Source organism: Inquilinus sp. CAU 1745 (genome assembly GCF_039839375.1).
In the GTDB taxonomy this organism is placed as follows: domain Bacteria; phylum Pseudomonadota; class Alphaproteobacteria; order DSM-16000; family Inquilinaceae; genus JBDOQU01.
The window spans coordinates 55,374-110,247 of the sequence record NZ_JBDOQU010000011.1 but is presented as its reverse complement, the minus strand read 5'-3'; the positions used below and the strand labels follow the sequence as shown (position 1 = coordinate 110,247).

Annotated in this window: 57 protein-coding genes (2 of these 57 only partly in view); 25 read left to right on the top strand and 32 right to left on the bottom strand. The window is 66.4% G+C overall.

Annotated features, from left to right (window positions below; translation table 11 throughout):
- The 4 genes in view from AAFN89_RS14085 to AAFN89_RS14070 are tightly spaced (at most 11 nt apart) and all read right to left on the bottom strand, a layout consistent with a single transcriptional unit that may run on beyond the window.
- Positions 1–530: the 5' portion of a metal ABC transporter permease gene (locus AAFN89_RS14085; protein WP_347539707.1), read on the bottom strand. It extends 427 nt beyond the left edge of the window; 530 of the gene's 957 nt are visible here — the first part of the coding sequence; it begins with the start codon at positions 528–530; its stop codon lies off the left edge, out of view.
- Positions 527–1,747 (bottom strand): metal ABC transporter permease, encoded by a 1,221-nt coding sequence (locus tag AAFN89_RS14080; protein WP_347539706.1) that lies wholly within the window; start codon positions 1,745–1,747, stop codon positions 527–529. Before AAFN89_RS14080 ends, AAFN89_RS14085 begins: the two co-directional genes overlap by 4 nt.
- 1 nt (position 1,748) lies before the next feature.
- A complete protein-coding gene (locus AAFN89_RS14075; protein ID WP_347539705.1) occupies positions 1,749–2,546 on the bottom strand; it encodes an ABC transporter ATP-binding protein in 798 nt (265 codons plus the stop codon).
- Positions 2,547–2,557: 11 nt separating this feature from the next.
- Positions 2,558–3,526 carry a zinc ABC transporter substrate-binding protein gene (locus AAFN89_RS14070; protein ID WP_347539704.1) on the bottom strand — a complete coding sequence of 323 codons (969 nt, stop codon included), beginning with the start codon at positions 3,524–3,526 and terminating at the stop codon, positions 2,558–2,560.
- Positions 3,527–3,756: 230 nt separating this feature from the next.
- On the opposite strand from AAFN89_RS14070, the gene AAFN89_RS14065 reads away from it, so the two are divergent.
- From AAFN89_RS14065 to AAFN89_RS14055, 3 genes are read left to right on the top strand one after another with little or no spacing between them, the layout of a single operon-like run.
- Complete coding sequence (locus AAFN89_RS14065; RefSeq protein ID WP_347539703.1) at positions 3,757–3,888, top strand: hypothetical protein; 132 nt, start codon at positions 3,757–3,759, stop codon at positions 3,886–3,888.
- Between the two features lie 24 nt (positions 3,889–3,912).
- Positions 3,913–4,764: a formyltetrahydrofolate deformylase gene (purU, locus tag AAFN89_RS14060; protein ID WP_347539702.1), complete on the top strand. Its 852-nt coding sequence runs from the start codon at positions 3,913–3,915 to the stop codon at positions 4,762–4,764.
- A gap of 53 nt (positions 4,765–4,817) precedes the next feature.
- A complete protein-coding gene (locus AAFN89_RS14055) occupies positions 4,818–5,834 on the top strand; it encodes a DUF6635 family protein (protein ID WP_347539701.1) in 1,017 nt (338 codons plus the stop codon).
- Positions 5,835–5,837: 3 nt separating this feature from the next.
- Here AAFN89_RS14055 and AAFN89_RS14050 read toward each other — a convergent pair whose 3' ends face one another.
- The gene (locus tag AAFN89_RS14050; RefSeq protein ID WP_347539700.1) at positions 5,838–7,019 is read right to left on the bottom strand and encodes a GAF domain-containing sensor histidine kinase; all 1,182 of its coding nucleotides are present in this window, start codon (positions 7,017–7,019) and stop codon (positions 5,838–5,840) included.
- A 191-nt stretch (positions 7,020–7,210) separates the two neighbouring features.
- Between AAFN89_RS14050 and AAFN89_RS14045 the strand changes: the two genes are divergently transcribed.
- On the top strand, positions 7,211–7,573 hold the full coding sequence (locus AAFN89_RS14045) for a DNA-binding protein (protein WP_347539699.1): 363 nt from the start codon (positions 7,211–7,213) through the stop codon (positions 7,571–7,573).
- 10 nt (positions 7,574–7,583) lie between these two features.
- Here the strand turns inward: AAFN89_RS14045 and AAFN89_RS14040 are convergent, their stop codons facing one another.
- The 4 genes from AAFN89_RS14040 to AAFN89_RS14025 are packed head-to-tail and all read right to left on the bottom strand — an operon-like array spanning position 7,584 to position 11,285.
- Entirely contained in the window at positions 7,584–7,931 is a 348-nt protein-coding gene (locus AAFN89_RS14040; RefSeq protein WP_347539698.1) for an AzlD domain-containing protein, read from the bottom strand.
- Complete coding sequence (locus AAFN89_RS14035) at positions 7,924–8,667, bottom strand: AzlC family ABC transporter permease (RefSeq protein ID WP_347539697.1); 744 nt, start codon at positions 8,665–8,667, stop codon at positions 7,924–7,926. The genes AAFN89_RS14040 and AAFN89_RS14035 overlap by 8 nt, the downstream gene beginning before the upstream one ends.
- On the bottom strand, positions 8,664–10,154 hold the full coding sequence (locus AAFN89_RS14030) for a RimK family protein (RefSeq protein WP_347539696.1): 1,491 nt from the start codon (positions 10,152–10,154) through the stop codon (positions 8,664–8,666). The genes AAFN89_RS14035 and AAFN89_RS14030 overlap by 4 nt, the downstream gene beginning before the upstream one ends.
- A complete protein-coding gene (locus AAFN89_RS14025; protein ID WP_347539695.1) occupies positions 10,155–11,285 on the bottom strand; it encodes a GNAT family N-acetyltransferase/peptidase C39 family protein in 1,131 nt (376 codons plus the stop codon).
- A gap of 142 nt (positions 11,286–11,427) precedes the next feature.
- On the opposite strand from AAFN89_RS14025, the gene AAFN89_RS14020 reads away from it, so the two are divergent.
- Entirely contained in the window at positions 11,428–12,060 is a 633-nt protein-coding gene (locus tag AAFN89_RS14020) for a LysE family translocator (RefSeq protein WP_347539694.1), read from the top strand.
- A gap of 75 nt (positions 12,061–12,135) precedes the next feature.
- Here AAFN89_RS14020 and AAFN89_RS14015 read toward each other — a convergent pair whose 3' ends face one another.
- On the bottom strand, positions 12,136–13,290 hold the full coding sequence (locus AAFN89_RS14015; RefSeq protein WP_347539693.1) for an ROK family transcriptional regulator: 1,155 nt from the start codon (positions 13,288–13,290) through the stop codon (positions 12,136–12,138).
- A 205-nt stretch (positions 13,291–13,495) separates the two neighbouring features.
- On the opposite strand from AAFN89_RS14015, the gene AAFN89_RS14010 reads away from it, so the two are divergent.
- The 7 genes from AAFN89_RS14010 to xylA all read left to right on the top strand — a co-directional run bounded on the left by AAFN89_RS14010 (position 13,496) and on the right by xylA (position 22,232).
- Positions 13,496–15,022 (top strand): sugar ABC transporter ATP-binding protein, encoded by a 1,527-nt coding sequence (locus tag AAFN89_RS14010; protein WP_347539692.1) that lies wholly within the window; start codon positions 13,496–13,498, stop codon positions 15,020–15,022.
- The gene (locus tag AAFN89_RS14005; RefSeq protein ID WP_347539691.1) at positions 15,003–16,004 is read left to right on the top strand and encodes an ABC transporter permease; all 1,002 of its coding nucleotides are present in this window, start codon (positions 15,003–15,005) and stop codon (positions 16,002–16,004) included. The genes AAFN89_RS14010 and AAFN89_RS14005 overlap by 20 nt, the downstream gene beginning before the upstream one ends.
- An 89-nt stretch (positions 16,005–16,093) precedes the next feature.
- Positions 16,094–17,050, top strand: coding sequence for an ABC transporter substrate-binding protein (locus AAFN89_RS14000; RefSeq protein ID WP_347539690.1), 957 nt, complete (start codon positions 16,094–16,096; stop codon positions 17,048–17,050).
- Positions 17,051–17,120: 70 nt separating this feature from the next.
- Complete coding sequence (locus AAFN89_RS13995) at positions 17,121–18,176, top strand: sugar phosphate isomerase/epimerase (RefSeq protein WP_347539689.1); 1,056 nt, start codon at positions 17,121–17,123, stop codon at positions 18,174–18,176.
- Between the two features lie 33 nt (positions 18,177–18,209).
- A complete protein-coding gene (locus AAFN89_RS13990) occupies positions 18,210–19,397 on the top strand; it encodes a Gfo/Idh/MocA family oxidoreductase (protein ID WP_347539688.1) in 1,188 nt (395 codons plus the stop codon).
- 27 nt (positions 19,398–19,424) lie between these two features.
- Positions 19,425–20,897 carry a xylulokinase gene (xylB, locus tag AAFN89_RS13985; RefSeq protein WP_347539687.1) on the top strand — a complete coding sequence of 491 codons (1,473 nt, stop codon included), beginning with the start codon at positions 19,425–19,427 and terminating at the stop codon, positions 20,895–20,897.
- Positions 20,898–20,918: 21 nt separating this feature from the next.
- Positions 20,919–22,232, top strand: coding sequence for a xylose isomerase (gene xylA, locus AAFN89_RS13980; RefSeq protein WP_347539686.1), 1,314 nt, complete (start codon positions 20,919–20,921; stop codon positions 22,230–22,232).
- A gap of 15 nt (positions 22,233–22,247) precedes the next feature.
- On the opposite strand, the gene AAFN89_RS13975 is transcribed toward xylA, so the two are convergent.
- The 9 genes from AAFN89_RS13975 to efp form a co-directional block, all read right to left on the bottom strand.
- Positions 22,248–23,162: an ABC transporter substrate-binding protein gene (locus AAFN89_RS13975; RefSeq protein ID WP_347539685.1), complete on the bottom strand. Its 915-nt coding sequence runs from the start codon at positions 23,160–23,162 to the stop codon at positions 22,248–22,250.
- A 13-nt stretch (positions 23,163–23,175) separates the two neighbouring features.
- Positions 23,176–25,251: an MFS transporter gene (locus tag AAFN89_RS13970; protein WP_347539684.1), complete on the bottom strand. Its 2,076-nt coding sequence runs from the start codon at positions 25,249–25,251 to the stop codon at positions 23,176–23,178.
- Positions 25,248–26,021: a hypothetical protein gene (locus tag AAFN89_RS13965; RefSeq protein WP_347539683.1), complete on the bottom strand. Its 774-nt coding sequence runs from the start codon at positions 26,019–26,021 to the stop codon at positions 25,248–25,250. Before AAFN89_RS13965 ends, AAFN89_RS13970 begins: the two co-directional genes overlap by 4 nt.
- A gap of 229 nt (positions 26,022–26,250) precedes the next feature.
- Positions 26,251–27,753, bottom strand: coding sequence for a peptidoglycan -binding protein (locus AAFN89_RS13960; RefSeq protein ID WP_347539682.1), 1,503 nt, complete (start codon positions 27,751–27,753; stop codon positions 26,251–26,253).
- A gap of 14 nt (positions 27,754–27,767) precedes the next feature.
- On the bottom strand, positions 27,768–28,925 hold the full coding sequence (locus AAFN89_RS13955; RefSeq protein ID WP_347539681.1) for a MotA/TolQ/ExbB proton channel family protein: 1,158 nt from the start codon (positions 28,923–28,925) through the stop codon (positions 27,768–27,770).
- A 32-nt stretch (positions 28,926–28,957) separates the two neighbouring features.
- Positions 28,958–29,467, bottom strand: coding sequence for an OmpA family protein (locus AAFN89_RS13950; RefSeq protein WP_347539680.1), 510 nt, complete (start codon positions 29,465–29,467; stop codon positions 28,958–28,960).
- 313 nt (positions 29,468–29,780) lie between these two features.
- A complete protein-coding gene (locus AAFN89_RS13945) occupies positions 29,781–30,698 on the bottom strand; it encodes a 3-hydroxyacyl-CoA dehydrogenase NAD-binding domain-containing protein (RefSeq protein ID WP_347539679.1) in 918 nt (305 codons plus the stop codon).
- An 11-nt stretch (positions 30,699–30,709) separates the two neighbouring features.
- On the bottom strand, positions 30,710–31,555 hold the full coding sequence (locus AAFN89_RS13940) for an inositol monophosphatase family protein (protein ID WP_347539678.1): 846 nt from the start codon (positions 31,553–31,555) through the stop codon (positions 30,710–30,712).
- 9 nt (positions 31,556–31,564) lie between these two features.
- Entirely contained in the window at positions 31,565–32,131 is a 567-nt protein-coding gene (gene efp, locus AAFN89_RS13935) for an elongation factor P (protein WP_347539677.1), read from the bottom strand.
- Positions 32,132–32,242: 111 nt separating this feature from the next.
- Between efp and epmA the strand changes: the two genes are divergently transcribed.
- The 3 genes from epmA to AAFN89_RS13920 are packed head-to-tail and all read left to right on the top strand — an operon-like array spanning position 32,243 to position 35,095.
- Positions 32,243–33,301 carry an EF-P lysine aminoacylase EpmA gene (epmA, locus tag AAFN89_RS13930; protein WP_347539676.1) on the top strand — a complete coding sequence of 353 codons (1,059 nt, stop codon included), beginning with the start codon at positions 32,243–32,245 and terminating at the stop codon, positions 33,299–33,301.
- 31 nt (positions 33,302–33,332) lie between these two features.
- Positions 33,333–34,286 carry an alpha/beta hydrolase gene (locus AAFN89_RS13925; RefSeq protein ID WP_347539675.1) on the top strand — a complete coding sequence of 318 codons (954 nt, stop codon included), beginning with the start codon at positions 33,333–33,335 and terminating at the stop codon, positions 34,284–34,286.
- Positions 34,286–35,095, top strand: a complete 810-nt coding sequence (locus AAFN89_RS13920) for an MBL fold metallo-hydrolase (protein WP_347539674.1) — start codon at positions 34,286–34,288, stop codon at positions 35,093–35,095. The genes AAFN89_RS13925 and AAFN89_RS13920 overlap by 1 nt, the downstream gene beginning before the upstream one ends.
- Before the next feature lie 263 nt (positions 35,096–35,358).
- On the opposite strand, the gene AAFN89_RS13915 is transcribed toward AAFN89_RS13920, so the two are convergent.
- From AAFN89_RS13915 to tkt, 7 genes are all read right to left on the bottom strand, one after another.
- A complete protein-coding gene (locus AAFN89_RS13915) occupies positions 35,359–35,919 on the bottom strand; it encodes a thiamine phosphate synthase (RefSeq protein ID WP_347539673.1) in 561 nt (186 codons plus the stop codon).
- Positions 35,916–36,845 (bottom strand): class I fructose-bisphosphate aldolase, encoded by a 930-nt coding sequence (locus tag AAFN89_RS13910; protein WP_347539672.1) that lies wholly within the window; start codon positions 36,843–36,845, stop codon positions 35,916–35,918. Before AAFN89_RS13910 ends, AAFN89_RS13915 begins: the two co-directional genes overlap by 4 nt.
- A gap of 130 nt (positions 36,846–36,975) precedes the next feature.
- A complete protein-coding gene (locus tag AAFN89_RS13905) occupies positions 36,976–37,371 on the bottom strand; it encodes a hypothetical protein (RefSeq protein ID WP_347539671.1) in 396 nt (131 codons plus the stop codon).
- A gap of 13 nt (positions 37,372–37,384) precedes the next feature.
- A complete protein-coding gene (locus AAFN89_RS13900) occupies positions 37,385–37,720 on the bottom strand; it encodes a helix-turn-helix transcriptional regulator (RefSeq protein WP_347539670.1) in 336 nt (111 codons plus the stop codon).
- Positions 37,720–38,082: a type II toxin-antitoxin system RelE/ParE family toxin gene (locus AAFN89_RS13895; RefSeq protein ID WP_347539669.1), complete on the bottom strand. Its 363-nt coding sequence runs from the start codon at positions 38,080–38,082 to the stop codon at positions 37,720–37,722. Before AAFN89_RS13895 ends, AAFN89_RS13900 begins: the two co-directional genes overlap by 1 nt.
- Before the next feature lie 447 nt (positions 38,083–38,529).
- Positions 38,530–39,537, bottom strand: a complete 1,008-nt coding sequence (gene gap, locus AAFN89_RS13890) for a type I glyceraldehyde-3-phosphate dehydrogenase (RefSeq protein ID WP_347539668.1) — start codon at positions 39,535–39,537, stop codon at positions 38,530–38,532.
- Positions 39,538–39,597: 60 nt separating this feature from the next.
- Positions 39,598–41,592: a transketolase gene (gene tkt, locus AAFN89_RS13885; protein ID WP_347539667.1), complete on the bottom strand. Its 1,995-nt coding sequence runs from the start codon at positions 41,590–41,592 to the stop codon at positions 39,598–39,600.
- Between the two features lie 323 nt (positions 41,593–41,915).
- Here tkt and AAFN89_RS13880 point away from each other — a divergent pair, with 323 nt between their 5' ends.
- The 7 genes from AAFN89_RS13880 (at position 41,916) to AAFN89_RS13850 (ending at position 49,702) form a co-directional block, all read left to right on the top strand.
- Positions 41,916–42,557 (top strand): 50S ribosomal protein L25/general stress protein Ctc, encoded by a 642-nt coding sequence (locus AAFN89_RS13880; RefSeq protein WP_347539666.1) that lies wholly within the window; start codon positions 41,916–41,918, stop codon positions 42,555–42,557.
- A gap of 21 nt (positions 42,558–42,578) precedes the next feature.
- Positions 42,579–43,148 (top strand): aminoacyl-tRNA hydrolase, encoded by a 570-nt coding sequence (pth, locus tag AAFN89_RS13875; RefSeq protein WP_347539665.1) that lies wholly within the window; start codon positions 42,579–42,581, stop codon positions 43,146–43,148.
- A gap of 560 nt (positions 43,149–43,708) precedes the next feature.
- On the top strand, positions 43,709–44,806 hold the full coding sequence (gene ychF, locus AAFN89_RS13870) for a redox-regulated ATPase YchF (protein ID WP_347539664.1): 1,098 nt from the start codon (positions 43,709–43,711) through the stop codon (positions 44,804–44,806).
- 45 nt (positions 44,807–44,851) lie between these two features.
- Positions 44,852–45,676: a GNAT family N-acetyltransferase gene (locus AAFN89_RS13865; protein ID WP_347539663.1), complete on the top strand. Its 825-nt coding sequence runs from the start codon at positions 44,852–44,854 to the stop codon at positions 45,674–45,676.
- Positions 45,677–45,741: 65 nt separating this feature from the next.
- On the top strand, positions 45,742–47,706 hold the full coding sequence (locus AAFN89_RS13860) for an acetoacetate--CoA ligase (RefSeq protein WP_347539662.1): 1,965 nt from the start codon (positions 45,742–45,744) through the stop codon (positions 47,704–47,706).
- Complete coding sequence (locus AAFN89_RS13855; protein ID WP_347539661.1) at positions 47,703–49,187, top strand: leucyl aminopeptidase; 1,485 nt, start codon at positions 47,703–47,705, stop codon at positions 49,185–49,187. Before AAFN89_RS13860 ends, AAFN89_RS13855 begins: the two co-directional genes overlap by 4 nt.
- A 62-nt stretch (positions 49,188–49,249) precedes the next feature.
- Positions 49,250–49,702: a thermonuclease family protein gene (locus tag AAFN89_RS13850; RefSeq protein WP_347539660.1), complete on the top strand. Its 453-nt coding sequence runs from the start codon at positions 49,250–49,252 to the stop codon at positions 49,700–49,702.
- On the opposite strand, the gene AAFN89_RS13845 is transcribed toward AAFN89_RS13850, so the two are convergent.
- On the bottom strand, positions 49,680–50,600 hold the full coding sequence (locus tag AAFN89_RS13845; protein WP_347539659.1) for a DMT family transporter: 921 nt from the start codon (positions 50,598–50,600) through the stop codon (positions 49,680–49,682). The two genes, AAFN89_RS13850 and AAFN89_RS13845, sit on opposite strands and share 23 nt — an antisense overlap.
- A 127-nt stretch (positions 50,601–50,727) precedes the next feature.
- On the opposite strand from AAFN89_RS13845, the gene AAFN89_RS13840 reads away from it, so the two are divergent.
- The gene (locus AAFN89_RS13840) at positions 50,728–51,099 is read left to right on the top strand and encodes an MmcQ/YjbR family DNA-binding protein (RefSeq protein WP_347539658.1); all 372 of its coding nucleotides are present in this window, start codon (positions 50,728–50,730) and stop codon (positions 51,097–51,099) included.
- Here AAFN89_RS13840 and AAFN89_RS13835 read toward each other — a convergent pair.
- Positions 51,087–51,521 carry an NYN domain-containing protein gene (locus AAFN89_RS13835; RefSeq protein WP_347539657.1) on the bottom strand — a complete coding sequence of 145 codons (435 nt, stop codon included), beginning with the start codon at positions 51,519–51,521 and terminating at the stop codon, positions 51,087–51,089. The two genes, AAFN89_RS13840 and AAFN89_RS13835, sit on opposite strands and share 13 nt — an antisense overlap.
- Positions 51,522–51,782: 261 nt before the next feature.
- On the opposite strand from AAFN89_RS13835, the gene AAFN89_RS13830 reads away from it, so the two are divergent.
- Complete coding sequence (locus AAFN89_RS13830) at positions 51,783–52,112, top strand: multidrug efflux SMR transporter (protein ID WP_347539656.1); 330 nt, start codon at positions 51,783–51,785, stop codon at positions 52,110–52,112.
- Between the two features lie 52 nt (positions 52,113–52,164).
- On the opposite strand, the gene AAFN89_RS13825 is transcribed toward AAFN89_RS13830, so the two are convergent.
- The 3 genes from AAFN89_RS13825 to AAFN89_RS13815 all read right to left on the bottom strand — a co-directional run bounded on the left by AAFN89_RS13825 (position 52,165) and on the right by AAFN89_RS13815 (position 53,279).
- Entirely contained in the window at positions 52,165–52,680 is a 516-nt protein-coding gene (locus AAFN89_RS13825) for a hypothetical protein (RefSeq protein ID WP_347539655.1), read from the bottom strand.
- A gap of 72 nt (positions 52,681–52,752) precedes the next feature.
- Complete coding sequence (locus tag AAFN89_RS13820; protein ID WP_347539654.1) at positions 52,753–53,157, bottom strand: SRPBCC family protein; 405 nt, start codon at positions 53,155–53,157, stop codon at positions 52,753–52,755.
- On the bottom strand, positions 53,157–53,279 hold the full coding sequence (locus AAFN89_RS13815) for a hypothetical protein (protein ID WP_347539653.1): 123 nt from the start codon (positions 53,277–53,279) through the stop codon (positions 53,157–53,159). Before AAFN89_RS13815 ends, AAFN89_RS13820 begins: the two co-directional genes overlap by 1 nt.
- 84 nt (positions 53,280–53,363) lie before the next feature.
- Here AAFN89_RS13815 and AAFN89_RS13810 point away from each other — a divergent pair, with 84 nt between their 5' ends.
- The gene (locus tag AAFN89_RS13810) at positions 53,364–54,245 is read left to right on the top strand and encodes an AraC family transcriptional regulator (protein ID WP_347539652.1); all 882 of its coding nucleotides are present in this window, start codon (positions 53,364–53,366) and stop codon (positions 54,243–54,245) included.
- A gap of 32 nt (positions 54,246–54,277) precedes the next feature.
- Here AAFN89_RS13810 and acs read toward each other — a convergent pair whose 3' ends face one another.
- On the bottom strand, positions 54,278–54,874 hold the 3' portion of the coding sequence (acs, locus tag AAFN89_RS13805) for an acetate--CoA ligase (RefSeq protein ID WP_347539651.1). It continues 1,344 nt past the right edge of the window; 597 of the gene's 1,941 nt are visible here — the last part of the coding sequence; the start codon falls outside the window, past its right edge; it ends in the stop codon at positions 54,278–54,280.

Here is a 54,874-nt window from a genome sequence, read left to right as displayed (position 1 = left end):
TAGAACAGAAGAATCCCGATCCCGATCAGCACCGTCACGCTGGCCAGCACGGGAATCTGGTGCGGGATGGCGCGCCAGACCTCCGGCGTCAGGAAGGCCGACCAGGTCTCCGGCCCCAGCCACAGCGTCGCTTCCAACTGGCCGTAGAGCGCGTGGTGGGCGTCCAGATGGATGTTCCGCCCGCCCGACTGCTCCAGCAGCACGATGCCGGCCGCGAACATGATCGTGAAGACGACGCCCATCGCCGCTCCCGGCTCCAGGTTCCCGACCCGGCGGATCAGCTCGATCAGCCCGACACTGACAAGCGCCGCCGCCAGCGCGCCGGCCATCATCGGCAACACCGCCAGCGACCCGGCGATGAGGAAGCCCGCCACCAGCCCCGGCAGCACGACATGGGATATCGCGTCGCCGATCATGCTCTGCCGGCGCAGCACCAGGAAGTTGCCCAGAAGCGTGCAGGAAACCGACGCCAGCACCGCGACGATCAGCGCCGGCAGGTCGATCTGGAGGAAGTTGGAAAGAAGGATCATCGGGCCTTCTCCGTCGCCCGATTTGGGGATACGTCGCGGCGCAGCTCGGCCAGGATGTCGCCCGGCAGCGCATCCTCGATCCGCGCGGCGGACCAGTCGATGTCGGCCGCGGCGCCCCCGCCCGCCCCCATGATGTAGCGGTCCCATAAGGCCTGCTCGCGGGCGGCCTCCACCCCTGCGCGCCGTCCGGCATTCGTCGGCTCGCCCGAGGGCAGGATCAGCCCCTCCCGCTTGAGCCGCCGTCGCGCGGCGCGCCCGGACGGGACGCGCCCGTCGTCCAGCGCCGCCAGCGCCTGCCTGTAGCGCACGGCGCGGGCGAAGCGCCACTGGCGGACGGCCTGAATCAGGATGCCGCGCCGGGGCGCCAGCAGCAGGCTGACGGCGAAGAGCGCGCCGGCCGTCAGTACGATCACCGGCCCGGCCGGCAGGTCGGGCAGCAGCGCCGAAAGGGTCGCGCCCAGATAGCCGCTGGCGGCCCCGAACAGCGCCGCCGCCGGCACCATCCGGCTCAGCCTATCGGTCCAGAAGCGGGCGGCGACCGGCGGGATGATGACCAGCGCCACGATCAGCACCAGCCCCACGGTCTTGAGGCCGATCGCCACCACGGTCAGCAGCAGCGCCATCAGCAGCAGGTCCAGCCGCGCCGTCGGCCAGCCCTGGGCGGCCGCGAAATCCTGGTCGAAGCTGAGGATCGTCAGCTCCTTTATCAGGAAGATCACCGCCACCGTCACCAGCCCGGCCGCGCCGGCGATCAGTTCCGCCTCGGTGCGGGAGAGGGCGGCCGTCTGGCCCAGCAGGAAGCTGTCCAACCCTGCCTGCGAGCCGCTGCTCAGCGTCTGGATATGGCTCAGCAGCACCACGCCCGCGCCGAAGAAGACGCTCAACACCGTGCCGATCGCCGCATCCTCCGGCAGGCGGGTATGGTCCCGGATCATCTGGACGGCGAAGGCGCCCATCGCCCCGGTGACGGCAGCGCCGGCCAGCAGGACGGGCAGGCTGCGCGGGTCCATGCCCAGCGCCAGCGCGATGAGGAAGCCCGCGCCCACGCCCGGCAGCGTGGCGTGGCTGATGGCGTCGCTGACCAGCGCCCTTTTGCGCAGCAGGGTGAACACGCCGACGATGCCGGCCGCGGCGCCTAGAAGGGCCGCGCCGATGACGACGACGGCGGTGTTGTACCCGGCCTCGAAGGTCAGGATGTCTATCAGGCGCTCAAGCATGTCAGGCGCTTTTCGCTGCCGGCAGCTCCGCCAGCGCCAGCCGGCCGCCATAGGCGGTCTGCAGCGCGTCGCGCGTGAAGGCCTCCGCCATCGGGCCGGCGGCGACCGCGCGCACGTTCAGGACCAGCACATGCTGGAAATAGTCGGGCGCGGTCTGGAGGTCGTGATGGACACAGACGACCGTCTTGCCCTCGGAATCCAGCCGTCTCAGCACGTCGATGACCGTCTTCTCCGTCGCCGCGTCGACGCCGGCCAGCGGCTCGTCCATGAAATAGAGGTCGGCCCGCTGGGCCAGCGCGCGGGCCAGGAACACCCGCTGCTGCTGGCCGCCCGAAAGCTGGCCGATCTGCCGGTCGGCCAGATCCGCCATGCCCACCTGATCCAGCCAGTCGCGCGCTTCCTCCTTATGGCGGCGGCGCACCGGCAGGCACCAGCCGATCCGGCCATAGAGTCCCATCGCGACGACGTCGAGCGCGGAGGCCGGGAAATCCCAATCCACGCTGGACCGCTGGGGCACGTAGCCGATCCGCCGGCGCTGGCGGCTGACCGGCTTCCCGAACGTCCGGACCTCGCCGGACAGGCGCGGGACCAGCCCCAGAACCGCCTTGATGAAGGTCGATTTCCCGGCCCCGTTCGGCCCGACGATGGCGACCAGCCCGGAGGAGGGCGCGGTGAAATCCACATTCCACAGCACCGGCTTGCGGTGATAGGCGACCGTCAGTCCGGAAACCGACAGCGGGCAGTCGGCGGGCAGCGGCTGGTCGGGCGCATGGTCGACGGATCTGATCTTGGGGGACATGGGCGCGCGCCTTAGCGGGCGAGGGCGGCAAGCCGCCCGTTCAGCCCGCCCGCAGGCGTCTCGCCGCCCAGCGCCCGGACGATAATCGTCACATTATGGTCGAACATCCCGATATAGGTGCCTTCATAGGTGCCGGGCGCACCCATGGCGTCGGAATAGAGCTGCCCGCCGATCTCCACCTCATGCCCCTGGGCCGCGGCCCCGTCGATCAGCGCGCGGACATTGCGCGGGGAGACGGTGCTTTCGACGAACACGGCGGCGATCTCCCGCTCCACGATCAGATCGACCAGCATCTCGATCCGCGCCAGCCCGGCTTCGCTGTCGGTGGAGATGCCCTGGATGCCCACCACCTCCATGTCGTAGGCGCGTCCGAAATAGCCGAAGGCGTCGTGGGCCGTGATCAGGACGCGGGAAGATTCGGGCACGGTCGCCAGCGCCTCGGCGGCGTATTCGTCCAGTTCCTGAAGCTCCTGCTTGTAGGCGGCCGCATTGGCGGCAAAGGTTTCGGCGTTGGCCGGCCATGTGGCGGACAGTTCGGCCGCGATGCCGTCCACGACCTGCGCCCACATCTCCGGGTCCATCCAGATATGCGGGTCGTAATGGCCCTTGAATTCCGGCGGATGGGTCAGGTCCTCTTCGTCCACGGTCGCGCCCACTGCGATGACGGGCTTGCCCGCCTGCTCCAGCCGCGCCAGGGAATCGCCCAGCCTGCCCTCCAGGAAAAGCCCGTTCAGCAGCACTAGGTCCGCCGCCATCAGCCGCGCCATATCGGACCGCGTCGCCCGGTAGAGGTGAGGATCGACGCCTTCGCCCATCAGGCTTTCGACCGTCGCCAGCTCGCCCGCCACCGCCTCGGCGGCGTCGGCGACCTGCGCCGTCGTCGTCACGATATGGGGGACAGTGTCTTCCGCCCATGCAGGCGGGGAAATCAGGGCGGCCGCAAACGTCAGGACGCCGAAGGACTTTGAACAGCTGTTCATTTCGATATGTGAACCGTTGAAGTAGTTATCACTTGTTTATTATTTTATTCCGTAGAATTACTTCTGATAAATACTTCTGTTTCTTCCGAGCGAATGTCAAGGAGCCGTCGTCGCGAAAACACTATTCGACGGTCCGGGAACAGCCCGCGCGGCGAGGCGGCGGCGATGATTGACCGCGTCGCGCGCCTCTCGATTCCCGGCGCGTCGCCAGCAGAGGTTGTTCCCGCCGAATGCCCTTGGCCGACAGCGCCTCGGCCGGCTATCTCTGGGATTGCCTGATCGATGCGATAGCCGAATATGGCGGCGCGCCGGTCGGGCTGTCCGCCCTCGCGCGGCCGGTCGATCCCGACAGGCCAGCCTGATCCTCTCCAACACCGGCTTTCCTCATGTCCCAGCACATCCTGACCCTGTCCTGCCCGGACACGATCGGCATCGTCCACGCCGTCTCCGGCTTCCTGACCGAACGCGGCTGCAACATCGTCGACAGCGCCCAGTTCTGGGATCGCGGCACCGGCCTGTTCTTCATGCGCGTCCATTTCGACGCTGCGCGCTCGGCGGCCGATCCCGCATTGCTGCGGGAGGAGTTCGCACCGATCGGCGAACGGTTCGCCATGGGCTGGAATATCCACGACCAGTCGGTGAAGCCGCGCGTGCTGCTGATGGTCTCCAGGCTCGGCCATTGCCTGAACGATCTGCTCTACCGCTATGGCCTCGGCGCGCTGCCGATGGAAATTCCGGCCATCGTCTCCAACCATCGGGATTTCTATAAGCTTGCCGCCAGCTACGACATCCCGTTCCACCATCTGCCGGTCACGGCGGAGACCAAGGCCGCGCAGGAAGCCAAGCTGCTGGCCCTGGTCGACGACCTCTCCGTCGATACGATCGTGCTCGCCCGCTACATGCAGGTGCTGTCCGATGATCTGTGTCGGAAGCTGGAGGGGCGGGTGATCAACATCCACCATTCCTTCCTGCCCAGCTTCAAGGGCGCGAAGCCCTATCATCAGGCCCACGCGCGGGGCGTGAAGCTGATCGGGGCGACCGCCCATTATGTGACCGCCGACCTGGACGAAGGCCCGATCATCGAGCAGGAGGTGGCCCGCGTTGACCATGCGTTGACGCCGGACGACCTCGTCGCCACCGGGCGGGATATCGAAAGCGTCGTGCTGGCGCGCGCCGTGAAGTACCATATCGAACGGCGGGTGCTGCTGAACGGCAACAAGACGGTGGTGTTCAAGTAGCCTGCCCGTCCCCATCTTCTCACCGGATGGAGGACCAAACGGAAGGGCGACGGATGCCGGAAGCCGACCTTGCCCCCATGGAGGGCGACATCGACCGGGATCAGGTGCGGCGGATCGTGGATGACGCGATCGGACGCTATGTCGTCGCCCGCAAGGCGCGGATAGAGCCGTTCGTCGACCGGAATTTCAGCTTCCGCCCGTCCCTTGCGCTCCACCGCCGCGCCGTCGGCTGGGACATGGCGCGCGCGCCGCTCAACCTGTCGCTGGCGCTTCCCCATATGGCGGTCAGGGCAAGCGCCGCCGGCTCGCGCAGGCTGGGGGCGGCGAAGGTCGCGGACTGGCTCGACCGTCGCCAAATCTTCTTCCCTTCCGACGTGGCGCGGGAGATCGAATGGCGTGTCTTCTCCGAATTGCTGGAGCTGCCCTACGCCCAGATCGACGGGGAGGGGCGCGAACGGCGCTTCCTCCGCGACGCGCTGGCTGAGGAGATTTTCAGCGATCCGCGCATCCACGCGATGCTGGAGGAAACCCTGCTCGCCGTCGGCCGGCGGGCCGACGATCCGGAATTCCGGGACTGGCTGACCGAAGCGATGGCGACCTACGCCGGCAGCCGCGTCGCGGCGGGCGATCTCGCGACGGCCCTGCTGACCGCCGGCGTCGGCGCGCTCGCCTTCAAGCAACTCACGCCGGGGATGCTCACCCTCGGCCCCACGGTCGCCCACGCCATGGCGCAGCACGCCGCCATCGCCAGCTTCCCGCTGGGGTCGGGCGTCGGCGGGCTGTGGTACGGGCTGATGCCGGCGGCGGGATCGACCGCCTTCGTCGCCGGCGTGACCGGCGGCATGATGGCGATGGCCGCCGTGCTGGCCGCCTTCGCCGGCATCCTGACCGATCCGCTCCAGCGACGCCTCGGCCTCCACCAGAAGCGCCTGCGCCGCATGGTCGACGGGCTGGAGGCGGAACTACGCGGCCACGGCCCCGGCCGCTTCACCGTCCGCGACCACTACGCCGCCCGCATCTTCGACCTGCTGGACGTGCTCCGCGCCGCCTACCGGGTGGCGTCGCCTTAGCTTCTACGCTGCGGTGATCGGCATCCGGAACGTGAACCGCGTCTCCTCCTCGTCCGACTTCACGTCCAGCGTGCCTCCATGGGCCTTGGCGATCTCGCCGGCGATGTACAGCCCCAGCCCGATGCCTTCCAGGTTCGGCCGCACCTCGCGCCGGTGGAACGGCTGAAACAATCGCTCCATGGTCTTCGGGGGTATCGGATCGCCGCCATTCGCGACCGAAAGCTCCAGCGCCCCGCCGACGACCGCCGCATCGACCATGACGGGCAGATCCTCCGCGCCATGGCTGACCGCATTGCCTAGCAGGTTGGAGAACATCTGGGCGATGCGGGCATGGTCCACATCGATTCCGGGGGGCAGGTCGAATCTCGCTTCTATGGTCCGCTGCGGGTGGCCCGCTTTGATCTCGTCGATCACCTGGACAAGCGTCTGTTCCAGGCGGCGCTCAGGCTCCCGGCGCAGCGAAATCCCGTCGCCCAGCCGTCCGCGCGCGAAGTCGAGAAGATTGTCGATCAGGCCGGACATGCGGGAGACGCTTTGGTGCATCAGCCCGACCACCTGGCTGGTCTGCTGGTCCTTGTGCACTCCGCCTATGATGTGCAGGCCGCCCTTGATCGCGGCCAGGGGGTTCCTCAGATCGTGGCCCAGCACCACGATGAACTGCTCCCGAAGCTGGGCCGTCTCCGCCTGGTCCAACACCTCGGCCTGGCTATGGGAGAGTTCCTGATCGCTGTGCAGATGGTAGGCGATCAGTTCGGCGAAGAGCCTGAACATGCCGATCGTGGCTTCGTTCCTGATCTTGGCGGGCTTCGCGTCGATCGCGCACAGCGTGCCGAAGAAGGTTCCGTCCGGCAGGATGATCGGCACTGAAATATAGCTCTGGAGCTTGTAGAGGCGCGGCGTGTGATGCGCGGCGTAGACCGGATCCTCGGCCACGTTCTCGATGATGATTTCCTCGCGGCTGTGCCGGACCTCATGACACAGCGTCGTCTCGACCGGAAGCTCGCCGCCGGCCGGCAAGCCGAAATGGACGTTGTCCAGCACTTCGCAGGCAACCCAACGATCTTCCGTCACCCGCGCAACGGCCGCAAAGCCCATGCCCGTGCTCCGGCAGACTACGTTGAGGATTGAAGGGATGGCCGGAATTCGCCTGATGGCGGCAAGGTCATCCTTTGCGACGCCATCCATTGGAGTGTCCAAGATTACTGCCCTTTTGATGGAATCGCACTTAGATGCCCGTGAGCGATCGGCGAAGAAATTCTAAATGTGCTTTCTCTCCCATTGCCATGTCCAATGACGCACATCTGCATAATTTGCAGCGTCCGACATTGAATGGCGATAAGTCCTGAAGCATTTTCAATGAGGCGAGGAAAGGCGAAATGAACGAAGTCAGGTTGCAAATTGAAAACCTCGAATCCTTCATCGACCGATCGATGGAGATGGCTAAACGGCTGGACGCAGGGGAGCGTACTTCCGGCGATAGCCATATCTCCTTCGAAACCATGGAAGGCCTGCTGAAGGTGCTGACTCCGAACCGCTGGGTTCTGTTGCGGACCCTGCGCGGCCGGGGACCTTCATCCATTCGCGCGCTGGCCCGCGATCTCGACCGCGACTATCGCGGCGTCCATGCCGATGTCGCCATGCTGGTCGAAGCGGGCTTGGTCGAACGCGATCGGAAGGGTGCCGTCTCCGTGCCGTGGTCGCGAATCACCGCTGAGATGGCTCTCGACGCCGCTGCCTGAATGGCGGATCTCAGCCCTGCAACGCCCCCCAGTTCAGCAGGACCAGCGTCACGGAGCCCGCGAGGACGCCCAGCAGCAGGTTCCGGCGCAGCGCCAGATAGACGGCGGCGGCGACCGCGACGGAGGTGAGGCGCGTGCCCAGCCCGACCTCCGCCAGCGGGCCGATCGGCAGCACGATCATGCGGGCGATCAGCCCGGCCAGCAGCGCGTAGGCGACGCAGCCGATCCAGTCCAGAAGCCGGCTCGATGGCCCGATCCGGCCGGCCAGCGCGACGCCGAGGCCGCGCCAGAAATAGGTGACGGCCGCGCCGACCAGCATGATGATGTAGAACCACGCGCTCCCGAAGAATTCAGCCATGCCGCCGCGCCTCCAGCCATTTCGGCAGATAGGCGATCGTGCCGGCGACCAGCCCGGTCAGCAGCAGTCCCCAGTTGGGCGAGATCAGGTGGAAGAGCGGGCCGCAGAGCGCGCCCAGCAGCATCGCCCGCAGGCGCGCCCGGTCGCGCAGGTCGGCCGTCAACACCAGCATGAAATAGATCGGGTTCAGGAAGACCAGGCCGAGCGAGACCGAGGGCGGGACCGCTCCGGCCAGAAACCAGCCGACGCCTGTCGAGACGATCGTCAGAACCCACAGCGTTCCGGAGAATCCCACCAAGTAGGGCAGCCGCTCCTCCGCCGGCAGGTCGGGCGCCCGACGCATGGTTTGGACCCAGCCGGTGACGGCGATCAGATGCGCTGCGGCGTAATAGCGCCAGCGCGGCGTGCCGGGGTGGCGCAGATAGGGCATCAGCGCGAGCGTCATCGGCATCAGCCGGACGTTGGTCAGCGCCACCGCGATGGCGATCGCCAGCACCGACGCCCCGATGCCGTAAAGTTCGATCAGCGCGATCTGCCCCGGCAGCGCCCATCCGGTGACGGTGGAGAATATCCCGGCGAAAATGGAAAGGTCAGCGCCGCGGACCAGCGAGCCGAAGCCGACATAGCTGGCGCCCAGCACGAGGGCCGGCGCGCCGACGACATCCCGCGCCGCGCCGCGGAAAGCGCGGGCGGGGGAGCCGTAGGCGTCGGCGTGGGGAGAAGCGGCGGGGTTCATGCCTCCAGGCGCTTCAGGTACCAGCGCACGATCCGTCGCCACAGCTCATCCTTCAGCACCGCATCCTCGATATTGGCGTCGAGGTTTGGATTGTCGTTGATCTCGATCACGAAAACGCCCCGGTCGTTCTGCTTGAGGTCCACCCCGTAGAGCCCGTCGCCGATCAGCCGCGCCGCCTTGACCGCGACCTCGACGACCTCGCGGGGGGCATCGTCGACGGCGAAGGTCTTGAACCGACCCTCGTCATACTTGCCGTCGCCCATATGCTTGACGATCTGCCAGTGTTTGGCCGCCATCAGGTACTGGCAGACGAACAGCGGCTCCCCATCCAGGACGCCGACCCGCCAGTCATACTCCGTATACATGTATTCCTGGGCCAGGATGACGTCGGAATCCTCCAGAAGCGCCTCGGCCATCTGGTTCAGCTCGCGCCTGTCCTTGGCCTTGTAGACGCCGCGGGAGAACGACCCGTCGGGGATCTTGAGCACGATCGGATAGGCGATCTCCCCCTCCAGCCGCTCTATGTTCTTCAGGCTGTCGACGATGACCGTCCGGGGCGTCGGCACGTTGTGGGCGCGCAGCAGCTCCGCCAGATAGACCTTGTTGGTGCAGCGCAGGATGGAAGTCGGGTCGTCCATGACCGGCATCCCTTCCTGCTCCGCGCGCTTGGCGAAACGGTAGGTGTGGTCGTCGATCGCCGTCGTCTCCCGGATGAACAGTGCGTCATATTCCGCCAGCCGCAGATAGTCCTTCTTCCCGATCAGCTCGACATCCACGCCCATCGCTTCCGCGACGCGGGTCAGGCGCTGGAACGCCTTGGCCCCCGACGGCGCCATGCCCTCCTTCGGGTTCTGCAGCACCGCCAGCGTGTATTTGGCGGGCGTCTTGCTCCGGGGCTCCTGCCAGCTTCGCCGCGTGTAGCGGTCCAAGGCAGCGTGGAACTGCGCCATCTGGTCCTCGTCCAGATCGGTGATGGAGACGGGGCGGATGCCGGTGATCCTGAACCATTCGCCGAACCGGACCTTGACCTCCAGGATTGGTGCGCGGAACCAGTCGAACGCCCGCCGCCCGAAGGCGGAGAAGCGGGGATCGTCGGCGTCGCCGAAGCAGATCAGCAGCTTGAACGGCCCTTCCGGCGGCTGGCTCAGCCGCTTCACCCGCCGGTTCAGGTCTTCCTCCAGGTCCGGCAGCGCATAGCCGTAGAGGCTCTTCTGCCGCAGCTCCAGGATGGTCTCCACCGCCGGGATCACCCGGTGTCCCCGCGCCTCCGCCAGCAGGGAGCAGTAATAGCCCGTGGACAGGTAGGCGTGGTTGCGCGACAGGTTGATGATCTTGGGCGTCACGCCCCCGGCCTTGCTGTTTCCGGGCCTGCCGTTCCCGTTGGTCCGCGCCCCGGCGATATATTCCCGCGTGGTCGCCACCGTCCGGCCCTGTTCGCTGCCGGTGAAGTCCGACCGCCTGTCGACGACGATCACCCAGCCGTTCATTCAAGCCTTCCTTTTCTCGACGATCACCGCCGCCCGCAGCTTCGATTTGCCGTAGCGGGCCATCCGCTCGAACGCCCAACGCGGGATCGGCATGCTGATCTTGTCCGCCGCCACGTCCAGCTCGTCCGGATCGATGAAGGGGTCGTGGGCGTAGACGAACCGGCGGTCGTAGCCATGGACGACGATCCAGTGCGGCGCCTTCTCCCCGGTCAGCCGGTAGAGACTGACCAGGATGACGGGAAAGGCCCCCGCATCGACGCTCGCCGTGATCTCCTCCAGCGACATCGGATGGGGGACGATCTCGATGTCCGTGGCGTCGGCTTCGCGGCGGAACTCGTCCTGGACCAGCCGCATGACGGCCTTCTTCTCTTCCGACCGCACGCTGTCCAGGAACAGGTAGCCGTCGCCGCTGACCTGGACCCGGACCTTGAAGCCGCGCCTGTGGGCGGCGAGCGCCAGCCCGAAGGGGCCGCACCCGCCATAGCCGGACGCCATGTAGACGGTGGTCGCCTCCCGCCAGAGCTGGATCTCCATCCGGCGCGACAGCTCCACCGACGGATCGTGGGCGCGCATCGCCATCATCAGCGCGGCGGGCCCGCAGGTGAACTCCGTCGATTGCGGATAGTAGGGGACCGGTGCGTCGCGCGGCGTCGCCGGCTGGTCCAGCCGCTTCTCGAACCGCAACGCCTCGGCATGGTCCTCGTAATAGTCGACATACCGGCCGAAGCTGCGATAGCCCAGATGGCGATAGAGCTTGATCGCGTGCTCATTGTCCGCCCGGACCTCCAGCCGCATGAACAGCGCGTCCGCGGCCGACGCCGCGACCTCCGCCGCGTTCAGCAGCGTCTCGCCGATGCCCAGCCCCCGGAAGGCGGGATCGACGGCCAGCGAATAGAGCCGGGCGAGCGATGTTCCGCGCCGCAGGAAGACCAGCGCATATCCCGCCGCCAGCCCCTCGCGCTCGGCCAGAAGGCTGATCGCGTGGCCCCGGGTCAGGATATGGTGGAAGCTGCGCCGGGAGATGCGGTCGGTGGCGAACGCCTTCTCCTCCAGCGCCAGAAGATCGGGAATGTCTTCCAGCCGGGCGGCCCGGATTGTCGTGGGTACGGGGGATCGGACGGGTTCGGCCACTATGCTGGTTTTCTGTCCCGCCGGCGGCGGGGAAGTCATCGGAACGGCGATCTTCTATATGCTCTCCATCGCGCACGCTGCCAAGCGGCCTTGCGATCGATGTGATCTATCATTCAAGGCAAGGCAGCATTAGATTTTTATCATGACGCTTGCACAACTCCTGCTGTTCCTTCCTGCGGCAGCTATCGTTGCGGCCTCGCCTGGCGCGAACAATCTGCTCGCGTTTGTGAATGGCAGCCGGGAAGGCTTTCTGCCTGCAGCCACAGCCTTGGTAGGCCGGTGCATCGCCTTCGTCTTGATGATCGCGATCATGATCGTTGGTTTGGGCGCGTTACTGGAGGCCTCCGAACTCGCGTTCCGGATCATCAAATGGGCTGGTGTCCTTTATCTCGCCTATCTTGGCGCGAAGATGATGATTGGTCGGGACAATACCCAAGAGGGGACAACGGGCGTTGCGCATATTGGGAGTGTTTCCGCCTTGGCGCGTCGGGAATTTATCGTCGCGATGACCAATCCCAAGGCTGTCCTGCTTTTCACGGCCTTTGTTCCCCAGTTCATCGCTTCGGATGCTGGCAGCTCCTTCACTTTTCAGCTTGTCGTTCTCGGAGCAATTTACATTGCGGTTGAGTTCGCCGCTGCCATGGGCTGGGCGCTCGCTGGCAGCATCATCCGATCTATGCACCCCTCGGGAAGGCGGCTTCTTCTCTTGAACCGCGTAACGGGCGCCATGATGCTTGGGGCGGCGGGACTGTTGGCAACCGCCAGACGCGCATAGAGATTAAGCGGCAAGTCCGCTCTTCACCCACAGCCGAAATTCAAACTGAGGACTGGACTCGTGATCGCGACGGGATCACGGCGTCGATTCCAGGAAGGTCTCCAGCGCCAGCGCCACCCCGCCCATGGCGACGGAATCCGCGCCCAGGGGGGAAATCGATATCTCCACGTCCCGTTGCAGCGGTTTCAGCGCCAGCCGCTCCAGGTCGCGCTGGGTCGCCGGCACGATGAAATCGGCCACGATCGCCAGATTGCCGCCCAGCACGATATGCGTCGGGTTCAGCGTGTTGACCAGGCCGGACAGCGCCAGCGCCAGATAGCCGCCGGTTTCGTCCAGAAGGGCGGTCACCACCCGGTCGCCGCCGCGCGCCGCCGCCGCCACATGGGTAAGATCGTCATATTTCAGGTCCCGCTCCCCCAGCCGCGCCAGGATGGCGGTCTCGGAGACATAGGCCTCCAGGCAGCCATGGGCGCCGCAGCCGCATTGGCGGCCGTCCGCCACGATGTTCATGTGCCCGATCTCGCCGGCCAGCCCGCTGGCCCCGCGGTAGAGCTGCCCGCGCAGGAACAGCGCGCCGCCGACGCCCGACTGGGCGGCCAGATAGATGAAGTCGTCCACGTTCCGGCAGGTGCCGAACAGCCGTTCGGCGATCGCGGCGGCCTTGGTGTCGTTCTCCACCGTGACCGGGATGTCGAACAGCGCCCGCAGCCGTGTGGTGATCGGCACGTCCCGCCATTGCAGGTTGGGCGCGAACACCAGATGGCCCGACCGTTCGACCAGCCCCGGTATGCAGACGCCGATGCCGCGATGGGGGACGCCCTTCAGCCTTCCCTCCAGCTTCAGCACGACGTCGTGCAGCCGGTCCAGCGCCTGGTCCAGGTCGCGGGTGCCAGGCGCGCGTTCGCGGTCCAGCAGGCGACCTGTCATGTCCGCGGCGACGACATCTATGCCGGTCGGCTCCAGCCGGACGCCCAGCAGGATTCCGGCCGATTCAGGAATGCGCAGCCCCATCTCCGGACGGCCGGCGCGGCGGCCGGAGGTCCGCTCCGTGCGCTCCACCAGCCCGTCACGTGTCAGTTGCGCGATGACCGTGGATATGGTGGCCTTGTCCAGCCCGGTGACGAGGCCGAGCTGTCGCTGGGAACTGTTCGGCCGTTCACGCAGCGCGTGGAACAAACGCGAGGCGTTGACCTTACGAATCCAGGCGGAGTTGAGCCGTCTGGCCATCATCGTGCGGATTCCCGGGTGTCGGCCGCGAAGGCGGGCGACCCACATTTGGATCGTGCCGGCGTGTCGGCTTGACGCACCGTCTGGGAGTTCGATACCATCAAATTAGTTTGAGGGTCTAGCTAATCATTTCAACGCCGGGGCAACCGGTGATCGGTTCCGCCGCGAAGGGGTGGGGCTGGAAATTTGGGAGGAACCAGGGAGACCCATGGGCGCCACAAGCCCCATTCTGGCCGTCGACCGTCTCTGCAAGAGCTTCGGGCCCGTGCAGGTGCTGTTCGATATCGGGCTGACGCTGGAACCCGGCGAGGTCCACGCCCTGATCGGGGAGAACGGGGCCGGCAAATCCACCCTGATGAAGATCCTTTCGGGTTTCGAACAGCCGACCTCCGGAACCCTTACGCTCGACGGACAACAGGTGACGATACCCGACAGCGAGGTCGGGGAGAATCTGGGCATCGTCCTCATCCATCAGGAATTCAGCCTGGCCGAGCAGTTGACGGTGGAGGAGAACGTCTTCCTGGGCCGTGAGCTGCATCGCGGCCCGCTGCTGGACAAGCGCGCGATGCGCCGGCGCACCGCGGAGGTGATGGCGGAGCTTGAGGCCAATATCCATCCCGACGACCGCGTCTCGGACCTCGCCGTCTCCGACAAGCAGATGGTGGAGATCGCCAAGGCCGTCTCTCGCGACGCCCGCATCCTGATCATGGATGAGCCGACGGCCGTCCTCACCCCTTCGGAATCCTCCGTGCTGTTCCGGCTGATCCGCCGGCTGAAGGAACAGGGCGTCACCATCGTCTATACCTCCCACAAGCTGGACGAGGTGAAGACGATCGCCGACCGCGTCACGGTCCTGCGCGACGGACGCTGGATCGCGACGGAGCCGGTGTCCGACCTGTCGGAAGACCAGATGGCGCAGCTCATGGTCGGGCGCGACGTCTCGGACATGTTCGGCTCCAAGACGCCGGCGCCCACGGGCGACGACATCGTGCTGGAAGTCGAGAACCTGTCGGTCCCCGGCCGCGTGGCGGACGCCTCCTTCAAGCTGCGGCGGGGCGAGGTGCTGGGCTTCGCCGGGCTGATCGGCGCGGGCCGCACCGAATTGATGGAAGGGCTGATGGGCCTGCGCCCCCACGGCCATCCCACCATCCGCCGGCACGGCCGGCCGGTTGCCATCCACTCCCCGAAGGACGCAGCGAAGGCCGGCATCGTCTATCTGACGGAAGACCGCAAGGGCAGGGGCCTGCTGCTCAACATGCAGTTGCGCCCCAACGTGACCCTGCTGGCGCTCGACCGCTTCTCCCGCGTGCTGATCGACCGGAAGGCGGAGGAGGCGGCGCTGGACCGCGCGATCGGCGATTTCGACATCCGCGTCAATAACCGGGAGATGCTGGCCGGCAATCTCAGCGGCGGCAACCAGCAGAAGCTGCTTCTGGCAAAGACCATGCAGGTGGAGCCGGAGATCGTCATCATCGACGAACCGACGCGCGGCATCGACATCGGCACCAAGCAGCAGATCTACGGCTTCATCCATCGGCTGGTGGAGGAAGGAAAGTCCTGCATCGTCATTTCGTCGGAGATGCAGGAGATCATCGGCCTCTGCCACCGCGTCCTGGTGATGCGCGAAGGGCGCATAACCGGAGAGCTGACGGGAGCCGAAATCGAGGAACAGGAAATCGTGCGCTACGCCACGGGCTTGAAAGGGGGGCGCAAGGATGCCGTCGCTTACGCTTAACGGAGGCAAGCGGAAGGGCTGGTCCTTCGACCTGAAGGTATACGGCCCCCTGCTGGCGCTCCTCCTGCTGGTCCTGCTGGGCGCGGCCATGCATCCGGCCTTCCTCAGCTACGCCAACATCACCAATATCCTGACTCGCAGCGCCTTCATCGGCATCATCGCCGTGGGCGCCACCTTCGTCATCACCTCCGGCGGGCTGGACCTTTCCGTCGGCTCGATGGCGGCGTTCATCTCCGGCGTCATGATCGTCGTCATGAACGCGGTGATGGTCGGCATGGGACCGGGCTGGTCGACCGTGATGGTCGGGATCCTGGCCTCCCTCGCGCTCGGCTTCGTCGCCGGGTCGATCAACGGGCTGGTGACCACGCGGGGCAAGATAGAGGCGTTCATCGTCACACTGGGGACGATGGGCATCTTCCGGTCGCTCGTCACCTACATGGCAGACGGCGGTACGCTGTCCCTGGCCTTCGAGGTGAGGGAGACCTACCGGCCGGTCTACTATGACGGCATCCTGGGCGTGCCCTACCCGATCATCGTCTTCGCGGTGGTGGCGATCCTGGGGGAGATCGCGATGACGCGGACCCGGTTCGGCCGTCACTGCTCGGCCATCGGCTCGAACGAGCAGGTGGCCCGCTACTCCGCCATCCATGTCGATAACGTCCGGACGCTGACCTACATCCTCCAGGGCCTCTGCGTCGCCATGGCGACCATCGTCTACGTGCCGCGCCTGGGATCGGCCTCGGCCTCGACCGGCGTCCTTTGGGAGCTTGAGGCCATCGCCGCCGTCATCATCGGCGGCACGGTGCTGAAGGGCGGCTACGGCCGGGTCTGGGGCACCGTCGTCGGCGTCCTGATCCTCAGCCTGATCGACAATCTGCTGAACCTGACCGAAGCGATCAGCCCCTACCTCAACGGGGCGATCCAGGGCGTCATCATCATCGTCGCCGTGCTGCTCCAACGCGGCAAGGCGGCCAGCCGCTAAACCACCAGGACGGGACCGCCCCGGCGCAACCCGCCCGCAACGCCAACGCATCCGTAACCAACTGGATAAGAAGAGGGAGGAACTATCAGATGATCACCATGAAACGGGCCGCGATGGCGGCCATTGTCGGCGGCCTCGCCTGGTCGGGCGCGGCCGTCGCCCAGGAGGAGACGGTGACGATCGGCGTCTCCATCCCCGCCGCCACCCATGGCTGGACCGGCGGCGTGAACTACCATGCACAGGAAGCGATCGACAGCTTGTCGGAACAGCATCCGAACCTGGAGTTCGTGCTGTCGGCCGCGCCCGACGCGTCCCAGCAGGTCAACGACCTTGAGGACATGGTGGCGATCCACCAGATCGACGCGCTGGTCATCCTGCCGTTCGAATCCGACCCGCTGACCGGGCCGGTCGCGCGGGTCAAGGAATCCGGCGCCTTCATCACCGTCGTCGACCGCGGCCTGACGCGGGAGGGGATCGAGGATGTCTACGTCGCCGGCAACAACCCAGAAATGGGCCGCGTGTCCGCCGAATATATCGCCGGGGAACTGGGCGGCCAGGGCAAGATCGTCGTGCTGCGGGGCATCCCGACCGTCGTCGACAATCAGCGCGTGGATGCATTCATGGAGGTGATCGAGGGCACCGACATCGAGGTGCTGGGCATGGAGTACGCCAACTGGAACCGCGATGACGGGTTCGAGGTGATGCAGGACTTCCTGTCCCAGTTCCCTGAGATCGACGCCGTCTGGGCGCAGGACGACGACATCGCGCTCGGCGTCATCGAGGCCGTCCGCCAGGCCGACCGCACCGACGAGATGTTCATCGTCGGCGGCGCCGGCATGAAGCAGATGATCGAGCGGGTGATGGAAGGCAATGAGTTGACTCCTGTCGACGTGCTGTACCCGCCCGCGATGATCGCCACCGCGATCCAGGTGACGGCGCTGAAATACACCGCCGGCGTGCCGATCGAGGGCGAATACATCCTGGCCTCGCCGCTGATCACGCCTGAGAACGCCGAGCAGTACTACTACCCCGACTCGCCGTTCTGATCCGAAGGGAAGGGGGAGGCGGCAGTCGCCGTCTCCCCACCCCGAGACCACGCATACCGGAAGAAGCTTCATGAAGACGATCAAGGGACCGGCGATCTTCCTCGCCCAGTTCGCCGGCGACGAAGCGCCGTTCGACAGCCTGGATTCCATCGCCGGCTGGGCGGCGGGACACGGCTACAGGGGCGTGCAGATCCCGTCCTGGGACGGCCGGCTGTTCGACCTCGCCAAGGCCGCGGAAAGCACGGCCTATTGCGACGAGGTGAAGGGCATCCTCGCCGCCCACGATATCGAGCTGACGGAGCTTTCGACCCATCTTCAGGGCCAGCTCGTCGCCGTCCACCCGGCCTACGACACCGCCTTCGACGGCTTTGCACCAGCCAGCGTCCACAACAATCCCAAGGCGCGGCAGGAATGGGCGGTCGACCAGCTCATGAAGGCGGCGAAGGCGTCGCGGAACCTCGGGCTGACCGCGCACGCCACCTTCTCCGGCGCGCTCGCCTGGCCCTATCTCTACCCCTGGCCGCAGCGGCCGCCGGGGCTGATCGAAACGGCGTTCGACGAACTGGCGCGCCGCTGGACACCGATCCTCAACGCCTTCGACGAGGCCGGGGTCGATCTCTGCTACGAAATCCATCCCGGCGAAGACCTCTTCGACGGCGCGACGTTCGAGATGTTCCTTGAGCGGGTGAAGAACCATCCGCGCTGCAACATCCTCTATGATCCCAGCCACTTCGTCCTGCAACAGCTTGATTATCTTGACTATATCGATATCTACCATGACCGGATCAGGATGTTCCACGTCAAGGATGCGGAGTTCAACCCGACCGGCCGGCAGGGTGTCTATTCCGGCTTCCAGTCGTGGGCCGATCGCGCCGGGCGGTTCCGTTCTCTGGGCGACGGGCAGGTCGATTTCTCGTCCATCTTCTCCAAGCTGACCCGCCACGGCTTCGACGGCTGGGCGGTGCTGGAATGGGAATGCTGCCTGAAGGACAGCGAGCAGGGGGCCGCCGAGGGGGCGGACTTCATCCAGGCGCACATCATCAACGTCGCCGCCCGCGCCTTCGACGATTTCGCCGCTTCTGGGACGGACGAAGCGGCCAACCGCAGGATGCTGGGGATCGGCTGAGGGCCGGCTGCAAGAAACGATGGGAGAGCATTGATGGCGATCGAGGGCAGCAGACAGGGCGGCGTCGGCCGCCGCATTCGGCTCGGCATGGTCGGCGGCGGGCGGGGCGCCTTCATCGGCGCCGTCCACCGCATCGCCGCCCGGCTGGACGACCGGTATGAGCTGGTGGCCGGCGCGCTGGCGTCCGACCCCGTTCGTGCCAGGGAATCGGCCGCCGACCTGCATATCGCGCCGGATCGCGCCTATGGCGATTTCCAGGCGATGGTGGAGGGGGAGAAGGCGCGCGAGGACCGGATCGACGCGGTCGCCATCGTCACCCCCAACCATGTCCACCACGCGCCTGCCAAGGCGTTCCTGGAGGCGGGGTTCCACGTCATCTGCGACAAGCCGCTGACCAACACGCTGGACGATGCGCTCGACCTCGTCTCCACCGTCCGGCGGACCGGCAGGATCTTCGGCCTGACCCACAACTACACCGGCTATCCCATGATCCGGCAGGCGCGGGAGATGATCGCGGCCGGGGAGCTGGGGGAGATAAGGCTGATCCAGGCGCAGTACGCGCAGGACTGGCTGGCCACCAAGGTGGAGGATACCGGGCTGAAGCAGGCGGCCTGGCGCACCGACCCCGCGCGCAGCGGCCCCGCCGGCTGCGTCGGCGATATCGGCACCCACGCCTACAACCTCGCCGCTTTCGTCAGCGGGCTGGACTGCACCCATCTGGCCGCCGACCTCTCGACCTTCATCGAGGGTCGGGCGCTCGACGACAACGCCCACATGATGCTGCGCTATGGCAACGGCGCGCGCGGAATGCTGTGGGCAAGCCAGGTGGCGGTCGGGAACGAGAACGGGCTGTCGCTCCGTATCTACGGCTCGAAGGCCGGGATCGAATGGCATCAGGAGCAGCCGAACCATCTGCGCTTCGCCGTTCATGGCAAGCCGCCGCAGCTCATCACCCGCAACGGCCCTGGCGCGGGCGACGCCGCCGGCCGCGCCAGCCGCGTGCCCTCGGGCCATCCGGAGGGTTATCTGGAGGGCTTCGCGCAGATCTATACCGATCTCGCGGAGCAGATCTCCGCCCGGATAGAGGGTCGCGCGCCCGATCCTGCCGCGCTGCTGGTCCCGACCGTGGAGGATGGCGCGAAGGGCGTGAAGTTCATCGGCGCGGCGGTCCAGTCCAACCGTGAGAACGGCGCCTGGGTGGAAACGACGCTTCCGCTCTGACCTGATCCGTTTCCGGAGAACCGGCCCTTGTTCCATCTCGGCATCGATCTCGGCACGTCCGGCGTCAAGGTCGTCCTGATCGACGGCGACCAGGCGATCGTCGACCAGGCGACCGCGCCGCTCCGCGTGTCGCGTCCCCATCCGCTCTGGTCGGAGCAGGATCCCGACAATTGGCAGCGGGCCGCCGACGCCGCGATGGCGGAGCTGAAATCCCGCCGGGGAAGGGAGCTTTCGGGCGTCGGCGGGATCGGTCTGTCCGGCCAGATGCACGGCGCGACGCTGCTGGATTCCGAAGACCGGCCGCTGCGCCCCGCCATCCTGTGGAATGACGGACGCAGCGGCGCGGAATGCGCGGAGCTTGAAAGGCGGGAGCCGCGCTCCCGCGCCATCACCGGCAATCTCGCCATGCCGGGCTTCACCGCGCCGAAGCTGCTGTGGGTCGCCAGGAATGAACCCGATATCTTCGCTCGCACCGCCAAGGTGCTGTTGCCGAAGGATTATCTCCGCCTGCGTATGACCGGCCGCCATGCCTCGGACCTGTCCGACAGCGCCGGGACGCTGTGGCTGGATGTCGGCGCGCGACGCTGGTCGGACGCCATGCTGGCGGCGACCGGCCTGAAGCTTTCCGCGATGCCGGAACTGTTCGAAGGCAGCGACCCCACGGGAACGCTGCTGCCGGAAGTGGCGCGCACCTGGGGCGTGCCGGAGACGGCCGTGGTCGCCGGCGGCGCGGGGGACAATGCGGCGGGCGCAGTCGGGGTCGGCGTCATCCAGCCCGGCTCCGCCTTCCTGTCGCTCGGCACGTCGGGCGTCCTGTTCGCCGCCAATGACGGCTTCCACCCGAACCCCGAACAGGCGGTTCACGCCTTCTGCCATTGCCTGCCCGCCACCTGGCACCAGATGTCGGTGATGTTGAGCGCGGCGTCCTGCCTCTCCTGGGCCCGGGCCGCGACGGGCGCGGAAAGCGAAGCCGCCCTGTTGGCGGAAGCGGAGGCGGCGGACCGCGATGTCGGCCGGCTGCTCTTCCTGCCCTATCTTTCCGGCGAACGGACGCCCCACAACGATCCCTCCGCCACCGGTGTTTTCTTCGGCATCACCCACGAAACCTCCCGCGCCGACCTGACGCGGGCGGTACTGGAAGGCGTCGCCTTCGCCTGCGCCGACGGGCTGGACGCCCTGATCCAGGCAGGAACCAGCGTCGACCGGCTGTCGGTCATCGGCGGCGGCGCGCGCTCGCCCTTCTGGGGCCGCATCCTGGCCGCCGCGCTCGACCGGCCGCTGCTCTATCACAAGGGCGGCGATCTCGGCCCCGCCTTCGGCGCCGCCCGGCTGGGTCGGCTGGCCGCCACGGGCGAGGACCCAGCCGCCCTCTGCCACGCCCCTCCGGTTGATTTCACCATCGACCCCGATCCGGCATTGGTCGACCGCTATGCCGGCCGCATGGCTGAGTTCCGTGACCTCTACCGAGCCCTGAAGCCGCGTTTCGCGGCCGCAATCTGAACTCCCCCAACCGAGGCTGTCATGAGCACCCCCTTCTTTCCCAATGTCGAAAAGATCGCCTACAAGGGTCCGGAATCGCGCGATCCTCTGGCTTTCCGCTTCTACGATCCCGACCGCATGGTCATGGGCAAGCGGATGGAGGACCATCTGCGCGTCGCCGTGGCCTACTGGCACAGCTTCTGCTGGCCCGGCGCGGACATGTTCGGCGCCGGCACGCTCGACCGCCCCTGGCAGGCGGCCGACGACCTTTCCCATGCCGAAGCCAAGCTGAAGGTGGCGTTTGAGTTCTTCGAGAAGCTGGGCGCGCCCTTCTACTGCTTCCACGATGTCGACGCCGTGCCGCTGGGCGACACGCTGGCGGAGGGCCGCCGCAACCTCGACCGCATCGCCGGTCTGATGGAGGCGGAGATCGCGCGGACCGGCGTTCGGCTGCTGTGGGGGACCGCCAATCTGTTCTCCCACCCGCGCTACATGGCCGGGGCGGCAACCAATCCCGATCCTGAGGTCTTCGCCTTCGCCGCGGGCCAGGTTCGCAACATCCTGGAAACCACCCACCGCCTGAACGGTGAGAACTACGTTCTGTGGGGTGGCCGGGAGGGTTACGACACGCTCCTCAACACCGACATGAAGCGGGAAGTCGACCAGTTCGGCCGCTTCCTCTCCATGGTCGTCGAGCACAAGCACAAGATCGGCTTCAAGGGCGCGATCCTGATAGAGCCCAAGCCGATGGAGCCGACCAAGCACCAGTACGACCACGATTCCGCGACCGTCCACGCCTTCCTTCAGAAATACGACCTGATGGGGGAGGTGAAGCTGAACATCGAGGTCAACCACGCGACGCTCGCCGGCCATTCCTATGAGCATGAGATCGTCTATGCGATCGCCAACGACCTGATGGGCTCCTTCGACATCAACCGGGGCGATCCGCAGAATGGCTGGGACACCGACCAGTTCCCCAACGATCCCGCCGAAGCGGCGCTCGCCCTCTATCACATCCTGAACGCCGGCGGCTTCACCACCGGCGGCTTCAACTTCGACGCCAAGATCAGGCGGCAATCAATTGATCCGGAAGATTTGTTCTATGCCCATATCGGCGGCATGGATACGCTGGCGCGCGGCCTCCTGGCGGCGGAGAAGATGATCGAAGAGGGCGATCTCGCCCGGTTCCGGGATGAACGGTACGCCGGCTGGGACGGGCCGCTGGGGCGTGACATCATGGGCGGCGGCAAGTCGCTGGCCGACATCGCCGACCATGCGGAACAGGAAAACCTCCGGCCGACGCCGAAATCCGGCCGCCAGGAACTGCTGGAGAACATCGTCAACCGCTACGTCTGAGTCCAAGTCAGTCCGTTAATCTACTGTCTCCGCCAGATACAGAAGATCCATCGGCGGGAAAAGGTTCAGCTTCTCCGCGACGGCGAGGTTGATCACCACGGCGAAGTCCGTCATCCGGAGGACCGGCAAATCGCCGGGGCTTGCTCCGCCTATGAGAATTCGCTCGGCCTGACGGCCGGCGAGGCGGCCGACATCATAATAGCGCGAGGCGACGGAGATCAGCGCATCGGCGTCTCGCACAAGCTGTTCATAGGGGCTGAGGAACGGAATGCCGTTTTCCACGGCGGCGGTGGTGAATATGGAGCCATTCTCCAGAAGGAACGAGGACGAACCAAGGTAGATGAAATCGACCTTCTCGGATTTCAGTTGGGCCACCATCGAGGCGATGTCGCCGGGGCGCGGCGCGCCATCGTCTCCGAGGGGCAGTTCGAGGGCGACCAGTTCGAAATCCATTGCTTCGGCCAGTTCGGCCATCTCGTCACGTTTGACGACGGAGTTTCTTTCGTTGGCGTTGTAGAGCATTCCCAGCCGCTGGAACTCCGGGTGGTAGCTGCGGATCGTCTGAATGGTCACCTGTTCGGGCATGCGGTTGTAGGTGCCGGTCATGTTGGACCGTCCGGTTCGTTCCAGGCTTTCGACGATGCCCGAACCGACAGGGTCGGCCACGATCATGAACACCTGGGGGATATCGTTGTTGAAAGTCGGGTTGTCCCGGTCCGCCAGGGTTCCGGCGATCCCGCGCGTGACGCTTGTGCCCCAGGTCAGGATCAGGTCGACATCGGCGTTTCTCGCATCTTCCAGGAAGCCGGGAATCGTCTCCTTCTGCTGACCGGCGTCCCGCATCAGGAATTCTGCCGGCACGCCCTGCTCGTCCAGGTAATCCTTGAAGCCCTGGCAGGCTTCCTCGCATCCACGCCAGGTCACGATCATGATTTTGTAATCCTCAGCGGACGCGGAACCGGCCAGACTCGCCAGGGCGGCGATCGCGATTATCATTGAACGCCACATGGGTTTCCTCCTTCGTGGTGATGTTGAGCAGGGCCGAGCGCCGCCATCCCCCCAGATGGACGATGGCGAACGCTGCAGAGCCCGTGAGTATGATCATTCCCAGCCCGGCGACCGCCGGTTCCGCGCCGATGGCGGAAAGATAGAGCGCGCAACAGGTCAGGCCGGACAGTGCGCCCAATCGCTCGACCAGGCGGAGCGCGCCAAGATTTCGGGAGGAACCTCCCGTCAGTCTGACCGCCAGCGCGTATTGCGGCGCCCGGATCAGCGTATGACCCAGACCAAGCCCCGCGACGCAGACCGTGACCGCCCACAGCCCTTCCCAGATGCCGATGGAGAGGAGCGCCAGGCCGGACACGACAGAGCCCATGATGATGAAGGCAGCCGGTCCTACCCTGCCGTCGGAAAGTCTGGTGACTGTCGGACCGAGAAGGACCACCGCGAAATAATAGAGCATCACGACGCGGGCGATGTCCGACGCGCCGTAGCCCATGCCGGCGAGCATGATGGGCGTGAGATACCAGATGAAGATCGCCGTCGATGCGTTCATCGGCGCCACGATCCCGAAAAGAAGTGCCAGGAACAAAGGCCGCCCACCGCGACCGCCACTTGTGAAATTCGCCGGAACGCGGGCCTCGGTCGCCGGATCTCCGGCCCTGCCCGACATTGAAACCATCCCCAGGATTCCAGACAGGATTGCGATACTGGCGCCCACGTAAAGCGCAGCTTCGAATCCGAAGCGGCCCGCGACTACGCCGCCCAGCGCCGAGCCGCAGAAGACGCCGCCGAAAATCACCGCGATGAAGGCGCCGGCGGGACGTGCGCTGCCGCCGTCCCTGGCGGCGCGGAAGGCATATTCCTGACAGGCGATGGTCGCCGCGGCGTATGACACGCCGGTCAGCGCGCGCCAGCCGGTGATCGAAGACAGGGTCTCCGACATCCCCATTCCCACCAGGGCGAGCACGGTAGGCGGGACAGCGGCCAGAAACAGGACCCTTGGTCCGAAGCGTCGCGCCAGGCGGCCGCCGAACGGAGACAGCGCCGCCACCGCGACAAGATAAACCATGAGAGGGGCGGCGGCGGCCAGTTCGGGCGAAACCCAGTCCGGCCGCGCGGCGGTCCCGGAATAGAGGGGCAGGAATGAAGCGGTGATCTCGGCCGCGAGCGAGAAGAAGAACAGTGTCAGCCGGATGTCGTTGAATTCGGAGAGGCGGAGCCACACCGGCCGGCCCTCTGCGATTTTCACGCCGGCGTCACTTACCATCCGGGCGCGTGCCGCGTCGGGGAACATGGCCAGCCGCTCCGCCAGATCGTTCGCCTGGTCGTTGAGCCTGACGGCGGTGCGACGGAAGACGGAAAGGCCACTTGGCCGGATGCGATGCAGGAAGATGCCCTGGCCTTGCTCATCCAGAAGACCAAGAACGCGATCGAGGGGTTTTCCAACGGAGGCGATGGTAACCACCAGCACCAACTCGACGGCGAACACCATCGCGATGAGGGCGATGACCAGGATGTCCAGAAAGACCTCGCGCAGCCGCGTCTCCACGAATTGCGGGTTGACCTCGACGATGACCGATCCCACCAGTTGGTTGCGATCCAGAATGGGCAACGAGAAGGCGTTCTTGCCGACCGAGATCACTTGACCGAGACCGGCCCGTTGCAGGAACGAAGGCGATTCCTGGCTCTGCACCTCGGCGATCGTCAATCCGGAGGCTGTGTTGATCGCAATGCGGTCGACCTCCGCGAATTTCCGCAAGGTCTCCGTCAGATGCTGGCTCAGCCCCTCCAGCCGTTCGAGGGGGATTCCAAGTTCCAGTCCGCGTTCGACATCGCTGCGGACGATGGTCCCGATGAGCCGGGTCCTGTTGGCTACCTCGGGCTCCACGGAGCGGTCGAAGGCGATCATAGCCACCAGCCCGAGGGCAAGGACCGACATGGTTGTGATAACCGTCAGCGTCGCAACCAGGCGCGCCCGCATTCCCGCCAGGTTGATTGGGCCAGGGCGGGCCTTCATCGCTCTGCCTCCCTGGCCGCCATTTCCCGCCCTACCGCGCGGTATTTCCGATCGGCCGCATCGAGCAGAAGGCGGAGCTCTCCGGCATTCTCCTGCGCGCTCGGCGACCGTCTCCTCGCGGCCGCGCTGCGCCATGAATCCCTTTCGAAATCCGCGACGGCCTCGTCGATGGATTCGAAGGCGGCAAGCTGCCTTCGCAGGCCGAGGCGCAGAAGAATGCCACTGAGGATGGAGGTCGCGCCCAGCAGCGCCATTGCGGCTATCGCCAGTTCGGCGCCCATGGCCCGGACGTTGATGATGTTTTCCCTGGATGGGTAAACGACGACAATGCCGCCCGCGCTTCGGCCGGCGGGCCCGGCGATGTCGACGCCGCTGAGGAAGCCGTTGTCGGTCTCCCGGTGCCACGGGGCGCCATCGGCTTGATTATAGGCGGCAATTGCGACTGGCGGGATCGTGGCGGGAGGCGTCGCTTCGGTTGAATGGATGGTCCGCCCCTCGACGTCGAACACATGGATGGCGGTGATGAGTTCGTCAGTCTGCCGCGCGCGCTCCAACAGGGCGGCGGCGTTTCGAACAGCCGAGAGCGGCAGGTTGATTTGCGCGGCGGTCGCGAAGGGCGCAACCGTTCGGTCGGCCAGGACCGTCAGGCGTTCCCCGGCCAGGGCTGAGTGGATCTGATCGAATTGCAGCGTGGCGAGACCGACGAAAACCGCCAGCACCGCGGTATTGACGATCAGAACCGCTGCCCAGATGCGCCAGAAAAGCGCCATTCCCACCCCGCCCTTAAAAGCTCAACTCGAGAGGAGGTGAGCGGTCCAGTGGCCAGTGATTCTGTCCGGTTGCGACTCTGGGGGGAGGGCGCGTGCCTCAAATTGAGGCTATTTGTATAAAATACGAACAATCGGTATTGCGCAAGCGATCTGACGGATTACAAATGCGCGCTGATCGAGACTTTCATTCGCCAATAACGGCCGGTTGACGCCGCTACCCGTCGCCGGCCTACCGCTGGTCCAGTTGCAGCTCGATCCGCCGGTTCCGTTCATAGGCTTCCGGCGTGTTCGCGGGGTCCAGCGGCTGGTTGTCCGCGAAGCCCGCCGCCGCCAGCCTTTCCGGCGGCACGCCCTGGTCGATCAGGAACTGCACGACCTCGATCGCCCGTGCGGTCGAAAGCTCCCAGTTCGACCGGAATTCCGGCGTGCTGATCGGCCGCCGGTCGGTATGGCCGTCGACCCGCAACAGCCAGTCCACCTCCTCGGGGAATTCCTCGGCGAGATTCATCAACTCGTCGGCCAGTTCCGCCAGCCGCTCCCGTCCGCCGGGCTGGAGCGTCGCGGAGCCGGAGGGGAACAGCACCTCCGATTGGAAGACGAAGCGGTCGCCGACGATCCTTATGTCCTCGCGATCGCCCAGAACCTCCCGCAGCCGCCCGAAGAATTCCGAACGGTAGCGGTTCAGCTCCTCCACGCGGCGGATCAGCGCCTGGTTCAGCCGGGCGTTCAGGTTCGCGATCTCGATATCCTGGTCGCCGACCTCCGCCTCGGACGCCTCCAGCGCCGCCTGCACCCGCCCCAGCCGGTCGCGCAGCGCGGCGATCTGGTCGTTGAGCAGCGCCACCTGCGCCTGCTGCTCCGAGGTCAGCTCCATCTCCTCGTCGAGCGCCGCTTCGGTGGTGTCGACGGCCGCGACCAGCTCCTCGATGCGGATGTCCTGCTCATCGATCTCCCGCTGGGCCAGCGCCGTCCTCTCCTCGGCGTCGCTCAATTGAGTCTCCAGCGCCTGGGAGCGGTCCCGCGCGGCCGTCAGGTCGGCCAGCAGCGCGTCCCGCTGCTCCTCGCTCAGCCGCAGCTCCACCGTCGCCGCCTCGGCCTCCTGGCGCGCCTGCTCCAGCTCCGCCCTCAGCGCCTCGGTCTCCTCCGCGGCTTCCGCCTCCGCAAGCTGGCGGGACCGCTCCAGGGCGGCGACCTGAAGCTCCAGATCCTCCCGCACGGCCCGAAGCGCCTGGATATCGTTCTGCAGGCTCGCGATCTCCGACAGGCGAAGCTCCAGCGTCTCGCGGTCGGCCTCGATGCTCGTGTAGGCGTCGGCCAGCCGCGCGTCCAGCTCAGCCTGCTCCGCCTCCATCGAATCACCCCGCGCGATCGCGGCGGCAAGCCGTGCTGATAGCGCGTCGCGTTCGTCCGCCACCGAATCCAGCTCCCGCCCCAGCGCGTTGCGCTCCGCGACGGCGGCCTGGAGGTCGGCTGAAAGCTGCGCGTACCGGATCTCCAGCTCCTCACTGGCCGACCGTTCCAGGTCCAGCAGGTCGGCCAATTCCGCGATCTGGGAATTCAACTGGGTGAGGCGCTGGTCCTGGCCGGTGATCGTGTTGGTCAGGAAGAACTGCGCGACGAAGAAGATCATGAGGGTGAAGGTCACCACCATGATCAGCGACGACAGCGCGTCCACATAGCCGGGCCATATGTCGATGGCGGTCCGGTTCGCTCTGCGGGCTGAAATGGCCATCGAATGCTATTCCGTCACCGGGGCTGGGCGGGCTCTTCGGCCAGCGCGGCGATGGTGCGGGCAAGAAGCTTGATCTCGCTCCTTATCTCCGTGACCGTCTGGTCGCGGCCGACGCCCAGCTCCTCATGCACCCGCCTGACATAGAGGTCCAGGCTGCGGATGTGCTGGCGGGTCGCCTCGTCCACCCCCAGCCCGCCCTGGCTTGCGGCGTCGGACAGCCGGATCAGCACCGGCTTCAGCTCCATCTGGCTTTCCGCCAGCTTGACCATCAGCGTCTGCTCCGCGCGCATCTGGTCGCTCAGCGTCGACAGCCTCTCGGTAAGCTGCGTCAGCGAATGGTTGGCCTGCCGCCGCCCTTCCTCGTTCTGCGACATGGTGCGCTGGAGAGCTTCCAGATTCTCGGCCGTCTGCTCGACCAGCCCCTGGAGATAGGCCGGGACGGAGGTTTCGCCTTCCCCGATCGGCCCGCCGCCGGTCAGCCGGGCCGCGCCGGACAGCCAGTCCTCCAACTCGTTATAGAACCGGTTCTGCGCCTGTCCCGCCTGAAGATCGAGAAAGCCGAGCGCGAGCGAGCTGGACAGGCCGAACAGCGAGGCGGAGAAGGCTGTGCCCATTCCGGCTAGTGGTTCCTGCAACCCCTCCCGGAGGCCGGTGAAGATGGAGGAGGCGTCGCCGCTCTGCATGTCCAGCGCGCCGATCACGCCGGCGACGGATCCGATGGTTTCCAGAAGCCCCCAGAAGGTGCCCAGCAGCCCCAGGAAGATCAGCAGGCTGACGAAGTAGCGGGAGATTTCCCGCCCTTCCTGGAGTCTCGCCTCGATGCCGTCCAGCACCGACCGCATCGACATCGCCGACATGGATATCCGCCCCTGCCGGTCGCCCAGCATCCGCGCCAGCGAGGCCAGCAGGCGGGGCTCCGGCACGCCCGCCGCCGTATGCCGGCCCGACCGCTGCGCCTGATAGGCTTCCAGCCATTGCATCTCGGGCCTGAGATGGAGAACCGACCGGAAGATGTAGACGATCCCCACCACGGCCACCGCCAGGATGACGCCGTTCAGCGCCGGATTGGACATGAACGCGTCGGCCAGGGCCGGCGCCAGCAGCGCCGCGACCACCAGGACGGCGATCACGAACAGGCTCATTCGGGTCAGGTACCGGGTCGGTCGGAACATGGCGTTCGTCTTATCCTGTCAGGTGCGGCCGGTCATTCGGGCGGGGGGCCCGACAGCAGTAGGTCGACGCGATCGCCGGGCGGCTGCGGCGCTGTATCGCCCAGCGCCCTGATGTCGATGCGGGTGCTGCGCACGCCCCGATCCACGAGGAACGTCCTGACGGCGATCGCCCGGTCCAGAGACAGCCGGCGCGCCCGCACGCTCGTCTCGGGGGTGGAGCCCGCATAGGACCGGATCTGGAGACGGATCGTCTCGTCGTTGATCATCCGCTCCGCGATGCCGGTCAGAAGCCGGCCGCCCATCGCGTCGATCGCCGTCGCCCCCGGCACATAGACGATGCGGAAGCCGCCGCCGCCGGGCAGGGTGCCGATCGTCTCCTGCTCTTCCGGTTCTACCGGCTCAGGCGCCGCGAGGGCCTGCGGATCGGGCCGCAACTCCGGCAGGGGCGGGGTCCATTCCGGCTGGGCCCAGACCGCTGGCGCGACAAGGATCGCGGCCATGGCCAGCGCGGGAGCGAGCCGTCGGGCGATAGGTCGCTTCAAGCGGTGTCCGGACATCCGGATGGTCAACGCGGTCCCTTCTGCGCGGTTCACGCCATGGGTGGAATCAGCAGCCGGAAAACCGGCTGGCGGACCATAAACCAGCGCCGCGCCGCGCCACAACCAGTTTGCCGGAAGCTCGCATCCTTCGACGGACTCAGGATAAGGTAGAATCTCATGCTGGACTTGATCCAGCATCCATACGGTGTCGATACCGGCCGGGATGACGTCCGGTCCTTCGCCACCGGTTAAGCGGCCATGGCCTATGGATTCCGGATCAAGTCCGGAATGACCAAAGAGGAAGGTTCTCACCTCGTCAGTCGCGGTCGCCGCCGCCTCTCGCCTTCAGGATGCGGAGCAGCGCCTCGTCGCGCGCGCGTTCAAGGTCCGGGATGGTCGCGCCGCCGGTTTCCTCTTCGACCCCGTCGATCAGCTTCTCCTTCAGACACTCGGTCAGTTTGGGCCGGCCCAGATCCTCCCATCGGCGCTCCTGGCTGGGGCCGAGATGGTCGAGATAGTGGCGTATGCCGCCGCGTCCGCCTCCCAGATGATAGGTCAGGTGCGCGCCCATGATCGACCAGCGCAGCCCCGGCCCTTCACGCAGCGCCGAATCTATGTCGGCGACGGAGGCCACACCCTGCTCCACCAGGTAAACGGCTTCCTGGTAGAGCGCCGAGGAAAGCCGGTTGGCGATGTGCCCCTTCATCTCCTTGTTCAGGCGCACCGGGTGTTTCCCGATCTTCGCGTAGAACGCCATGGCGCGGTCCACGACCGAACGGTCCGGACCGTAGAGTTCGACCAGCGGGATCAGGTGGGGCGGGTTGAAGGGATGGGCAATGATGACCCGGTCCCTGTTCCGGCATTTCCCGGTGATGTCGCTCCACAACAGCGAGGACGTGCTGGACGCGATGATCGCCCGTTCCGGACTCGCTTCGTCCAGCCGGGCCAGCAGGTCGGCCTTCTCCTCCAGCCTCTCGGGCGAATTCTCCTGGATCAGGTCGGCGTCGCGGCAGGCCTCTTCCGGCGCCCCCGCGATGGAAAGCGATCCGTCGCCGTCGAGGCCGATTTCCCTCAAGGTCGGAAGGATATCCCTGATCGGCCGCAGCAGATCGTCCTTGTCGTTCGTGGCGGGATCATAGGCGACGACATCCAGGCCGTTCGCCATGAACAGGGCGGCCCAGCTCAGCCCCACCGTGCCGCAGCCGATGACCGCTACCCTGCCGACCTCGATCACGCCGGGCCGCCTCAGCCCGCTGGCTGGGCTTCAGGGATGGACCTGGCCTTGGCGGCAGATTTCAGCATCTTCGCCACCGGCAGGTGCATGTGCGTATTGGCGGCCAGGATGCTGCGGTTGTTCAGCGGGTCGCGCTTGCCGTTGATCTCGGTCACGTAGCCGCCGGCTTCCGATACCAGGATGATGCCCGCCGCGACATCCCAGGCGTTCAGCCCGGTCTCCCAGAAGGCGTCCAGCCGCCCGGCGGCGACATAGGCCAGGTCCAGCGCCGCTGCGCCCATGCGGCGGATACCGGCGACCTTCGGCAGGATCTCATCCAGCTCGCCCAGGAATTTCGGGATGTCGCCATGGCCCTTGAAGGGCGCGCCGGTGCCGATCAGCGATTCCTCCAGAAGCCGCCGGCCGGACACGCGCAGCCGCCGGTCGACGCCGCCATTGATCTGGACGAACGCGCCCTTGCCCTTCTCGGCGTAGAAAAGCTCGTTGGTGACGGGGTTCATGATGACGCCGGCGGTCACTTCGCCGTTCACCTCGGCCGCGATGGAGATCGCGAAATGCGGGATGCCGTGGAGGAAATTCGTCGTCCCGTCCAGCGGATCGACGATCCAGCGATTGTCGCCGTCCGTGCCTTTGGTCTCGGCGCTTTCCTCCATCAGGAAGCCGAAGCCGGGGCGAGCCTTTGCCAGTTCGGCGCGGATCGTCTTCTCGGCCTTGAAATCGGCTGTCGACACGAAATCCGCCGGCCCCTTCTTCGACACCTGAAGCTGCTCTACCTCGCCGAAATCGCGCACGAGGGCGCGCCCCGCCTTCTCGGCGGCGCGGACCATGACATTGATGGTGGGGGAACGGACGGCCATGTCGGGGGATCAGTCCTTCGCGCGCTCGGAATATGAATTGTCGGCCGTGTTGACCACGATGCGGGTGCCGGATTCGATGTGCGGCGGCACCATGACCCGCACCCCGTTCTCCAGAATGGCGGGCTTGTAGGACGAAGACGCCGTCTGGCCCTTCACCACGGGCTCGGCCTCGACGATCTGCATGGTGACGGTGGCCGGGATCTCCACCGAAAGAGGCGATCCCTCATGCATCGTCACAGTGCAGACCATGCCTTCCTGCAGGAAGACGGCCGGGTCGCCGATCGTGTCGCGCGGGATGGTCGCCTGCTCGAACGTCTCATTATCCATGAAGGTGTAGAGATCGCCTTCGCTGAACAGATACTGCATATCATGCTCGTCCAGACGGGCGCGCTCGACCGTTTCCTGCGTGCGGAAGCGCTGCTGCGTCTTGGTGCCCGTGCGTGCGTCCTTCATCTCGACCTGGATCACCGCATTGCCCTTGCCGGGCTGGATGATGTCGATCTTGGTGACCAGCATCAGCTTGCCCTCGTGCTCCAGCACGTTGCCCGGGCGAATGGTGATGGCGTTGACCTTCATTGAAATCCCTGCTTTTCAGGATGCGGCCGCGCGGGATCGTGAAAAGTCCGGCGCGAAATCGGCGCGGAACCTAACAGCAAGCCCCGCGCAAGGCAATTGGAACAGGACAGGATGCAGCCCCGCAAACCCCGCGCGCCCTGGTGGCGGCCGGATCGCTACCAGCCCAGGCGGGAGGATCTCCTGGCCCGGTCGCGCATGCAGCGCGCGCTGCGCGATTTCTTCGATGCCATGGATTTCCTTGAGGTCGACACGCCCGCGCTCCAGGTCTCGCCGGGGCTGGAGCCGCACCTCCAGGCCTTCCGGACGGAATTGCGCGGGCCGCATCCGGACGACCGGCGGCCGGTCTTCCTCCACACCAGCCCCGAATTCGCGATGAAGAAGCTGCTGGTCGCGGGGCTGCCGCGCATCTACCAGCTCTCCCATGTCTTCCGGAACGCCGAGCGGTCCACGACCCACCATCCCGAATTCTCGATGCTGGAATGGTATAGGGTCCGGGAGGGGTACGAGGCGCTGATCGAGGATTGCCGGGGCCTGCTCCGCGCCACGCTCCGCGCGTCGGGCCATGACCGCTTCCGGCGCGGCGGGCTGGAGGCCGACCCCTTCGCCCCATGGCAGATCCTCACCGTCGCGGAGGCGTTCGAGACTTATGCCGGGATCGACCTCCTGGCGACCGCGCCCGATCCCCACGCCCCGGACGTCGCGCTGCTGGACCGCCAGTCCGCCGCCATCGGCATCCCGGCGCGCGAGGGCGACCGGTGGGACGACCTCTTCTTCCGAATCTTCCTCGAGAAGATCGAGCCCTTCCTGGGCGTCGGCGCGCCGACCGTGCTGAAGGATTATCCAATCTCCATGGCCGCCCTCTCCCGGCCGAAACCGGAGGATGGCCGGCTGGCGGAGCGGTTCGAACTCTATGTCTGCGGGCTGGAACTGGCCAACGCCTTCGGAGAGCTGACGGAACCGGGGGTTCAGCGCGCCCGTTTCGTCGCGGACATGGATCTGAAGGAACGGCTTTACGGCGTGCGCTATCCGATAGACGAGGATTTCCTGGCCGCGCTCGATCACGGCCTGCCGGAAAGCTCAGGCATCGCGCTCGGCTTCGACCGGCTGGTCATGCTGGCGACCGGGGCCGCGGACATCGAGGACGTGATCTGGGCGCCGGTAGCGGATTGACGACGCCTTTTCTACCGGAGACGCTGAGGCGATGAGCTTGCATCCCGAATCCCTGGCCTATGTGAAGGCCGTGGACGCCTGGCTGGCGGAGCGGAGCCTGCCGCCGCTCCACAGGATGGGCCCGGCCAAGGCGCGGGAAATCGCGCATGAGGTGATCCTGGAGGACCGGCCGCCGCTGGAGCCGGTGGATTGGGTGGAGGATCACATGGTCCCGGCCCGGTCCGGCCCGCGCCGCGTCCGCATCGTCAAGCCCCGCACGGCCCATGGTTGCCCGCTGCCGGTGGCGCTCTACTTCCATGGCGGCGGCTACGTCATCGGCGGCATCGACGAGAGCGAGCATGAGGCGCGGCGTCTGGCCCAGCGCCTGCCGGCGCTTGTCGTCTCCGCCAGCTACAGGCTGGCTCCGGAACATCCCTTCCCGGCGGCGGTGGAGGATGGTTACGACGCGCTGATGTGGATCGCCCACCACGCCCACGCCTATGGCGGCGACGCCCGGCGGATCATGGTCGGCGGATGCAGCGCGGGAGCCGGCCTGGCCGCTGCCGTGACGCGCCTTTCGGTGACGGAGAACGGCCCGCCGGTCGCGCTCAACTACCTTCTCTGTCCGTGGCTGGACCTCACGCTCGACGAGCCATCGGTCGACGAGCATGCCGAGGGCACGAACCTGACGCGGGAGGAGCTGGACTGGTTCGCCCGCTGCTATCTGGGCACGACCGGGCAGCCGGGGGACCCGCTGATCTCCCCCTCCCTCCACGCCGTGCCGCGCGGCATGCCGCCGACGGTGATCCTGGCCGCCGAATGCGACCCTCTGCGGGACGAGGCGGCGCGCTACGCCGAAGCGCTGCGCGATGCGGGAACTGAGGTCGTCCACCATGTCGCGCCCGGCATGATCCATGGCTTCAACATGCTGCTCCACGCGATCCCGGAGGGCGACCGTCATGTGAAGCAGGCGGAAGCCGCGATCCGCCGGCTGGCGCGCGGCTGATGGCCTGCTTCGTCTGCACTGCCTGCGGGGTCCAGTTCGCCGACAGCGGCGACCGTCCGCCCGCGCGCTGCCCGATCTGCGAGGATGAAAGGCAGTTCCTGCCGCCGGGCGGCCAGTCCTGGACGAGTCTGGACGATCTCCGGCGCGACCGCCGCAACGCCTTCGAACGGCATGAGACGGGCCTCTACGGCATTGCCACCGTGCCGGACTTCGCCATCGGCCAGCGCGCGCTGCTGGTCCGCGCCGCCGGCGGCAACGTGCTGTGGGACTGCATCACCCTGCTGGACGACGCCACGATCGACATCGTGACCGCCTTGGGCGGCGTCGACGCGATCGCCATCTCCCATCCGCACTTCTATTCCGCGATGGTGGAGTGGAGCCGTGTCTTCGACGCGCCCATCCACCTGCATGAGGACGACCGGGAATGGGTGATGCGGCCGGACCCGGCGGTCCGCTTCTGGGGCGGCGACCGGCTGGAACTGGAGGAGGGGCCGACCCTCATCCGCTGCGGCGGCCATTTCGAGGGCAGCGCCGTCCTCCACTGGCCGGAGGGGGCGGAGGGCAGGGGCGTCCTCATGACCGGCGACACCGCCGCGATCGCGGAGGATACGAACTGGGTCAGCTTCATGCGCAGCTATCCCAACCGCATACCGCTTCCCGCCGCGACCGTCCGCACGATCGGCGAAAGGCTGAAGCCGCTCTCCTACGACCGCCTCTATGGCGGCTTCCGGGGCAAGCGGATCGCGCACGGGGCGAAGGACGCCGTCCGCCGCTCCATCGACCGCTATCTCAACGCGCTGGAGGACTGACAGGGTTCCTTATCGTCCTCATGGTGAGCCTGTCGAACCATGCGGGCACACACCTTTCGACAGGCTCAAGGTGAGGAAGAAAGGCAAGAGTGGCTTGCCCCATTGGTTATTCCGGTGAAGGTCGCCCGGCATCGACTCCGTATGGATGCTGGATCAGGTCCAGCATGACGTTGTTTTTATTGGTCATTCCGGACTTGATCCGGAATCCATAGGCCGTTGCCGCTTCGCTGGCGGCGAAGAACCGGGCACGGCCCGGCCCGCCGTCACAGGAAAGCGCGGACGCCCTCGGCTGGCCCCGCGGAATTCCCCCAGACCGCATCGTCCAGCGCCAGGAAATCGGCTTTTCCGAAGGCAGGCCCGGTTTCCGGTGTGATCCCGCCATAGGCGACGCAGGGTATCTCGAACAGGTCGGCCCACCAGTCGATCAGCTCCGCATCGGCCGCGAAGCCGACGAAATCCGCGCCTCGCTCCCCTGCGGTCATGGCGTCGTGACGGCTGGTTCCGGCCCATGCGCCGACGATCGCCTGCGGCCCGACCAGCCGCCGCGCCTCGGCATAGGATTGCGGGGAGAGGAGCGCCACGCCGTCGCAGCCGGTTTCCGCCGCAAGCGCCGCCCTGTCGGTCAGCAGGAAGGCCGCGTTGCGATCCTGCGCCACGGGCCGCAGCGCCTCGATAGCGGTCCGCCAGCCGGCCTCGTCGCCGGACGCCAGCCGAAGCTCCACGCACTCGACCGGCCCGGCCTCCAGCGCCTCGGCCAGCAGGGACGCGAACGCCGCCGGCTCGAAAGCCGGCGGCGTCACGAGATAGAGCCGCTGATCGCTCACTCCTTGCCCTGGAAGATGCGGACCAGCGTATCCAGCAGTTCCATGGCCTCGGCGCGCGGACGGCGGAAGCAGTTGCGGCCGATGATCGACCCGTTGCCGTTGCCGTCACGGATGGCGCGGGCGTCGTTCAGCACCGCGTCCGTGCCCTTCGCCGCGCCGCCGGAGAAGACGACGATCCGGCGGCCGTTCATGCAAGACCGCACGACTTCCGCAACCCGCTCGGCCTGCGTGCCGATGGCGATCTTCTGGTCGGTGAACTCCTTCTTGGCTTCCTTCTGCTCCAGGACGTCCGTCGGCAGCTTCACCTTGATGACATGGGCGCCAAGCTGGCAGGCCAGATGCGCGCCATAGGCGACGACATCCATCGCCGTCTCGCCATCCTTGGTCACGTCGCCGCCGCGCGGATAGGACCAGAGGACGGTGGGCAGGCCGACCGCCTTCGCCTCGCGGATCAGCTCCGCGATCTCCTCCATCTGCTCGAACGCCTGGTCCGACCCCGGATAGATGGTGAAGCCGATGGCCGTGCAGCCCAGCCGCAGCGCATCCTCGACCGATCCGAACATCGCCTGGTCGGCGTCTTCCTTCAGCCGGCTCAGGCTGTTGGCATGGTTGATCTTCAGGATCGTCGGGACCTGGGCCGGGAAGTGGGGGGAGGAGACCTCCAGGCTGCCCAGCGGCGCGGCGTAGGCGTTCAGCCCCGCATCGATGGCGAGCTGGTGGTGGTAGAGCGGGTCGTAGCCGTCCGGATTGATCGCGAAGCTGCGCGCCGGACCGTGCTCGATCCCCTGATCGACCGGCAGGATGATCATCTTGCCGGTGCCGCCCAGCCGGCCATGCATCAGCATCTGCGCCAGCTTCGCCTGAACGCCGGGGTTTTCGCCGCTGTAGTTCGCCAGAATCTTCTTCACGCGCGTCGTCAGCTTCATCGAACGGTCCTTGGGGTCGTTTTCGGAGTGAATGGCCTGAATTTCGCAGTTTCTCGATAAACCAGCAATTCCGCCAATGCAACGCCGCCGCGGGGATGGCGGTTCCGCCCTGAATGCAGGTCCGGTGGCCCTATTCTTGGTCCAGCCACCGCCGGCAGTCGCCCAGCGGGTCGCGCCGGCGGCGAAGGTCGAACGCTTCCGGCCGTTCCGGCCACAGCCGCGCGCCGTGCAGGCCCGCATGATCGTGGAGTGCGCGGGCCAACGGCTGGGCCGGATTGCTGCTATAGACGATGTCCACTACGTCGGCCGCCAGCGCGTCCAGCACCGCCTTGGAGCCGTCCCCGCAATCCAGCAGCGCGACCGCCAGCCGCTCCGCCGGGCATTGATCGACCAGCGCCCGCCACCACCCGGCCCCGGCATGGACGCCCGCGTTCAGGTCGCTGACCAGGTGAAGAGGGGCGGCCGCGGCCTCCAGAACCAGCGCCAGGTCCGCCGCCGACCTGACTAGGACGAAACGGTCGGGCATGGGCGCTGGCGCATCATGGGGCCACCGTGATGCCGGCCGCATGAGCGCGGCGCGCGGGACGCACGATGATCTCGACATGCTGGTCGAGCGTCACCAGCGCCTGCATCAGGCGTTCGAGAGAGATGTTCTGCAGCTTGTAGCGCCGGACTTGGGAGACCTTGGGCTGCGTCATCCCGGTGATGCGGGCCGCCTCGGTCTGGCTGAGGCCGCGCTTGTCGATCAACTCGTTCAGCTTGACCGCGAGAACGGTCTTCGCCGACAGCTCTTCGGCATCGTTGAAGCCGAGGTCGGCCAACACATTGTCGACGCCCTGGGGGTCGACGCCTTGAGGATTGTTCTTGCCCGTCATCACGATCTCCCACTCAGCCCGTAGCGGGCGAGCACTGCCTTCAATCGCTTCTCAATCAACTCAACGTCCGGCTGCGGTGTGGCTACGCCGGACTTCGACTTCTTCTGAAACGCATGCAGTACATGCACCGCATCACCGATACGCACCGTATAGACCGCGCGGTAGGCGTCGCCCCGATGTTCTTCCACCAGTTCATGGATTCCTGGGCCGAGCCCTTTCCAGGGTTTAGCCGATCCGGGTGTCTGGCCCAATTGCACGACGAACAGCGCAACGCCCATGTCTTTCTGGACGGGAATGGGGAATCCCTTGAAATCCTTCTTCGAGGAACCTTCCCAATAGAGAATCCTGCGTTTCTCGATCATGTACTATACCTGTTCGGATATAGAGCGCAAGTAGGCGCAGAAACGAAAGAAGGCCGGAAGCTTGGGGCTTCCGGCCTTGAGGGTGCGGGCGGATGGCTTTCCGCCCGCCACGAGCGTGCGCGTCGGCTCCTGATGCCGAGGCCTTCCGGAGCATGTCGGCGATTCGGGTTCCCACGCATCCTTCAGATGAAGGATGACGGGCGGCGGCACGGGCATGAATGAAAAGAACGCGGAACCCCGGGCGTCGAGGTTCCGCGTCGCTGGAGTTTGACCGTTTCCGCCGATTCTACGGGGAGCACCCGGAAGGATCGAAGGAAGCGGGTCGACCTTGGCAAGGATGGATACGCCAAAGGCATCTCCATCCTTGATCATACCGGAGCCGAAATCATCCTTCATTTGGATGAAACTGGTCCGAAAGGCGTAAGAACTTACCCCATTCCGGATCGTTCAGCCCGCCTTGGACATCGCCACGGCCGTGTCCGCCATGCGGTTGGAGAAGCCCCACTCATTGTCGTACCAGGTCAGGATCCGCACGAAGGTGCCTTCCATGACCTTGGTCTCGCCCAGCGCGAAGATCGAGGAGCGGGGGTCGTGGTTGAAATCCATCGACACCAGCGGCTCGTCATAGACGCCCAGTATGTTCTTCAGCTTGCCCCCGGCGGCCTTGCCGATGGCGCCGTTGACCTCCTCCACGCTGGTCGCGCGCTTGGCGACGAACTTGAAGTCGACGACGGAGACGTTGGGCGTCGGCACCCTGACGGAGCTGCCGTCCAGCTTGCCCTTCAACTCCGGCATCACCTTGCCGACGGCCTTCGCCGCGCCGGTGGAGGTCGGGATGATGTTCAGCGCCGCGGCGCGGGCGCGGTGCAGGTCCTTGTGCATCGTGTCGACGATGCGCTGGTCGCCGGTGTAGCTGTGGATCGTCGTCATGAAGCCATGCTCGATGCCGACCGCCTCGTGCAGCACCGCGGCCACCGGCACCAGGCAGTTGGTGGTGCAGGACGCGTTGGAGACGATCTTGTGATCGGCCGTCAGCTTGTCGTCATTGACGCCATAGACGATGGTGATGTCCTCGTCCGTCGCGGGGGCGGAGATCAGGACCTTCTTGGCGCCGGCCGCCAGGTGCTTGGCCGCGTCGTCGCGCTTGGTGAAGATGCCGGAACATTCCAGCGCGACCTCGACGCCCAGATCGCCCCAGGGCAGCTTCGCCGGGTCGCGTTCCTGAAGGGTTTTGATCTTGTGGCCATCGACGGTGATGAACCCTTCGCCGCTCTCGACCGGCAGCGGGAACCGGCCGTGGACGCTGTCGTACTTCAAGAGGTGCGCGTTCGTGGCGTTGTCCGCCAGATCGTTGATGGCGACCACTTCCACATCCTTGCGGCCGCTTTCGTAGATCGCCCGCAGCACCAGCCGGCCAATGCGGCCGAACCCGTTGATCGCAACCTTCACCGCCATGTTTTCCTCCTTGATGGAATGGTCTTCCGCCTGTTTTTGTGGGGGAGCCGGAAGTTTCTGTCAGTCTCCAAGACCGGCCTTCGCGGCCTCGGCGACCTTGGCCGCCGTGATTCCGAAATGGTCGTAGAGATCCTCGTACTTGCCCGACGCGCCGAAGCCCGCCATGCCGACGAACGCGCCGTCGGACCCGATCCAGCGGTCCCAGCCCAGGCGGATCGCCGCCTCGACGCCGACGCGAACCGTGCCTTCGCCCAGCACCTTCCGCTGATAGGCAACGCCCTGCTGCTCGAACAGCTCCCAGCAGGGCATGGAGACGACGCGCGTACCGATGCCTTCGGCCTCCAGCGCCTTCTTCGCATCCAGCGCGATGGCGACCTCCGACCCCGTCGCCATCAGCGTCACCCTGGCGTCGGCCTCGGCCTCGGCGAGGACATAGGCGCCCCGGGCGCTCAGATTCTCATCGGTATGTTCCGTCCGCGCCGTCGGCAGACCCTGGCGGGTCAGCGCGATGACCGACGGGCCGCGATCGTTGCGCAGCATCAGCTCCCACGCCTCGGCGGTCTCCACCGCATCGGCGGGTCGGAAGACCAGCAGGTTCGGGATCGCCCGCAGTGCCGCCATATGCTCCACCGGCTGGTGGGTCGGACCGTCTTCGCCGAGGCCGATGGAATCATGGGTCATCACATAGACGACGCGCTGATGCATCAGCGCCGACAGGCGGATGGACGGCCGGCAATAGTCGGCGAAGGTCAGGAAGGTGCCGGCATAGGGGATGATCCCGCCATGCAGCGCCATGCCGTTCATCGCCGCGGCCATGCCGTGCTCCCGCACGCCATAATTGACGTAGCGGCCGCCATAGGCGCCGGCGGAGATGTCGGTGGAGACCTTCGTCTTGGTGTTGTTCGATCCTGTCAGGTCCGCCGATCCGCCGATCATCTCCGGGATCGCCGGAACCAGCGCGTCCAGCGCCTTGCCCGACGCCTGCCGCGTGGCCAGCTTCGGCTTCTCCTCGCTGATCGACTTCTTCAGCCCGTTGATGAGCGCGGAGAGGTCCGACGGCAGCGCGCCCGTCACGGCCGTGGTGAACTCGTCCTTCCGGCTGGAGTGGGCGAGGCGGCTTTCCCAGTCGCCATGAATGTTGCCCGACCGGCGGCCGGCTTCACGCCACGCGGCCAGCACCTCGTCGGGGATGACGAAGGGCGCGTGGTCCCAGCCAAGGTTCTTCCGCGCGCCGGCAATCTCCTCCGCGCCCAGCGGGCTGCCGTGGGAGGAGGATTTGCCGGCCTTGGTCGGCGCGCCGAAGCCGATGGTCGTGCGGCAGCAGATCATCGATGGCGTCGCCGTCTTCTGGGCGGCGGCGATGGCGGCCTCGATCGCTTCGGGATCGTGGCCGTCGATCTTCTGCACGTCCCAGCCATAGGCCTCGAACCGCTTGGCCGTGTCGTCGCTGAAGGACAGGCTGGTCGGCCCGTCGATCGAGATCTCGTTGTCGTCATAGAGGACGATCAGACGGTCCAGCTTCAGATGGCCGGCCAGCGAGCAGGCCTCGTGGCTGATCCCCTCCATCAGGTCGCCGTCCGAACAGATGACATAGGTCCGGTGGTCCACCAGATCGTCGCCGAACCGCGCGTTCAGGATGCGCTCGGCCAGCGCCATGCCGACGGCGGTGGAGATGCCCTGGCCCAGCGGGCCGGTCGTCGTCTCGATCCCTGCGTCCTGCTCGACCTCCGGATGCCCGGCCGTGATCGCGCCCAACTGCCGGAAGTTCTTCAACTGGTCCAGCGTAATCTTCTCGAAGCCGGTCAGGTGCAGCAGGCTGTAGAGCAGCATCGACCCGTGGCCGGCGGAATGGACGAACCGGTCGCGGTCGGGCCAGGTCGGGTTCGCCGGGTCGAACTTCAGGAACTTCGACCACAGCACCGTCGCCACATCGGCCATGCCCATCGGCAGGCCGGGATGGCCCGACTTCGCAGCCTCCACCGCATCCATCGACAGGGCGCGGATGACGTTCGCCATATCCTTGTGGCTGGTTCGGGCGGCGACGGAACTGGGCATCTGCGGCTGGTCCTGGCATGATTGATTGACGCCGACAGGCCGGGCGGTGCGCGCAGCCGGCGGCGCAGGATGGGCGTGCGCGCACGGGGCTTCCCGCCGCGAAACCGGCCGCACCATGCCGCCCCGCCCCAGCCCCGTCAACGGGCATGTCGCGCGGAGGGGCGGGCAGGTGGTTTGCCGACGCCGCGCTTGCCTTCGCGCGCGCCTGAGACTATAGAGACGCCCGCGCTAACGATGGGCGCGTTCCCCGCCGCGGCGGGGCTGGCGACGCCGACACCCCTGGAGGTCGGCGTCTTTGTTCATTTCCAAGGAGTTCCAAGGCCATGGCCGATACGATCACCATCACGGCCGAAGCGCGGGACCGGGCCGGTAAGGGGGCAGCACGGGCAGCGCGTCGGGCGGGGATGATCCCCAGCGTCATCTACGGCGACAAGCAGCCGCCGGTGATGGTCAGCATCAACGGGCACTCGCTGCTGAAGATCCTGAAGGATCCGGCGCAGTTCACGCACCTCTACGACATCAAGGTCGGCAAGGACAGCCACCACGTGCTGATGCGCGACGTGCAGCTCGATCCCGTGACCGACATCGCGATCCATATCGATTTCCTGCGCGTCAGCGACACGACCAAGATCGAGGTCGAGGTTCCGGTCCGCTTCGTTAACGAGGACAAGTCCCCCGGCATCAAGCGCGGTGGCGTGCTGAACGTCGTCCGGCATGAGGTCGAGGTGACCTGCCGCGCCTCGGCGATCCCGGAGGAGCTGGTCATCGACCTGACCGGCGCGCAGATCGGCGACAGCCTGCACATCAGCAACGTCAAGCTGCCGAATGGCGTGGCCCCGACCATCACCGACCGCGACTTCACCATCGCCACCGTCGCCGCGCCGACCGTCGTCTCCGCCGAGGCGTCGGAAGCCCAGGAAGGCGAAGAGGAAGAGGGCGAGGAGCAGGAGGAAGGCGAGGAGTAATCCTCCCTTTCCGATCGTTCGATGCTGCTTCTGGTCGGCCTCGGCAACCCCGGGGCGCAGTACGCCTACAACCGGCACAATATCGGATACATGGCGGTGGACGATGTCGCCCACCGCCATGGCTTCGGTTCCTGGCGCAGCCGGTTTCAGGGTCAAATGGCCGAAGGCTCGCTTTCGGGCCGCAAGACCATCGCGCTCAAGCCCGCCACCTTCATGAACCTCTCAGGCCAGTCGGTCGGGGAGGCGATGCGCTTCTACAAGATCGACCCCGATTCCGTCGTCGTGATCCATGACGAACTCGACCTCGCCCCCGGCAAGGTCCGGGTGAAGAAGGCGGGCGGCGCGGGCGGCCATAACGGCATCCGGTCCATCGACCGCCATATCGGCCAGGATTACTGGCGTGTCCGCCTGGGCATCGGCCACCCGGGCGACAAGGCACTGGTCCACAATTACGTGCTGCACGATTTCTCGCGCTCCGACGAGGACTGGCTGGACCCGCTGATGGAGGCTGTGGCCGATTGCGCCCCCCTGCTGGCGGAGAACGAGCCGGAGAAGTTCATGACCAGGATCGCCCTCCTGACGAAGGGCTGAGATCGGACTTCTGTCCCCGGTTTTTTATGCATTGTGCGGCGCACGACTACCGTCTTGACGGGCCGTCGGATGAGTCGCACCCTTCCTCTCACGTGGTCGGATTTCCGGCGACGAAAGAGCCGCCGCAACACCCGTGCGGCGACAGCAGGAAGCAGATCGTATCCTTCGGGATCGCTTCTTCGCAAAGCGGTGAAAACCAATAGCCGGGAGCCCCGGGATACCGGATGGCTCCCGCGCTGTGTCTGGGTCCTGAATTTCATTGGTCATTCCGGACTTGATCCGGAATCCATAGGCCACCGCCGCTTCACCGGCGGTGAAGAACAAGCACAGCCCCCGCCGGCGTCGACACCGCATGGATGCCGGATCAAGTCCGGCATGACGACAATTGCACCTCACCCCGAGCCCGTCGAAGGGTCGGTGCCCGCATGGTTCGACAGGCTCACCATGAGGAGGAGGGGCGAAGGCTTCGCCCTCATCGATCAATACCTGTCCCAGCCGCCCGGCCTTTGTGCTAGAACCCGCGCTTCGTTCTTCCAGCGACCAATCGGCGATCCTCACCCATGGGTTTCAATTGCGGCATCGTCGGCCTGCCGAACGTCGGCAAGTCGACGCTCTTCAACGCGCTCACCTCCACCCAGGCGGCCGAAGCGGCCAACTATCCCTTCTGCACGATAGAGCCGAATACCGGCCGGGTCGGCGTCCCCGATCCGCGGCTGGAGAAGCTGGCCGGCATCGCCAGGAGCCAGAAGATCATCCCGACGCAGCTTGAGTTCGTGGACATTGCGGGCCTAGTGCGCGGCGCGTCGCGCGGGGAGGGGCTGGGCAACCAGTTCCTGGCGAACATCCGCGAGACCGACGCAATCCTCCACGTCCTGCGCTGCTTCGAGGGGGAGGTGACCCATGTCGAGGGCTCGGTCGATCCCGTCCGCGACGCGGAGATCGTCGAGACGGAGCTGATGCTGGCCGACATGGAGAGCCTGGAGCGCCGGGTGACGGCGTCCGGCAAGCGCGCCAAGGGCGGCGACAAGGAGGCCAAGGCCGAGCTTGAGATCATGGAGCGGGCGCTGGTCGTGCTGCGCGACGGCAAGCCCGCCCGCGTCACGGAGATTTCCAAGGAGGAAGCGCCGATCTTCCGCCGCCTCCAGCTCCTGACCGCCAAGCCCGTCCTCTATGTCTGCAACGTCGCGGAGCACGAGGCCGCGACCGGCAACGCCCATTCCGCGAAGGTGGCGGAGAAGGCGGCGGCCGAGAACGCGGAGACGGTGGTCATCTCCGCCGCCATCGAGGCGGAGCTGGCACAGCTTGCCGATCCCGACGAGAAGCGGGAGTTCCTGGAGAGCCTCGACCTGGAAGAGGCTGGCCTGAACAAGGTGATCCGCGCCGGCTACCGCCTGCTCGGCCTTCTCACCTTCTTCACTGTGGGGCCGAAGGAGGCGCGGGCCTGGACGGTAGGGCAGGGCGCGACCGCGCCGGAGGCGGCGGGCGCCATCCACACCGATTTCCAGCGCGGCTTCATCCGGGCGGAGACGATCGACTATGACAGCTTCGTCGCGCTGGGCGGGGAGCAGGGCGCCAAGGATGCCGGCAAGATGCGCCAGGAAGGGAAGGAATATGTCGTCCAGGACGGAGACGTCTTCCACTTCCGGTTCAACGTCTGACCGATACCCGCTATAGTAGTGGCGGTACGGTTTGAGCGAACGTCGATGGCGCTGAACGATCTGGAACCTGTCCTGGCCCTCTATGATGCGGAGCTTCGGCTGAGCGACACGGTCGATCTGCCCGGTTTCCGGATAGAACGGGAGCCGACGATCACCCGCCTGATCGGCGTCACGGCGGACGCCGACGACAATTGCATCCTCTACAGCGCGCTGGACGGAGAGACGGTCGATGCGGCGATAGAGCGGGAGATCGCGCTCTATCGCACGCTGGGCCACGCCTTCGAATGGAAGCACTACCAGCATGACGGGCCGTCGGACCTGGCCTGCCGCCTCCGCGCCCACCGGTTCGAGGAGCGGGAGCCCGAAACGGTGATGCTGCTGGACCTCTCCGGCCCCCTCCCGGCCGTGCCGTCCCTCGGGCGGATGGAGATCCGCCAGGTCGGGCCGGACGAGCTTTGCGATGTCGATGTGGTCAACCTCGCCGTCTGGGGCGGGCGGGAATGCGCCCCCGGCCCGGCGCTCAGGCTGGAACTGGCGGCCGATCCCGACGGCGTGCTGGTCCTCGTCGCCTATGATGGCGGCCTGCCCGTCGCCGTCGGCTGGGCGCGCTTCCATGCCGGCTCCTCTTTCGCCAGCCTGTGGGGCGGCTCCACGCTCGGCTCCCATCGCGGCCGTGGCCTCTATCGGGCGCTGGTCGCGCTGCGGGCGGAGGCGGCGCGCCGGCGCGGCTATCGCTATGTGACCGTGGATGCCGGGGCGGAGAGCCGGCCGGTGCTGGAACGCAACGGTTTCCGCCATCTGACTGTCACGACCCCCTTCATCAGGCATCCCGGACGCGCCGCCCGACGCTCCGCCCAAGGAGCCGACTGAACGGGCTTGCCTTGCGGACTCCCGCGCGCCAAGTTCGCCCCGGAACTGGCGCCAAGGGAGGAATGATGAACGACAAGCCGGACCAGCCGCTCTGGACGCCGTCGCCAGATCGCGTGGCCGCCACCGCCATGGAGGCGTTCCGGAAGCGCGCGGCGCGGGATCATGGCGTCGACCTGCCGGACTATGCCGCGCTCCATCGCTGGTCGATCGACAATCCGGAGACCTTCTGGACCGCCATCTGGGACATGGGCGGGGTCGTCGCCGAAAGGCGGGGCGACCGTGTGCTGGTCGATGGCGACCGGATGCCCGGCGCCAAATTCTTCCCAGACGCCCGCCTGAACTTCGCGGAAAACCTGCTGCGCCGCCGGGACGATGGAGAAGCCATCGTCTTCCGGGGGGAGGACAAGGTCGAACGCCGGCTGAGCTGGGTCGAGCTTTACGACCGGGTCGCCCGGACCGCCCGCGCGCTCTCCGACCTCGGCGTGAAGCCGGGCGACCGGGTGGCGGGATACCTGCCCAACATGCCCGAAGCCGTGATCGCCATGCTGGCGACGGCAGCGCTGGGCGGCGTCTGGTCCTCCGCCTCGCCGGATTTCGGTGTTCAGGGCGTGCTGGACCGTTTCGGCCAGATCGAACCCAAGGTGTTGTTCGCCTCGGACGGCTACTTCTACAACGGCAAGACCTTCCCGCTTCAGGAGAAGCTGGCCCCGATCCTCGACGGGCTGCCGACGGTGGAGCGGCTGGTGGTCGTCCCCTACACCACCGACGCGCCGGACCTATCTGGCCTCAGCGGGGCCGTCGCCTTCCCGAATTTCATCGCCGGCCCGCCGCCCGGAGACATCCCGTTCACCCGGCTGCCCTTCGACCACCCGCTCTACATCATGTTCTCCAGCGGCACGACGGGCGTGCCCAAATGCATCGTCCACGGGGCCGGCGGCACGTTGCTCCAGCATCTGAAGGAACACAGGCTCCACGCCGACATCCACCGCGACGACCGGGTCTTCTACTTCACCACCTGCGGCTGGATGATGTGGAACTGGCTGGTCTCCGCCCTGGCGGTCGAGGCGACGCTGATGCTCTATGACGGCTCGCCTTTCTATCCCGATGGCAACGTCCTTTTCGACTATGCCCAGGCGGAGCGGATCATCTTCTTCGGTACGTCGGCGAAATATATCGACGCGCTGTCGAAGCAGGATTACCGGCCGATCGACAGCCACGACCTCTCATCCGTCCGCGCCATCGCTTCGACCGGCTCCCCGCTCGCGCCGGAAAGCTTCGACTATGTCTACCGGTCGGTGAAGAAGGACGTGCAGCTCGCCTCCATCTCCGGCGGCACGGACATCATCTCCTGCTTCGCGCTGGGCGACCCGACTGCACCCGTGCGGCGGGGGGAATTGCAATGCCGCGGGCTCGGCATGGCGGTGGAGGTGTTCGACGATGACGGCCGCCCGGTGACGGGGGAGAAGGGGGAACTGGTCTGCGTAAAGCCGTTCCCGGCGATGCCTATCGGCTTCTGGAACGACCCCGATGGCGCGAAATATCACGGTGCCTATTTCGACCGTTATCCCAACATCTGGCGTCATGGCGACTATGTCGAGCTGACGCCCCATGGCGGCCTGATCATCCATGGCCGGTCGGACGCGACGCTCAATCCCGGCGGCGTGCGCATCGGCACGGCGGAGATCTACCGCCAGGTGGAGAAGCTGGACGAGGTGGTGGAAAGCCTCGTGATCGGCCAGGATTTCGACCGCGACGTCCGCGTCGTCCTGTTCGTCCGGCTGCGCGAGGGCGTCTCCCTGACCGACGACCTTGTGAAGCGGATCAAGGCCCGCATCCGCGAAGGCGCGTCGCCCCGCCACGTTCCGGCGAAGGTGGTCGCGATCGCCGACATCCCGCGCACCAAGAGCGGCAAGATCACCGAACTCGCCGTGCGCGACGTGGTGCACGGCCGGGCGGTCAAGAACAAGGAGGCGCTCGCCAATCCCGACGCGCTCGACCTCTACCGGAACCTCTCCGAACTGGCCTCATGAAGCTGTCCTTCGGTTCGCTCGGCCTCCCGGCCTCTGGTTGCCTCGTCCTGCCCGTAGCGACGGGAACGCCGCCCGGGCTCGATCCGGATTTCGACGGCGCGCTCTCCCGCCTGATCGCGGAAGGCCGCTTCACGCCCGATGAGGGGGAGGTCTTCGACTGGATCGGCCCGCCGGGCCTCGCCGCATCGCGCCTGCTGCTGGTCGGCATCGGGGATCCTTCCTCCTTCTTCGAAGCCGCCGCCCGCCGGCTGGGCGGGACGATCGTCGGGGTGCTGGAGGATGCCGGGATCGCCGAAGCCTCGGTCCTGCTGAACGTGATCGACGGCGCGCCGGTCCGCAGCACCGCGGCGGCGGCCTTCGCCGCCCAGGGCGCGGTGCTGCGCGACTACCGCTTCACCCGCTATCGCGGCCGCTCCCGTGAGGATGACCGGGCGGCCGTGAAGGCGCTGGCGATCCTGACCCCCGATCCCGCCGCCGCCGAAGCCGCCTTCCGGCCGCTCTCGGCGGTCGCGGACGGCGTGCTCCTGGCCCGCGACCTGGTGAACGAGCCCTCCAACATCCTCACCCCCGAAGCCTTCGTCCAGCGCGCCCGCGCGCTTGGCTCGCTGGGGCTGGAGGTCGAGGCGCTGGACGTCCCGGCGCTGGAGGCGATCGGGGCCGGCAGCCTGCTGGCGGTAGGGAAGGGCAGCGTCAACCCGCCGCGCCTCCTCGTCGTCCGCTGGCGGGGCGCGGAGGATCCGGACGCCCCGCCCGTGGCGCTGGTCGGCAAGGGCGTCACCTTCGACACCGGCGGAATCTCGATCAAGCCGGCCGCTGGCATGTGGGACATGCGCGGCGACATGGCCGGCGGCGCGGCGGTGCTGGGCGCGATGGCCGCGCTTGCCGGACGCAAGGCCAGGGCGAACGTCGTCGGGATCGTCGCGCTGGCGGAAAACGCCTTCTCCGGCGGGGCCTTCCGCCCCGGCGATATCGTCACATCGCTCTCCGGCCGGACGATTGAGGTGATCGACACCGACGCCGAAGGCCGCATGGTGCTGATGGACGCGCTCCACTACGCCGCCGACAGGTTCCGCCCTCGGGCCATCGTCGATATCGCGACCCTCACCGGCTCCATCATCCGCGCTCTGGGCGGCCGTTTCTCCGGCCTGTTCGCGACCGATGACGCTCTGGCGAAGGCGCTGGTCGCCGCCGGGGAGGCGGAGGAGGAGCGGCTGTGGCGGATGCCGCTCGATCCCTATTACGACGAGAATTTGAAGTCGGACATCGCCGATCTCCGACAGGTCGCCCCCGACGAGGCGTCGGCCGACGCCATCCACGGCGCGGCCCTGCTGCGGCATTTCGTGGGCGACTCGCCCTGGGCGCATATCGACACCGGCAAGCTCACCGCCGCCGAAAAGGACACAACCCTTTGTCCCAAAGGCGCGACGGGCTTCGCCGTCCGCCTGTTCGACCGCTGGATCGCCGATACCGTCGAGCATTGATTTTGAGCCTATTATAGGATATATAACCTATATAAAAGTTCATTGTCACAAAGGCGCGGGACGTGCGCTCTCTTCTGCTGGCATCGTTGGCGATGGTCTGGGGCGCGGCGGCCCTGGCCGATCCGCTGCCCGGCCCCATACCGGCCGAAGCGACGCGGATCATCGACGGCGACACGGTTTCCGTCCGCGCCACGATATGGCTGGGCCATACGGTGGAGACGAACGTCCGGCTGGCCGGCATCGATGCGCCGGAGCTGCGCGCCCGCTGCCCGTCGGAGCGCGTACTGGCCGAACGGGCGCGGGACCGGCTGGCGGCGCTGCTGGACGACCGCTCGCTCGTTCTCAAGGATGTGCGGCCGGACGCGTTCGGCGGCCGCGTCGTCGCCCGGCTGATGGATGCCGAAGGCGGCGATCCGGCCGCGATCCTGGTGGCGGAAGGGCTGGCGCGGTCCTATGACGGCAGCGGCGGCCGCGCCGGCTGGTGTCCGGAACTCAGCGTTTCCGGCGCAGGGTGAGCATCCCCACGCCCGCGATGATCAGCGCCGCCCCGGCGATCTGAATTCCGGTCAGCGCCTCGTTCAGCCCGATCCAGCCCAGCGTGATGGTGGAGACGGGGCCCAGCGCGCCGACGATGGAGGCCTTGGTCGCTCCGATCCGCCGTAGCGCCTCCGCCGTCGCCCAGACCGGCAGGACCGTCGCGATGAGCGCGATCCAGCCGGCGATCATCCAGATCGTCGGGCTGACCTCCAGCAGAGAGCCCGCCGGCTTCAGCGCGAAGAATTGCGCGATTGCGGCGGTGGAGGCGGCGATCATCGCGATGCTGGTGAAGCGCGCGCTGCCGATCCGCCGGACGATCACGCTGCTGCCCACCAGATAGAGGGAATAGCAGACCGCGCTCATGAGGATCAGGAACGCGCCGCCGGTCAACGCCGAATCCATCTCCCGCGCCGGCGCGCCCAGCACCAGGAACAGCCCGACATAGGCGACCGCCAGGCACGCCAGCTCCTTCCGGCCGGGAAACTGCCGCAGGAACACGGCCGACAGGAAGATGACGAAGGTCGGGTAGAGGAACAGGATCAGCCGCCCCAACCCCGCCGGCACGGTCACCAGCCCCAGGAAATCCAGATAGGAGGCGAGGTAGTAGCCCAAGAGCCCCAGCCCCGCCGCGCGGGCGATGTCGGGTATCGCCATCGGCGCTTCGGCCCGGCTGCGGCCCCACAGGCCCATGCCGATGAAGAAGGGCAGGGCGAGCCCCATGCGCAGCGCCAGCAGCGTTTCGGCGTCCACCCCTTCGGCATAGCCCAGCCGCGTCAGCACCGCGCGGGTGGAGAAGGCCAACACGCCCAGCAGCGCCAGAACGTAGCCCAGCGCCAGCCCGTCGCTCTTCTCCTCCATCGGCTTGTCGATCGTCATGGAATCCCCTTTCGCCCGGGATACTCCGACGCCGGCGCGCCCGATGACCAATGCTGATTGGTTGTATCGGCCATGGCCGCGCAATCCGGCTTTGTCGGGGCCGGGCGGGCTGATACCGTGCCGCCCCATGTTGTCCACATCGTCCGAAGCCTCCGCCCGCCTGCGCGCGATTTGCCTCGCCCTTCCCGAAGCGGTGGAGAAGGAGACGTGGGACGACCCCACCTACCGCGTCCGCGACCGCATCTTCGCGATGGAACGGAACCGCGACGGCCGGGTCTCCTTCTGGTGCAAGGCCCCGGCCGGCAGCCAGATGATCCTGACCGGCGCCGACCCCGACCGCTTCTTCATCCCGCCTTATGTCGGCCCCAAGGGCTGGATCGGCATGTGGATCGACAACGACCCCGACTGGGCGGAAGTCGCGGAAATCGTCCGCCGCAGCTACGTCCTGGTAGCCCCGAAGCGCCTGGCGGCGAAGTTCGGTGCTAGTCAGCCATCCTGACGCGACTTTGGCCGATAATCCCTGCCGTCAAGGCATCGGTCGTAGGTCGCGCGGTCGATCTGAATCCAGTCGGTCTTGTTGATCCCCCGAACTTTGGCGGCCGGGCTGTAGGGATATGCTGACGCGATCTTGATCCAACGTCTCCGTTCCCGGGCGATCAGCTTGATCTCCTCCGCGACTTCGGAGAGGTCCTGATCGCGGCAGAACAGAAGAGCGACATCATATGCGCCCTCATGCGCCAGTCGAATGACATCCAGCGCGATCCTTACGTCAATGCCTTTCTCATCGCCCTCGCAGATGGTCTGAGCGAGCAGCGACGGGTCATAGTTCGGATATGTGTATCCGAAGGCGGCTTTCGCGGAGTGGAAGAGGTTCTGTCCGTCGAAGAACGCGACGGCCCGGATCGGGTCAGGCGGCCGCATGAAACGGCACCTTGAAATGATAACCCCGCCGGAGGCCTTTCAGCGTGTCCGACGGGGGAGAAGTGATGGCGTTAATATGAGCCTCCATGACTTAACGTCAACTGAAAATGTCCTAATTCTAGGACTCTCTAAAAAGTAGAGCAGGTATCGTTCTATGATCGGAATTAAATGGTCAATCTGAAAATGGGGCGCTCCGCCACCGCTTGACGCCCTCCCTTCGCTCGGCCACCGTGGCGGCCCCTCCCGTCCGGACGTTTCACCATGCCCTACGCCATCCTCGCGCTCGCCATCGCCTGCGAGGTCGTCGCCACGACGGCGCTCAAGGCCTCGCTCGGCTTCACCCGCCTCCTGCCCAGCCTGATCGTCGTCGTCGGCTACGGCGCGGCGTTCTTCCTGCTGTCGCTCACCCTGAAGACCTTCTCCGTCGGCTTCACCTACGCCGTCTGGTCGGGGCTCGGCATCGTGCTGGTCGCGCTGATGGGGGCGGTCCTGTTCGGGGAGAAGCTGGACGCGGCGGCGTTCCTCGGCATGGGGCTCATCATCGCCGGCGTCGTCGTGCTCAATTTCTTCTCCCGCGCCTCGGGCCATTGAGGTCCGCAAGAGGGAAGGGGCCTGAAAGCCCGCAGAGAGGACACCACTAGCTTCAGGAATTTGTTCTGCGGGCCAAATGTTCATATGTGATGTGCCAAGGGTCGCTCTCGGAAGATCTTTCCTCGCCGATCCAATGGAAGCTATTGGCAGTGATCTCAGTAAAACGCCATCGAGTTTTCAGACCGCGTGAATCATCGCCGATCTGGACAATGTCCTTACCCTCGGCCCGCCCGATCTGGCGCGAGTGATCTTGGTTGAGTGGGTCGTTCCAGATGATGTGCCAGCCACCGATTCTAGGATCGAAGATGCGCAAAGTGGTGCCATACATCGTGGACGGTGCAGGACGCCTAGGCCTGATCCAGATGTCCTGAATCGCGCGACCTTCGAGCACCCAGCCGAAATGGATTTCTCCAGTCGACTTCTGGATTGTGCCGTCATCGAGGTGGTGGATCGTATCCATTTCCCAGCTTCCAATCAGCCATCCATACAGGTCCATGTCCTTCGCCCGGTCGGCTGGGGGACCTTCGGATCCGAGAGCGGTGAGAAACGGAGAAATCGTCGTCGTCATACTGTTTTTCCTTTCCCGGCAGCCATACCACGGAGACAGAGTACAGCGGGTCGTCAGCTACGGACGGGTTCGCTAATCGTTCAACCGTCCGCTCTCCAGATTCTCGGCGAGCGCACGCGATCCTTGCTCGACCAATGGCAGCACGACCGCGCGGCGCTCATCGGGCAGGAAATCGCTGACCCACACGAAGCGGCACCGCCCTTCGTCGACGGGTACGATCTGCATGGAGCCGGAGTGATGGTCGAACAGGTCGCCCATAACGCTGTAGGAAAGACGTCGCCGCTCCTCGTCGACGTCAACGATCCGCTCTCGCACGACCATTCCGTTGGCGAACGTGACTACGCGGACGTCTCCGTCCATAGCTCCGTCTGCGAGCACCGGAGAGAACAGGCGATGCGCCTCGCCTGTACGCCGCAGCGCGTTCCAGGCCACCTCGGCGCTGACCGCCACGGGCTCCTCCCACCAGATCGACGCCATCAGTAGCCGATCTGGTCGGCAACCGACCAGCATTTCGCTATGGCCAGCGACTTGAGCGTTACGTCGTAGAATCTCGACGCTTTGGCGAGATCAGCGACCTTGAGACCTATATGATAAAACATTCCGCCTCCAGGAATCTTCAGCTTCGCTCGAGCTATATCGTCCACGTGTCGCGGACTCTTGGGGAAAATTGCTACTGAGGAAAAATGACCATCTCGGCGAAGATTCTGGCGAGCGGACCCGGCTGGCGGGCCACGGAGGTGACCTGCCGGGCGGGTCCAGCCGACCCTAGCTTTGAAGAGCGGCACGACAGGGTATGCATGGCTGTCGTGCTTGAGGGCACATTCGGGTATCGCTCCTCTCGCGGCGTCGCGACGATGACGCCCGGCTCCGTATTGCTCGGCAATCCGGGAGACTGCTTCGCGTGTGGGCACGAGCACGGCGTCGGCGACCGTTGCCTGTCATTCCACTTCGACCCCGCATTCTTCGAAGACGTGGTGGCGTCGATTCCCGGAGGCACCAGGCTGGTGCTAGACAGGCCCGCCCTGCCGCCTTCCGCCCTGCGTACGCACCTTGTAATCGCCGCCGATGCGGCTGTCCTGAGCACCGGAGAGCTCGAGGAAGTAGCGCTGGAACTCGCCGCCGGCGTTGTCGGAGTGGAGGCGGTGGGCCGCACGCGCCGCGACGCCCGGTCCAAGCGCATTGAAGAGCTTGTCCGCTGGATGGACGAGGAGGTCGAGCGGCCACTGCCGTTGCACGCGCTGGCGCAGATCGCCGGCTTGAGTCCCTATCACCTCCTACGGGAGTTCAAGCGCGAGATCGGGATCACGCCTCACCAATACCTGCTTGCCGGGCGGCTTCGCCGCGCCGCTGCGCTCCTCCGCCAAACCCCGGACCCGGTGCTCGAGATCGCTTTGAATGCGGGCTTCAACGACCTTTCGGAGTTCAACCGACGGTTCCGCCGAACGCTCGGCTGCACGCCTGGCCAGTTTCGGCGCAGGTCCCAGGAGAGTCGCGGTTCCGCACGGCTTGTGGCCGCGGAAGCGTTAGCCGCTGCGCGTCCGTCGGCGAGAAGGGCGGCTAGCTAGCCCCCCCTCGTCGCTGTCGGACGGCGCGCACCTCAGGCGCGGTTCATCCTGTTGTCGACCAGGTCATTGACCACCGCGGGATCGGCCAGCGTGGTCGTGTCGCCCAGATTCCCGTGCTCGTTGGCGGCGATCTTGCGCAGGATCCGGCGCATGATCTTGCCCGACCGGGTCTTGGGCAGGGACGGCGCCCACTGGATCAAATCGGGGCTGGCGATCGGGCCGATCTCCTTGCGCACCCACTGCACCAGCTCCTTGCGCAGATCCTCCGTCGGCTCCTCGCCGGCGTTCAGCGTCACATAGGCGTAGATGCCCTGGCCCTTGATGTCGTGCGGATAGCCGACGACCGCCGCCTCGGCGACCTTCTGGTGGGCGACCAGCGCGGATTCCACCTCCGCCGTGCCCATGCGGTGACCCGACACGTTGATCACGTCGTCGACCCGGCCGGTGATCCAGTAATAGCCGTCCTCGTCCCGCCGGGCCCCGTCGCCGGTGAAGTACATACCCTTGAAGCTTGAGAAATAGGTCTGGATGAACCGTTCATGGTCGCCATAGACGGTGCGCATCTGGCCGGGCCAGCTGTCGGCGATGCAGAGATTGCCTTCCGCCGCGCCCTCCAGCGGCTTGCCCTC

What these genes read in the sequence shown, in the direction of transcription:
- AAFN89_RS14080 (WP_347539706.1), bottom strand. Translation starts at nt 1,747, where the DNA reads ATGCTTGAGCGCCTGATAGACATCCTGACCTTCGAGGCCGGGTACAAC.
- AAFN89_RS14075 (WP_347539705.1), bottom strand. Translation starts at nt 2,546, where the DNA reads ATGTCCCCCAAGATCAGATCCGTCGACCATGCGCCCGACCAGCCGCTG.
- AAFN89_RS14070 (WP_347539704.1), bottom strand. Translation starts at nt 3,526, where the DNA reads ATGAACAGCTGTTCAAAGTCCTTCGGCGTCCTGACGTTTGCGGCCGCC.
- AAFN89_RS14065 (WP_347539703.1), top strand. Translation starts at nt 3,757, where the DNA reads ATGCCCTTGGCCGACAGCGCCTCGGCCGGCTATCTCTGGGATTGCCTG.
- purU (WP_347539702.1), top strand. Translation starts at nt 3,913, where the DNA reads ATGTCCCAGCACATCCTGACCCTGTCCTGCCCGGACACGATCGGCATC.
- AAFN89_RS14055 (WP_347539701.1), top strand. Translation starts at nt 4,818, where the DNA reads ATGCCGGAAGCCGACCTTGCCCCCATGGAGGGCGACATCGACCGGGAT.
- AAFN89_RS14050 (WP_347539700.1), bottom strand. Translation starts at nt 7,019, where the DNA reads ATGGATGGCGTCGCAAAGGATGACCTTGCCGCCATCAGGCGAATTCCG.
- AAFN89_RS14045 (WP_347539699.1), top strand. Translation starts at nt 7,211, where the DNA reads ATGAACGAAGTCAGGTTGCAAATTGAAAACCTCGAATCCTTCATCGAC.
- AAFN89_RS14040 (WP_347539698.1), bottom strand. Translation starts at nt 7,931, where the DNA reads ATGGCTGAATTCTTCGGGAGCGCGTGGTTCTACATCATCATGCTGGTC.
- AAFN89_RS14035 (WP_347539697.1), bottom strand. Translation starts at nt 8,667, where the DNA reads ATGAACCCCGCCGCTTCTCCCCACGCCGACGCCTACGGCTCCCCCGCC.
- AAFN89_RS14030 (WP_347539696.1), bottom strand. Translation starts at nt 10,154, where the DNA reads ATGAACGGCTGGGTGATCGTCGTCGACAGGCGGTCGGACTTCACCGGC.
- AAFN89_RS14020 (WP_347539694.1), top strand. Translation starts at nt 11,428, where the DNA reads ATGACGCTTGCACAACTCCTGCTGTTCCTTCCTGCGGCAGCTATCGTT.
- AAFN89_RS14015 (WP_347539693.1), bottom strand. Translation starts at nt 13,290, where the DNA reads ATGATGGCCAGACGGCTCAACTCCGCCTGGATTCGTAAGGTCAACGCC.
- AAFN89_RS14010 (WP_347539692.1), top strand. Translation starts at nt 13,496, where the DNA reads ATGGGCGCCACAAGCCCCATTCTGGCCGTCGACCGTCTCTGCAAGAGC.
- AAFN89_RS14005 (WP_347539691.1), top strand. Translation starts at nt 15,003, where the DNA reads ATGCCGTCGCTTACGCTTAACGGAGGCAAGCGGAAGGGCTGGTCCTTC.
- AAFN89_RS14000 (WP_347539690.1), top strand. Translation starts at nt 16,094, where the DNA reads ATGATCACCATGAAACGGGCCGCGATGGCGGCCATTGTCGGCGGCCTC.
- AAFN89_RS13995 (WP_347539689.1), top strand. Translation starts at nt 17,121, where the DNA reads ATGAAGACGATCAAGGGACCGGCGATCTTCCTCGCCCAGTTCGCCGGC.
- AAFN89_RS13990 (WP_347539688.1), top strand. Translation starts at nt 18,210, where the DNA reads ATGGCGATCGAGGGCAGCAGACAGGGCGGCGTCGGCCGCCGCATTCGG.
- xylA (WP_347539686.1), top strand. Translation starts at nt 20,919, where the DNA reads ATGAGCACCCCCTTCTTTCCCAATGTCGAAAAGATCGCCTACAAGGGT.
- AAFN89_RS13975 (WP_347539685.1), bottom strand. Translation starts at nt 23,162, where the DNA reads ATGATCGTGACCTGGCGTGGATGCGAGGAAGCCTGCCAGGGCTTCAAG.
- AAFN89_RS13970 (WP_347539684.1), bottom strand. Translation starts at nt 25,251, where the DNA reads ATGAAGGCCCGCCCTGGCCCAATCAACCTGGCGGGAATGCGGGCGCGC.
- AAFN89_RS13965 (WP_347539683.1), bottom strand. Translation starts at nt 26,021, where the DNA reads ATGGCGCTTTTCTGGCGCATCTGGGCAGCGGTTCTGATCGTCAATACC.
- AAFN89_RS13960 (WP_347539682.1), bottom strand. Translation starts at nt 27,753, where the DNA reads ATGGCCATTTCAGCCCGCAGAGCGAACCGGACCGCCATCGACATATGG.
- AAFN89_RS13955 (WP_347539681.1), bottom strand. Translation starts at nt 28,925, where the DNA reads ATGTTCCGACCGACCCGGTACCTGACCCGAATGAGCCTGTTCGTGATC.
- AAFN89_RS13940 (WP_347539678.1), bottom strand. Translation starts at nt 31,555, where the DNA reads ATGGCCGTCCGTTCCCCCACCATCAATGTCATGGTCCGCGCCGCCGAG.
- efp (WP_347539677.1), bottom strand. Translation starts at nt 32,131, where the DNA reads ATGAAGGTCAACGCCATCACCATTCGCCCGGGCAACGTGCTGGAGCAC.
- epmA (WP_347539676.1), top strand. Translation starts at nt 32,243, where the DNA reads ATGCAGCCCCGCAAACCCCGCGCGCCCTGGTGGCGGCCGGATCGCTAC.
- AAFN89_RS13925 (WP_347539675.1), top strand. Translation starts at nt 33,333, where the DNA reads ATGAGCTTGCATCCCGAATCCCTGGCCTATGTGAAGGCCGTGGACGCC.
- AAFN89_RS13920 (WP_347539674.1), top strand. Translation starts at nt 34,286, where the DNA reads ATGGCCTGCTTCGTCTGCACTGCCTGCGGGGTCCAGTTCGCCGACAGC.
- AAFN89_RS13910 (WP_347539672.1), bottom strand. Translation starts at nt 36,845, where the DNA reads ATGAAGCTGACGACGCGCGTGAAGAAGATTCTGGCGAACTACAGCGGC.
- AAFN89_RS13905 (WP_347539671.1), bottom strand. Translation starts at nt 37,371, where the DNA reads ATGCCCGACCGTTTCGTCCTAGTCAGGTCGGCGGCGGACCTGGCGCTG.
- AAFN89_RS13900 (WP_347539670.1), bottom strand. Translation starts at nt 37,720, where the DNA reads ATGACGGGCAAGAACAATCCTCAAGGCGTCGACCCCCAGGGCGTCGAC.
- AAFN89_RS13895 (WP_347539669.1), bottom strand. Translation starts at nt 38,082, where the DNA reads ATGATCGAGAAACGCAGGATTCTCTATTGGGAAGGTTCCTCGAAGAAG.
- gap (WP_347539668.1), bottom strand. Translation starts at nt 39,537, where the DNA reads ATGGCGGTGAAGGTTGCGATCAACGGGTTCGGCCGCATTGGCCGGCTG.
- tkt (WP_347539667.1), bottom strand. Translation starts at nt 41,592, where the DNA reads ATGCCCAGTTCCGTCGCCGCCCGAACCAGCCACAAGGATATGGCGAAC.
- AAFN89_RS13880 (WP_347539666.1), top strand. Translation starts at nt 41,916, where the DNA reads ATGGCCGATACGATCACCATCACGGCCGAAGCGCGGGACCGGGCCGGT.
- pth (WP_347539665.1), top strand. Translation starts at nt 42,579, where the DNA reads ATGCTGCTTCTGGTCGGCCTCGGCAACCCCGGGGCGCAGTACGCCTAC.
- ychF (WP_347539664.1), top strand. Translation starts at nt 43,709, where the DNA reads ATGGGTTTCAATTGCGGCATCGTCGGCCTGCCGAACGTCGGCAAGTCG.
- AAFN89_RS13865 (WP_347539663.1), top strand. Translation starts at nt 44,852, where the DNA reads ATGGCGCTGAACGATCTGGAACCTGTCCTGGCCCTCTATGATGCGGAG.
- AAFN89_RS13860 (WP_347539662.1), top strand. Translation starts at nt 45,742, where the DNA reads ATGAACGACAAGCCGGACCAGCCGCTCTGGACGCCGTCGCCAGATCGC.
- AAFN89_RS13855 (WP_347539661.1), top strand. Translation starts at nt 47,703, where the DNA reads ATGAAGCTGTCCTTCGGTTCGCTCGGCCTCCCGGCCTCTGGTTGCCTC.
- AAFN89_RS13845 (WP_347539659.1), bottom strand. Translation starts at nt 50,600, where the DNA reads ATGACGATCGACAAGCCGATGGAGGAGAAGAGCGACGGGCTGGCGCTG.
- AAFN89_RS13840 (WP_347539658.1), top strand. Translation starts at nt 50,728, where the DNA reads ATGTTGTCCACATCGTCCGAAGCCTCCGCCCGCCTGCGCGCGATTTGC.
- AAFN89_RS13835 (WP_347539657.1), bottom strand. Translation starts at nt 51,521, where the DNA reads ATGCGGCCGCCTGACCCGATCCGGGCCGTCGCGTTCTTCGACGGACAG.
- AAFN89_RS13830 (WP_347539656.1), top strand. Translation starts at nt 51,783, where the DNA reads ATGCCCTACGCCATCCTCGCGCTCGCCATCGCCTGCGAGGTCGTCGCC.
- AAFN89_RS13825 (WP_347539655.1), bottom strand. Translation starts at nt 52,680, where the DNA reads ATGACGACGACGATTTCTCCGTTTCTCACCGCTCTCGGATCCGAAGGT.
- AAFN89_RS13820 (WP_347539654.1), bottom strand. Translation starts at nt 53,157, where the DNA reads ATGGCGTCGATCTGGTGGGAGGAGCCCGTGGCGGTCAGCGCCGAGGTG.
- AAFN89_RS13815 (WP_347539653.1), bottom strand. Translation starts at nt 53,279, where the DNA reads ATGTTTTATCATATAGGTCTCAAGGTCGCTGATCTCGCCAAAGCGTCG.
- AAFN89_RS13810 (WP_347539652.1), top strand. Translation starts at nt 53,364, where the DNA reads ATGACCATCTCGGCGAAGATTCTGGCGAGCGGACCCGGCTGGCGGGCC.